This window comes from Caulobacter sp. UNC279MFTsu5.1 (assembly GCF_900114015.1).
Classification (GTDB): Bacteria; Pseudomonadota; Alphaproteobacteria; order Caulobacterales; family Caulobacteraceae; genus Caulobacter.
The window spans coordinates 1-54,315 of record NZ_FORN01000040.1; the positions used below are offsets into that span (position 1 = coordinate 1).

Below are 54,315 nucleotides of genomic sequence, written 5' to 3' on the forward strand. Positions count from 1 at the left end.
GAGTTCTTTGATAAATACCGTTTCGACGAAGCCGATCGCTCCGCGCGGTCGTTTTCCGCCAGCGTCCGGTGGGCAGCCCTGTTGAGGCTTAGCCGGACCCGGTCTCGATCCCTTTCGGGAGAAACCAGACGCCGGGGGCGCGGGCCTATGGGCAATTCACGCGCTTTGTCCCCGTTCGACGCCGACGGCGGGCGGGCTCCCCAACGATGGAAGGCCCCGGACACGCTGGAGTAACCCCCTCCAGCCCAGTCCCGCTCGATCGCCCCCCGCCGCCGCATCGGTCGCTGGCCATGCGCCCTTTCCCTGCGTCGAGGTGAGTAAAGGATACGGCCGGTCCGAGAGGGTGCGGGGATTAAAGTTTTAGCGCCGCGATTTCAGCGGCTTGGTCGTCGCATTGACGGGGACACGCCGCAAGGGCGTGTCCCCGGCCGATGCTACCGCCCCTTCAACTGCCGATCGAAGAACTCCAGGTGGGTCTTCAGCACGTGCAGGCCCTTGGTCTTGCTGCCGGGCGCGCTGTGGCGCTCGCCGGGATAGAGCATCATCTCGAACGGGATGGCGTTCTTCTGCAGGGCCGCGATCAGGCGGGTGCTGTTCTCGAAGATGACGTTGTCGTCGGCCATGCCGTGCAGCAGCAGCAGGCTGTCGGGCTTGAGGTTTTTCAGGCGGCCCAGCACGTCGGACGCGGCGTAGCCGTCCTTGTTCTCGTCCGGCTTGCCCATGAACTGTTCGGTGTAGTGGGTGTCGTAGAGGCCCCATTCGGTCGGCGGGGCGCCGGCGGCCCCGGCCTTGAACGGGGTGTCCGGCGCGGTCATTAGCATCAGGGTCATGAAGCCGCCGTACGACCAGCCCATCACGCCCAGCCTGTCGGCGTCGACATAGGGCAGCGACCGCAGGAACCGGGCGCCGGCCAGCTGGTCCTCGACCTCGACCGTGCCCATGCGGCGGTCGAGCGCCCGCTTGAACCTGGCCGAGCGGTTGGCGCTGCCGCGGTTGTCCAGCTTGAAGACGACGTAGCCGTCCTCGAGATAGGGCCGCTCGCCGACCTTCTGCCAGGACCGGCTGACGGTCTGGGCATGCGGGCCGCCATAGACCGAGACGATGGCCGGATACTTCCTGGCCGGGTCGAAGCCGATCGGCTTGAGGATCTCGTAGTGCAGCACCTCGCCGTCGGACGCCGTCAGCGTGCCGTATTCCGGAACGGGCAGGGTGGCGGCGTAGGGCCAGTAGGGATGGCCCTCGGCCAGCCTGTTCTCCTCGATCCACCGCACGCGCTTGCCGCTGGCGTCATAGAGCGCGGTCTGGGGCGGGGTCTTCGGATCGCTGTAGCCGGCGGTGAAGGCGCCGCCGGTCTCGGCGACCTTGGCGGTCCACCAGCCGCCGGCCGGGGTCAGGGCCTTGGGCTTGCCGGGTTTGGCGTAGCTGACCTCGTAGATCCGCCGCTCCAGCGGGGTGTCGATCGAGGCGCTGAAGATCGCGACCTTGCGCGCTTCGTCGACGCCCTCCAGGGCGTTGACCGGCCAGTCGCCTTTGGTGACCTGAGCGATCAGTTTGCCGTCGGCGGCGTAGCGGTAGAGGTGCTTGTAGCCTGACTTCTCGGACGACCACAGGAAGCCGCCGTCCTTCAGCGGCTTGAAGTCGTCGGACAGTTCGATCCAGTGGGCGTCGGTGTCGGTGACGATCGTCTTGCCCTGGCCCGTGGCCGGGTCGCAGGCAATCAGCTCCAGCGTCTTCTGGTCGCGGGTCTGGCGCTGGACGTACAGGGTCTTGCCGTCCTCCGACCAGTCGACGCGGGCGACATAGATGTCCTTGTTCGGACCCAGGTCGATCTGCACGATCTTGCCGGTGGCCAGGTCCTGGACGAACAGGTCGACCACGGCGTTGGGACGGCCGGCGCGCGGATAGCGCTGCTCGACCACTGTGGCGCCGCCCGGGCCGATGTCGGCGCGCGGGACGACGTCGACGCCGCTTTCGTCGACGCGGGTGTAGGCGATGCTGGTCTCGCCGGGGTTCCACCAGTAGCCGGTGAAGCGGTCCATCTCCTCCTGGGCGACGAACTCGGCCGTGCCGAACGACAGGGTGTCCTTGCCCTGGGTGGTCAGGGCCTTCTCCGGCCCGCCGGCCACCGGCTTGATGTAGAGGTTCTGGTCGCGGACATAGGAGACGAAGCCGCCCTTGGGCGAGACCTTGGCGTCGACCTCGTCGCCGGGGGTCTCCGTCAGGCGGGTGACCTTGCCGTCGGCGACGCTGTCCAGATAGAGGTCGCCGTCCAACGGCACCAGGATGAACCGGCCTTCCTCGTCCCAGCTGTATTCGACGATGCCGCGGGCCGAGACGCGGGCCCGTTCGCGGCGAGCCTTCTCGGCTTCCGACAGCTCCTTGCCGCCCGACGACAGGGCCGCCGAGTCGATCAGGCGGTAGGGCTCGCCGCCCTTGACGTCGGCCGCCCACAGGTCCTGGACGTTGGCCGCCTCGGCCTTGCCCTTCAGATAGGTGACGCGCTTGCCGTCCGGCGACAGGGCCACGCCCTTGGCCGTGGGACCGTTCAGGGCCGGGTCGGCGAAGATTCGCTCCGGGGTGAGTTTTTCCGCCAGAACCGGCGACGACAGGGCGAGGCAGGCCGTGATGGCCAGGAGCGAGGGTCTGATCATGGCGCGGGACGCTAGAGGCGAGCGTGGCCGTTGTCAGCAGGGAAGTTCAGGGCCCTTCCCGCCAGGCCGGCGGGCCGAAAGGTGCGTCAGCTCGCCGCGCTGCGAAGGAAAGACTTGCCATGACGCCGCTGTTAGCGCTAACAGGAGCCCGTGAGGCGCCGAGCGCCTCTGCCCTTCCTGGGCGTTTCCTCCCTAATGAACTTCAGCCCGGTCTTTTTGGCCGGGCTTTCTTTTTGGGCGATCGGAAAGATGCTAGCTCTTGGCCGAGGCCTGAGAGGATGTCCGATGAGCGCCGGCAAACCGCCCAAGAAGAGCGACATGCTCGAGGTCCGTCTGCCCCACGCGACCAAGGTCGCGTTCATGGCGCGCTGCCGTGAGACGCGCCGCACCGCCAGCGAAGCGGTCCGCGTCTTCATCGAGCAGGAACTGGATGGCCGGACCGGCAAGCCCCGCCGGCCCAACCTGGTCTGGCGCGTGCTGGCCGCGGCCCTGGCCGGCCTGGCTGTCGGCGCGGTCGCCGCCCCCTCGCTGGCCCGGCCGATCCGAGCCCAGGCGGCGTTCGACCGTCTGGACGCCAACCACGACGGGGTGTTGAGCGTTGAGGAATTCAGCCGGCGCTGACGGCGGCCGCGCCCAGACCTAGCGGATGGGCTTCAGGAAGCGGTCGAACTGCAGGTCCAGCCATGTCCAGGGCTTGAGGATCGTCGCGCCCGGCCGCCATGACAGCAGCACGAAGCCGGCCTTGCCGACCAGGTTCTCGGCGGGCAGCAGGCCCACGCCCAGTTCGCGCGGCCAGCGGCTGTCCAGCGAGTTGTCGCGATTGTCGCCCATCACGAAGTACTGGCCCGCCGGCACGACATAGCGGTCGGTGTCGTCGCCCGGCTGGCGGGGCCCGCCATCGTAGGTGACGTAGGCGCGGCCGTCCGGGGCGGATTCGCCGACCGCCAGCACCGGCCGGCCCGGCGCGTCGTGGTCTCGCGTCACGCCCAGGGGCGTCCGCGGCAGGGGTTGGTCGTTGACGAAGACCTGGCCGTCGCGGACCTGCACCCGGTCGCCGGGCAGGCCGATCACGCGCTTGATCCAGGTCTGGCGCGGGTCGCGCGGCAGCCGGAACACCACCACGTCGCCCCGCCGGGCGGTGCGACCCAGCAGGCGTCCCCCGAACACCGGCGGGTTGAGGGGAAACGATGCGCGGCTCCAGCCGTAGGCCAGTTTGGAGACCACGATGTAGTCGCCGGTGACAAGGCCCGGCTCCATCGAGGACGAGGGGATGGTGAAGGGCTGGAAGACCACGATCCGCAAGGTCAGGGCGATGGCCAGGCCAAGGCCGGTGGTGCGGGCGATGTCGATCGCCTCGCGGCGAAGGCCGGGTTGGGCGGGAGCGCGGGAAGGGGAAGCTGTATCGGTCATGCCCGAAGGACGCGCCGCATCACCGCAAGACGCCAGGAAAGCCTTGTCGGGACGGCCGCAAAATCCTGTCCGGACAAGAAAAGGCCGGACAGCTTTCGCCGCCCGGCCTCGATTTCCGTGTGATCCTAAGCCGCTAGAACTGCTTGCGGATCGTCACGAAGCCCTGGCGCGGGGCGCCCGGCAGCAGGGTCATGGCCGTGCCGCCGCGGTCGGCCTTGGACGCGCCGCCCGATCCCACCGTCGAGATGTAGTCCTCGTCGGCCAGGTTGGTGACATTGGCCTGCACCTCCAGCCCGCGCAGCAGGCCCTGTTCGGCCTGGAAGCGGTAGCCCACCGTCAGGTCGGCCACGGTAAAGCCGTCGACCTTGCCGCCGTCGTTCTCGAAGGTGTACCAGCGCGAGCTGGTGTAGCTGACGCCGAGATTGGCGAAGAAGCCGCCCTGGTCGTAGGCCAGCGTGGCCTTGACCAGGTTCTTGGGCGTGAAGACCACGTCCTTGCCCTTGGTGTGCATGGCCACCGAGCCGCCGGCCCCGGGGACGTCGTCCTTGTAGGTGGAGTCGTTGTAGGCGTAGGAGCCGTAAAGCGACCAGGCGTCGGTGATCCGGTACTGGCCGGCCAGCTCGATCCCCTTGGTCTCGACCGCGCCGACGTTCGACAGCACCGCCGGCAGGCCCAGGATCGGCGGGGCCGTGCTGGCGCTGGCCAGGCGGTTCTCGAAGTCGACGTGATAGAGCGCGGCCACGCCCTGGAAGCGGTCGTTCTTGTAGCGGACGCCGCCTTCGAAGGTCTTGGCGGTTTCCGGCTCCAGGTTGTCGCGGACATAGTTCACCGCCGCCTGGTTCTGCGAGGCGAACGGGCCCGAGGTGGCGGCCGAGACATAGGCGGCCATGTTCTCGGTGTAGCCGCCGAACAGTTCGACGCCGTTGTTCAGGTCATAGACGACGCCGACCTGCGGCAGGAAGCTGTCCTTGGACTCGATCTTGCCGCTCATGGGGCTGCCGGCGATGGTCGAAACCTCGTTCTCGACCTTCAGGGCCTTGAAGCCGAAATTGACCTTCAGGGCGTCGTTCACCGTCCAGACGTCCTGGATGTAGCCGGTCGTGGTCCTGGTGTTGAACCGGTATTCCCACGAGGTCTTAAACGGGTTGGACTGGAAGTCCAGCGGATCGCGCGACGGCTTGGCCAGGGTCTCGGCGTAGAACCGGCGGGCCTGGTGGAAGTCGTTGTCCTCGATCCAGAAGCCGGCGCTGAGCGCATGGGCGCCCAGGTCGGCGTAGACGTCGCCGATCAGGCCGGCCCGGTCGATGTCGTACTCGGTGGTGCGGATCGACAGCGGGGCGGCGGTCGAGCCGGTCGTCCCGTAGCCCGGGCTGACCGTGTAGGGCGTGTACCACAGGCCCTGGCCCCGGTTCTTGTGGCCGTAGGCGGTGAGGTCGACGCGGACCTTGTCGCCCACATTCTGCTTCAGGGTGACGGCGTAGAGATCATCGTCGCGGATGCCGGCGCCTGCATAGTAGGCGTCGTCGGGATTGGCCACGCCGTAGGCGGCGTAGGGGTTGGTTCCCACGCCGGTCCAGTAGCCCGAGGACGGGTCCAGCTGGCCCGACAGGTAGTTGGCCGGGTTGTTCAGCGCCTGACCCACGCCGATCGCCTTGTTCCAGTCGGGCTGGAAGTTGTCCCAGTCGCGGCCCAGGCGCTTGATCATGTCGAACGACATGTCCTGGTAGTCCTGCTCGCGGCGCTCGGAATGGTTCCAGAACGCGGTGATCGAGCCGACGTCGCCGATCGGCAGCACGAACTTCAGGTCGTACTGGCGCTGCTTCTGCTCGCCGCCGCCCTTCCACTTGTCGGACTTCTGGTCGACGACCGAGACGTAGGCGCGCAGGCCGGCCAAGGCTTCGATCGCGCCGGTGTCGATGCGGCCGAACAATCGGTGCATCGAGTCCGAACCGGCCGTGGCGTCGGTCTGGACGTGGAACTCTTCCGACGGGGCACGCGAGAAGAATTGCAGCGTGCCGCCCAGGTTCGAGGTGGAGGCGGTCGACAGCGAACCGGCGCCCTGGGCCAGTTCGACCTTGCCGAGATCCTCGCTGGCGACGGCGCGGCTGATATGCAGGCCGTTGTAGTTGCCGTAGCTCATGTCGCCCAGCGGCACGCCGTCCAGGGTGAAGCCCAGGCGGCTCTGGTCGAAGCCGCGGATGGCGACGCGGGTCGACCACTCGTAGGCGCCGAAGGCGTCGGCCGACTGGAAGCTGACGCCGGGCAGCTTCTCGACGGCGCGCAGCGGGCTGGAGCCGGCGGCCAGGACTTCGATCTGGGTGGTGTTGATCGTCTGGACCTGGCGGCTCTGGCCCTGGCCCAGCACGATCACGGCGTCGACGGCGTTGGCGTCGGCGGGGGCCGTGTCGGCCGGCGCGGCGGCGGCGGCGGGTTCGGCGGCCAGGGCCAGGTGCGGCGCGGCCAACAGCAAGGCGCAGAAGGCCCCGCCCAGCATCAGGTGTCGTTTCATGCTTGTATCCCCACGCCGACGCTCAAGGGGAGCGGCGCCGGCTTGGGGAGCTGCGGTAACAGCGCTCGACGACAGCGCGCCGACAGTTCGGTGTCGGGTTTCCGACGGAACGGCGACGACTGGATGACGGTGGGGGCCGTCTGGGCGACTAGGGGGCGAGGTCCGCCGAAGCGTCGCGATGCTCCTCGCGCGCGGCTCGCCAGACCGCCTTGGCCGCATCGACGTTCATCGCGGCGATCCCCAAGCCCGCCACGATGTCGGGCCAGGGCGAGCGCGTGACCGCCGTGACGGCGCCGGCGACGATGATCGCCAGATTGGCCAGGGCGTCGTTGCGCGCCGAAAGGAACGCGGCCTTGGTCAGGCTGCCCGAGCGTTCGCGGAACCGCGCCAGCAGGAAGGCGCAGAACAGGTTGACGGCCAGGGCGCCGGCGCCGGTCAGGGTCAGCGAGAACGCCTCCGGCGGCGTCGGGTCGGCGACCTTGCGCCACAGGGCCCAGAGGAAGGCCAGGGCGGGGGCCAGCAGGAGGCCCGCCAGGGCCATGCCCACCCGGGCCCGCCGCCGCAGGCTCCAGCCCAGGGCGGCGAAGATCAGGAAGTTGACCGCCGCGTCCTCGAGGAAGTCGACGCTGTCGGCCAGCAGCGACACCGAGCCGATGTGCAGGGCGACGGCGAACTCCACGCCGAAATAGGCCAGGTTCAGGGCCGCCACCAGCCTCACGGCCCGGCGCAGGTCGTCGTTGCGGGACAGGGGGGCGGACATGGCTGGGTCTCCTCGGCCTGGCGGCTTAGCCTGAACCGGACCCCCGCGGCCAGTGATCGCGCGACAGCGCTCGAAACATTGCGGAATCCCGCCCCGGAGGCTATCTGAGCGCCCGACCCCCCGATCCCGAATACCGAAGAGGCCGACGCCCCCCATGGCTCAGCAATATATTTTCCAGATGCAAGGCCTGACCAAGGCCTATCCCGGCGGCAAGAAGGTCTTCGAGAACATCTGGCTGTCGTTCTATTCCGACGCCAAGATCGGCGTCGTGGGCGTCAACGGCTCGGGTAAGTCGACCCTGCTGAAGGTGATGGCCGGGCTCGACAAGGAATTCTCGGGCGAGGCCAAGGCCGCCGACGGCGTCAAGCGCGGGTACCTGCCGCAGGAGCCGGTGCTGGACCCGACCCTGGACGTCTGGGGCAACGTCATCGCCGACTGCGAGGACAAGAAGGTCTTCGACAAGTACAACGAACTGGCCGTCAAGCTGGGCGAGGACTACTCCGACGAGCTGATGGAGGAGATGACCAAGCTCCAGGAGATCATCGACGCCAAGGACCTGTGGGACATCGACTCCAAGGTCGAGATGGCGATCAACGCCCTGCGCTGCCCGCCCAACGACGCCAATATCGAAAGCCTGTCGGGCGGCGAGAAGCGCCGCATCGCCCTGGCCCGCCTGCTGCTCAGCAAGCCGGACATGCTGCTGCTGGACGAACCGACCAACCACCTGGACGCCGAGTCGGTGGCCTGGCTGCAGCACCACCTGGAAGAGTTCCCGGGCTGCGTGATCCTAGTCACCCACGACCGCTACTTCCTGGACCAGGTCACCAAGTGGACCCTGGAGCTGGATCGCGGCAAGGGCATCCCCTACGAGGGCAACTATTCCGGCTGGCTGGAGCAGAAGCAGAAGCGCGTCGTGCAGGAGCAGTCGGAGTCCGAGGCCCGCCAGCGCGCCCTGACCCGCGAACTGGAATGGGTGCGCAGCTCGCCCAAGGCCCGCCAGTCCAAGTCCAAGGCCCGCCTGGCCTCGTACGAGGAGATGGTCGCCGCCCAGGAAAACGCCCGCGCCGCCCAGACCCAGGCCCACATCCAGATCCCGCCCGGCCCGCGCCTGGGCAACGTGGTCCTGGAAGTCACCGGCCTGGAGAAGGAGTACGGTGACAAGGTGCTGTTCAAGGATCTGTCGTTCAAGCTGCCGCCCAACGGCATCGTCGGCGTCATCGGTCCCAACGGCGCCGGCAAGTCGACCCTGTTCAAGCTGATCACCGGCCGCGAGCAGCCCGACCAGGGCACGGTCAAGGTCGGCGAGACCGTGAAGCTCTCGTATGTCGACCAGTCGCGTGACGCGCTGGACGCCAACAAGACCATCTGGGAAGAGATCAGCGGCGGCACTGACGTGATGATCGTCGGCAAGCGCGAGATCAACAGCCGCGCCTATGTCGGCAGCTTCAACTTCAAGGGCGGCGACCAGCAGAAGAAGGTCGGCCTGCTGTCGGGCGGTGAGCGCAACCGCGTCCACCTGGCCAAGACCCTGGCCACCGGCGGCAACCTGCTGCTGCTCGACGAACCGACCAACGACCTGGACATCGAGACCTTGCAGGCCCTGGAAGAGGCGCTGGAGGAGTTCGCCGGCTGCGCCGTGGTCATCAGCCACGATCGCTGGTTCCTGGACCGCCTGGCCACCCACATCCTGGCCTTCGAGGGCGACAGCCACGTCGAATGGTTCGAGGGCAACTTCGAGATGTACGAGGAAGACAAGAAGCGCCGCCTGGGCGCCGACAGCCTGATCCCCAAGCGCATCAAGTTCCAGAAGTTCGCGCGGTAGTGTAGGGTGCGGGGCATGAGCGATCTCTTGTCCCGCATCACCATTGAGGACGGCAAGCGCGGTGGACGCCCCTGCATTCGCCAGATGCGTATCACGGTGGGCGACATTCTGGGCTGGCTTGCGGCGGGAATGTCGGAAGCCGAAATCCTGACCGACTACGAGGAGCTTGAGGCGGACGATATCCGCGCCAGCCTGGCCTACGCGGCGCGGGAACTGGACCACGCTTCGGTGACCGCCGCCGCTTGAGGTTTCTAGTCGATCAGAACCTGCCTGTCGGCCTGCTGGATGTGCTGGAACGTCTTGGTCACGAAGCGCTGCACGTGAAGCGACTGGGGCTGTCGACGGCTTCGGATCATCACATCTGGCGCATGGCCGTCTCGCTCGGGGCCGTGATTGTCAGCAAGGACAGCGATTTCATCAGCTTTGCCGCGCGTGGAGCAGCCAGCGCGGCTCTCGTCAGGTTACGCGTCGGAAATTGCGCGAACGCCGCGCTGTACGACGCTGTCCGCCGCGCCTGGGCGGATGTCGTCGCCCGGTTGGAGGAAGGCGAAGCTGTCGTCGAGGTTCGCATCCTACCCGAGATCAACTGATTGAATGCAAGACGGGGGCGGCCTGAAAGGGGCGCCCCCGTCGTCGTTTGGGCCCGAGCCTACTTCGGTTCCGTTGGCGCGCCCGGCGTCGGGGTCGAGCCGGGGAGGTTCGCGCCAGGGGCCGGGGTCGCGGCGTCCGGCATGGGCGGCGGGGTGGCCGGCATGCTGGTGGAGGAGTCCGAGGGCATGGTCGACGAGGTCGGCGGGTTCACCGAGCCGTCGGTGGTCGTCGGCGTCGCGGGCGTGGTGGCCGAGGTGTCGGTCGACATGCCGGTCGAAGCCGAGCCGCTCCACCAGTCCTTGCTGGCCCGCTGCTTGGGCGAAGCCTTCAGGTAGGCGTCGAGCTGGGCGTAGGGGATCGGTTGCGACGGACCGGCCACGGCGGCGGAGGCTTTGGCCTTGGCTTGCGGCGCGGCCGAGGCGGCGCCCGAGACAAGCGCGGCCAGCGCGACGCCGGCGGCGAGCGTTCTGATCATCATGGGACTATTCTCCAGGCCTGGCGCGCCGACGCGGCGCGTCGCCAAGAGAAACCCCCAGTCGCGCTCGCGGTTCACAGCTTGGCTTTTTGAGCCGCGGCGGTCCGGGTTCGGAACCGCTCGCGGCGCGACCGGGTTAGGACCGCGCTAGGCCTTGCGCGATCACGCTTCCGGGAGCCGGCGGCCAATGGCGTTCGCCGGGAACTGGAGTAGCTTGATCTGGCGAAACTGATCCCGATCTCTAGGGACAGGTCGCGGTGGCGTGGCCCGCCTGGGCCGCGCGCGTCGTCCGGGATGGAGAAGAGCATGCCCCAAACGCTCGCCGAAAAACCCCACATCGTCCTTTCGCACGAGATGCTGATGCCGCTGCAGCCGCTGCTCGAGGGGGCGTACCAGGTGCACAGGCTGTGGGACTATCCCGACCATCTGGCGTTCCTGGACGGTCCGGGGCGGCAGGTGCGGGCCATCGTCCACGCGGGCGAGATGGTGCTGGCCAGGGATCTGCTGTCGGAGATGCCCAGGCTGGGCCTGATCGCCTGCGTCAGCGTCGGCTACGACGGCGTCGACGTGCCGTGGTGCAAGCAGCACGGCATCGCGGTGACCCACTCGACCGGCCTCAACGCCGCCGACGTCGCCGACCATGCCGTGGGCCTGGTGCTGGCCGCCTGGCGCGGCATCGTCGAGGGCGACCAGAAGCTGCGCACCGGCCACTGGACCAACATGGAGCGGATGAGCCCTCGCCACAGCCTGCGCGGCCGCAAGGCCGGCGTCGTCGGCCTGGGTCATATCGGCGAGGCGGTGGCCCAGCGCCTTGAGGCTTTCGAACTGAAGGTCTCGTGGTGGGCGCCGCGCCCCAAGGAGACCGAGCGCCCGCGCGCCAAGAGCCTGATGGACCTGGCCCGCGACAGCGACATCCTGGTGGTCTGCGCCCGTCCCGACGCCACCAACCGCCACATGATCAACCAGGCGGTCATCGAGGCCCTGGGACCGCAGGGCCTGCTGGTCAACATCGCCCGCGGCTCGCTGGTCGACGAGGACGCCCTGATCGCCGCGCTCAGGGACGGCCGGCTGGGCATGGCGGGTCTGGACGTGTTCGACCACGAGCCCACCCCGGCCTCGCGCTGGATCGGTGTGCCGCACACCGTGCTGACCCCCCACACCGCCGGTGCGACGCTGGACAGCATTCCGGCCATGGTCGGGCTGACCGTCGAGAACCTGCGGCGGTTCTTCAGGAGCGAGGCCCTGGCCTCGCCGGTGGACGCGTAGCCGCATGAAGGCGCTTGGCCTGGGCGGCGTGATCGCGCTGGTGTCGGTCGCCGCGGTGCTGGCGGCCGATGCGACCCATCCTTCTTCGGGCGAGTATCGGATCGACTCCGAGACGACCACGATCTCGCGCGCGGGACCCGTCGTCCTGCGGTCCGTGCAGCGGATCGACGGCGCGACGGGCGCCGTCACCGTGGAGCAATCGTCCGGCGACGGGACCACGGCGCGCCAGGACTATCCGGGGCGAGGACCCAACCTTTTCTGCTCGGGATCGGGACCTCCGCCGGCCGGCGCGGCGACCTGCGCCAATCGCGCGTTCGAGGCCTTGCCGGGCGGCGGCTCGAGCCAGGAGGCGGTCTGCGCCGGCGGCCAGACCCTGTCGGCCAACTGGCGACGGCTGGCGGACGGGCGTTGGGAGCATACGCTCGAGACCCAGCTGATCACCGCGCCGGCGGCCGCTATGGATCCCCGCACGACGGCGGCCATGGCCCCCGTCATCGCCCAGATCGAGGAGACCATCCGCTCGGGTCCGCCGCAGGAAGCCGAGGCCGCCAAGCAGCAGCTGGCGGCCCTGAAGGCCGGCATGGGCGGCGGCGCGGCGTCCGGCGGTCCGACGGTGTCGGTCCGCGAGACCTGGACCAAGGTCTCCGATCACTGCGGCTAGGGCTGGAAGAGCGCGGCGGCCATCGGCTGGACGCCTTGCGCCGCTTCAGGCCTGGTCGCAGTCTTGGGCCGTGGAACTGGGCGCTGGAGGAGGGATGACATGGGCAAGGTGCTGGGCCTGGGCGGCGTGTTCTTCAAGGCGGACGACCCGGCCGCCGTGCGTGGCTGGTACGCCCGGGTGCTGGGCTTCGACGTGTCGGAGTGGGGCGGGGTGGTGTTCGAGAACCCCAAGGGCGTCTCGACCAACTGGTCGCCGTTCGAGGCCGGAACACGCTATTTCGAGCCGTCCCAAGCCCCGTTCATGATCAACTTCATCGTCCAGGACCTGGACGGGCTGCTGGCCAAGGCCGCCGCCGAGGGCGTGCAGCCGACCGGGCGTCAGGACGAGGACATGGGCCGGTTCGCCTGGCTGATCGATCCGGCCGGGGTGAAGATTGAGCTCTGGGAGCCCTCCAAGCCGTCTTCCGAGGCATAGTTTGCCGCGTCGGGCCGCTCGGGATGCGTCGTTTCGCGACCCCGCCGGTTCGGATTTAACTTGCCAAATTGGACATAAAGATATCTTTATATCCCTATGAAGGTGTCGTTCGAACAGGTGGTGGATCTGCTGCGCGCGGCGGGCGAGTTGACTCGCCTGCGGGTGCTGGCCCTGCTGGCGGCCGAAGAGCTTTCGGTGCTGGAGCTGTGCCGGATCCTGGACCAGAGCCAGCCTCGCGTCTCGCGGCACCTGAAGCTGCTGGCCGAGGCCGGCCTGGTCGAGCGATTTCCGGACGGCGCCTGGGTGTTCTACCGCTTGGCCCTGAAATCGCCGGGGCGGGCCGTGATCGAACGGGCCCTGGACCTGATCGATCCGCAGGATTCCGTCACCCAGGGCGACGCCGAACGGCTGGCCATGGTGCGCGCCGAGCGCACCGCCGGCGCCCAGGCCTATTTCGCCCGCAACGCCGCGCGCTGGAACGAGATCCGCTCGCTGTACGTCGACGAGGCCGAGGTCGAGGCCGCCATCCTGCAGGCGGCGGGCGAGGGGCCTTTCGACGAGATGGTCGACCTGGGCGCGGGGGCGGGGCGCATGCTGACGCTCTTCGGCCGCCGGGCCGGCGCGGCCCTGGGGCTGGATCTGTCGCAGCAGATGCTCAACATCGCCCGCGACGAGGTGGCCAAGGCCGGTCTGGTCCAGTGCGAGCTACGCCACGGCGACATCTTCGCCACCGGCCTGCCGGGAGGCTGCGCGGACCTGGTGACCGTGCACCAGGTGCTGCACTATCTGGGCGATCCCGCCGCCGCCGTGGCCGAGGCCGCGCGCTTGGTGGCCGGGGGCGGCCTGCTGCTGATCGCCGATTTCGCGCCCCACGACCACGAATTCCTGCGCGAGAGCCACCAGCACCGGCGCCTGGGCTTCGCCGACGCCGAGATCATCGCCTGGATCGAGGCCGCCGGCCTGGTCCTGGACGCCAACATCGCCCTGCCGCCGATTTCCGACGAGGGCCTCACCGTCAAGATCTGGACCGCGCGTCGTCCCCACGACCTGGCCGCGGTCCATAACGCCGCCAAGACTGCCGAAAGAAGCGCCGCATGACCCTTCCGCCCCTCCGCCGCGTTCTGGGTCCGGTCGCTCGCGCCGGTGAGCGCACCGACCGCCCCCGCGTCTCGTTCGAGTTCTTCCCGCCCAAGACCGAGCAGATGGAAGAGAACCTGTGGGCAGCGATCAAGCGCCTGGCCCCGCTGGACCCGGCCTTCGTCTCGGTGACCTATGGCGCCGGCGGCTCGACGCGCGAGCGCACCCACCGCACGGTCAAACGGATCCTGGACGAGACCAGCCTCAAGCCCGCCGCCCACCTGACCTGCGTCGGCGCCAGCCGGGCCGAGGTGGACGAGGTGATCCGCGAATACTGGGAGACCGGCGTGCGCCACGTGGTGTCGCTGCGCGGCGACCCGCCGCCCGGCGAAGGCGGCATCGGCGGCGTCTACGTGCCGCGCGAGGACGGCTACAGGAACGCCACCGAGCTGACCTCGGCCCTGACCGCGATCGCGCCGTTCAACGTGCTGGTCGGGGTGTACCCGGAAAAGCATCCCGAAAGCCCGTCGATCGAGCATGACATCGAGGTGCTGAAGGCCAAGGTCGACGCGGGGGCGACCCTGGCCATCAGCCAGTTCTTCTTCGACACCGACGCCTTCCTGCGGTTCGTCGACAAGGTGCGCAAGGCCGGGATCACCATCCCGATCGTGCCGGGCATCATGCCGGTGACCAATTTCAAAGGCCTGGTGAAGATGTCGGCCGCCTGCCAGACGGCGGTGCCGGGCTGGCTGGCCAACCTGTTCGACGGCCTGGACGAGGACGCCGACACCCGCCGGCTGATCGCCTGCTCGGTGGCCTCGGAGATGTGCGCCAAGCTGCAGGAGCAGGGTTTTTCTGACTTCCACTTCTACACCCTGAACCGGGCCGACCTGGTCTATGCGATCTGCCGCGTGCTGGGCGTGCGCGAGGCCGCGTCGGCGCCGTCCCCGGTCTCGGCGGAGGCCGCGGCGTGAAACGCGCGGCGCCGATCTTCCTGGCGGTCCTGAGCCTGGCCCTGGCCGGCGCGGCCCATGCCGACGATCCGGCCAACTGGTCAAAGCCGATCCGGCCCTACCGGGTGGTCGGCAACATCTACTATGTCGGTTCCGAAGGCCTGTCGGCCTGGCTGATCTCGTCGTCGGAAGGCCATGTGCTGCTGGACAGCGGGCCTTCGCCAGCTGGCGCCAAGCTGATCGAGGCCAATATCCAGGCCCTGGGCTTCAAGCTCTCTGACGTGAAGATCCTGATCAACACCCACGCCCATTTCGACCATGCCGGCGGGCTGGCCCAGCTGAAGGCCGACACCGGCGCCAAGGTCTGGGCCTCGCGTCCGGACGAGCCGGCCCTGAAGAAGGGGCAGCACTTCGGCGACAACGACAACGGGCTGACGCCGTTCGCGCCGGTCAAGGTCGACAAGGCGTTCGGCGACGGCCAGAAGCTGAAGCTGGGCGAAACCACCCTGGTCGCCCACCTGACGCCGGGCCACACGATCGGCTGCACCACCTGGACCACCCAGGTGATCGATCGGGGGCGCCCGCTGAACGTCACCTTCCCTTGTTCGGCCTCGGTGGCCGGCAACGTGCTGGTGGGCAACAAGACCTACAAGAACATCGTCGCCGACTACCGCTTCACCTTCGCCGCCCTGAAGGCCTTGCCCACCGACGTGATGCTGCCCAGCCATGAGGAGCAGGGAAACCTGCTGGCCAAGCGCAGGAAAATGCTGGCCGGCGACGTCAACGCCTTCGTCGATCCCAGCGAAATCGCCCGCTACGCCACAGCGTCGGAGGAGGCCTTCGACAAGGAGCTGGCCCGCCAGCAAGCCGCCCGAAAGCCGTGACATAGGCGCGAGCACGCGGAATTGAGTCCCGCTTCCTCGCGAAGCGCTAAAGCATTTTCGAACGAAGCGGACACCGGTCGCGTGAAGAAAATGCGCCAAAACAAAGATCTAGAGCGCCCGGCCTGATGCAATCAGGTCGGAACGCTCTAGAAAGACCCGAACGGCCGGAGCCGACTCTCCGGCAGGAGCCGACCATGACCGATCTCACCACCCGAGCTGGCCGCATCGCCGCGCTGAAGGCCGCCGCCAAGGAACGCATCCTGATCCTCGACGGCTCGTGGGGCGTGATGTTCCAGAAGAAGAAGCTGACCGAGGCCGATTATCGCGCCCAGCGCTTCGCCGACTACGACGGCCAGATGAAGGGCAACAACGACATCCTGTGCCTGACCCGGCCGGATCTGGTGGCCGAACTGCACGACGCCTATTTCGCCGCCGGCGCCGACATTTCCGAGACCAACACGTTCTCGGGCACCACCATCGCCCAGGCCGACTACGGCCTGGACGCGGCCACGGTGCGCGACATCAATTACGAGGGGGCCCGCATCGGCCGCGAGGTCGCCGACCGCTGGCTGGCCGAGCATCCGGACAAGCCGCGCTTCATCGCGGGCTCGATCGGGCCGCTGAACGTCATGCTGTCGATGTCGTCGGACGTGAACGATCCGGGCGCGCGCAAGGTGACCTTCGACCAGGTCTACCAGGCCTATCGCGAGCAGGTGGCGGCGCTGTACGAGGGCGGGGTCGACCTGTTCCTGATCGAGACCATCACCGACACTCTCAACTGCAAGGCCGCGATCAAGGCGATCATGGACCTGCGCGACGAGGGCCACGAGGAGCTGCCCATCTGGATCAGCGGCACCATCACCGACCGCTCGGGCCGCACCCTGTCGGGCCAGACGGCCGAGGCGTTCTGGAACTCGATCAAGCACTGCAAGCCGTTCGCCGTGGGCTTCAACTGCGCCCTGGGCGCGGACCTGATGCGGCCGCACATCGCCGAGATGGCGCGCATCGCCGACACCCTGGTCGCGGCCTATCCCAACGCCGGCCTGCCCAACGCCATGGGCGAGTACGACGAGGAGCCGCACCAGACCGGCCACCAGCTGCACGAATGGGCCAAGGACGGCATCGTCAACATCCTGGGCGGCTGCTGCGGCACCACGCCGGACCACATCCGGCACGTGGCCGACGAGGTGCGCGGCCTGACCCCGCGCCCCATCCCCGAGCGCCCCAAGGCCATGCGCCTGGCGGGCCTGGAACCGTTCGAACTGGCCTAGAGAGTCCGATGCGTACAACCCTTCTCTTCGGCGGCATGAGCCGCGAGCGCCTGGTCTCGGTGGCCAGCGCCAAGGCCCTGTCCACGGCCCTGCCGGACGCCGACCTGTGGTTCTGGGCGCCGGACGACCAGGTCTATGTGGCCAGCGACGCCGCGCTGCAGGCTCATGAGCGGCCGTTCGAGATCGACCTGCCGACCGAAGGCGCGCCGATCGGCGGGATCGCGGCCGCGCTGGACAAGGCCAAGGCCGAGGACCGCGTGCTGGTCCTGGGCATGCACGGCGGCGCGGCCGAGAACGGCGACCTGGCGGCTCTGTGCGAGGCGCGCGGCGTGGCCTTCACCGGCTCGGACTCCAAGTCCAGCCGCCTGGCCTTCGACAAGATCGCCACCAAGGCCGCCGTGGCCAAGGCCGGCGTCGTCACGCCCTCGACGGTCGAACTGGCCGACGCGGAGGCGGCGCTCGCGAAGTACGGCAAGCTAGTCGCCAAGCCGGTGGCCGACGGTTCCAGCTACGGCCTGATCTTCGTCAACGACGCCGCGGACCTGGAAAGGCTGGCCGCCGCCGCCGCCCGCGAGGCCTATGTGATCGAGCCGTTCGTGGCCGGGGCCGAGGCCACCTGCGGGGTGCTGGAGCAGGACGGCCAGGTGTTCGCCCTGCCGCCGGTCGAGATCCGCCCGGCCGACGGGGCCTTCGACTATGTGGGCAAGTACCTGGCCAAGACCACCGAAGAGATCTGCCCGGCCACCTTCGCGCCCGAGGTCAACGCGGCCATGCAGGAGGCCGCCCTCAAAGCCCACAAGGCGGTGGGGGCCGGCGGCTATTCGCGCAGCGACTTCATCGTCACCCCGGACGGCCCGATCTTCCTGGAGATCAACACCCTGCCAGGCATGACGGCGGCCTCGCTGTATCCCAAGTCCCTGAAGGCGCAAGGCATCGCGTTCAGGGACTTCCTGGACGGCCAGATCGCCCTGGCGGTCGCGCGCGCCCAGGCCAAGGCGGCCTGACCATGGGAACCTGGGCCAACGGACCGTTCGACAACGACGAGGCGATGGACTTCGTCGCCGACCTGGCCGAGGCGCCGGACTGGCGCGCGATCGTGCGGATGCTGGACCACGTCACCAAGACGGCGGGCTATCTGGAAGCCCCGGAGGGCGAGATCGCCGTGGCCGCCGCCGCCATCGTCGCGGCCGCCGTCGGCGAGGCGACGATCCTGCCCGACAGCCATCGCGAGCTGAAGGCCGCCCTGGGCGCACCGCCGGACGGCGCCGTGGCCCTGGCCCGCTCGGCCCTGGCCCGCGTGGTCGCGCCCGCCTCCGAACTCGACGAACTCTGGCAGGAGGGTGACGACCACGACGCGTGGCTCACCCAGATCGCCGCCCTGCAAACGACCTTGAGCGCCCGCCCATGAGACCTGTCTTCGTCAACATCGGTGAGCGCACCAACGTCACCGGATCGGCCAGGTTCAAGAAGCTGGTCGTCGAGGGGAACTATGGCGAGGCCCTGTCGGTGGCCCGCCAGCAGGTTGAGGCCGGCGCCCAGGTCATCGACGTCAACATGGACGAAGGCCTGCTGGACTCCAAGCAGGCCATGATCACCTTCCTGAACCTAATGGCGGCCGAGCCCGACATCGCCCGGGTGCCGGTGATGATCGACAGCTCCAAGTGGGAGGTGATCGAGGCCGGCCTGAAGTGCGTGCAGGGCAAGGCGATCGTCAACTCGATCTCGATGAAGGAAGGCGAGGCCAAGTTCATCGAGCAGGCCCGCCTGTGCCTGCGCTACGGCGCGGCCGTGGTGGTGATGGCCTTCGACGAGGTCGGCCAGGCCGACACCGCCGCCCGCAAGATCGAGATCTGCGAGAAGGCCTACAACATCCTGGTCAACAAGGTGGGCTTCCCGCCGGAAGACATCATCTTCGACCCCAACATCTTCGCCGTGGCGACCGGGATCGAGGAGCACGACAACTACGCCGTCGACTTCATCGAGGGCGCGCGCGAGATCAAGAAGCGCTGCCCTTACGCCCGGATCTCGGGCGGGGTGTCGAACGTGTCGTTCAGCTTCCGCGGCAACGAGCCGGTGCGCCGCGCCATCCACTCGGTGTTCCTGTACCACGCCATCGAGGCGGGCATGGACATGGGCATCGTCAACGCCGGCGACCTGCCGGTCTACGACACCCTGGATCCGGAGCTGCGCGAGGCCGTCGAGGACGTGATCCTCAACCGCCCGCAGCGGACCAACGTCTCCAACACCGAGCGCCTGGTCGACATGGCCCCGCGCTACAAGGGCGACAAGAGCCAGGTCCAGACCGCCAACCTGGAATGGCGCAAGGGCACGGTGAACGAGCGCATCACCCATGCCCTGGTCAACGGCATCACCGACTATATCGATCAGGACACCGAGGAAGCCCGCCTGTCGGTCGAGCGGCCGCTGCATGTGATCGAAGGCCACCTGATGGACGGCATGAACGTGGTCGGCGACCTGTTCGGCTCGGGCAAGATGTTCCTGCCGCAGGTGGTCAAGTCGGCCCGGGTGATGAAGCAGGCCGTGGCCTGGCTGGAGCCGTTCATGGAGGCCGAGAAGGCCGGCAAGCCGCGCGAGCAGGCCGGCCGCATCCTGATGGCCACGGTCAAGGGCGACGTCCACGACATCGGCAAGAACATCGTCGGCGTGGTCCTGCAGTGCAACAACTACGAGGTCATCGACCTGGGCGTGATGGTCCCGGCCGACCGGATCCTGGACGAGGCCAGGAAGCACAACGTCGACATGATCGGCCTGTCGGGCCTGATCACCCCGTCGTTGGACGAGATGGTGTTCGTGGCTTCCGAGATGGAGCGCCAGGGCTTCACCATGCCGCTGCTGATCGGCGGCGCCACCACCAGCCGCACCCACACGGCGGTCAAGATCGAGCCGTCCTACCGCGCCGGCCCGACCACCTATGTGCTGGACGCCAGCCGGGCGGTGGGCGTGGTCTCGTCGCTGCTGTCGGCGAGCGAACGCGACCGGGTGGTGGCCGAGACCCGGGCCGAATACGTCAAGGTGCGCGAACAGTACGCCCGCGGTCAGACGGCCAAGGCCCGCACCGCCATCGGCGAGGCCCGCAAGCGCAAATACGCCATCGACTGGACCGGCTACGCGCCGCCCAAGCCGACCTTCGTCGGCACGCGAACCTTCGAGCCGTCCCTGGCCGAACTGGTCCCGTTCATCGACTGGTCGCCGTTCTTCGCCAGCTGGGAGCTGATCGGCCGCTTCCCGCAGATCCTGGAGGACGACGTCGTCGGCCAGGCCGCCACCGACCTCTATCGCGACGCCCGCGCCATGCTCGACAAGGTGGTGGCCGAGAAGTGGTTCGGGGCCAAGGGGGTGGTCGGCTTCTGGCCGGCCCAGGCCGACGGCGACGACATCGTTCTCTATACGGACGAATCCCGTTCGACCGAGCTGACCCGGCTGTTCACCCTGCGCCAGCAGATGGACAAGTCCGAGGGCAAGGCCAACCTGGCCCTGGCCGACTTCGTCGCGCCGATCGGGCAGGGCGGCGACTATATCGGCGGTTTCGCCGTCACCGCCGGCCACGGCGAGGACGAGGTCGTCAAGCGCTTCAAGGACGCCGGCGACGACTACAGCGCCATCATGGCCAGCGCCCTGGCCGACCGCCTGGCCGAGGCCTTCGCCGAGTGGCTGCACTACAAGGCCCGCGTCGAGCTGTGGGGCTACGCCCCCGACGAGCGCGAGGACGTCGACGTGATGATCGCCGAGAAGTACCAGGGCATCCGCCCCGCGCCCGGCTATCCGGCCCAGCCCGACCACACCGAGAAGGGCACGCTGTTCAAGCTGCTGGACGCCGAGGCGGCCACCGGCATGATCCTGACCGAGAGCTACGCCATGAGCCCCGGCGCCGCGGTGTCGGGCTTCTATTTCAGCCACCCGCAGAGCCACTATTTCGGCGTCGGCAAGGTCGACCTCGACCAGGTCGAGGACTATGCCCGTCGCAAGGGCTGGGACGTGGCCCTGGCCGAAAAGTGGCTGTCGCCGATCCTCAACTACGACCCGGCCGCGCGGACGCGGGGCGAGGCGGCGTAGCCCCCTCGGTCGCTACGCGACAGCTCCCCCAGAGCTGGAACATCTAGGCGTTCTAGTTCCTCCCCCTTTTGGGGGAGGCGGCCCGGAGGGCCGGAGGGGGTCAGGCCAGCAGGTCCGCCAGCCTCATGGCCAGGGCCGGCGCCAGCAGCGCCGGCACCTCGGCGTCGGCCTCGAACACCTCGACGGACCGGTAGCCCGCGGCCGTCATCCCTGGCTCGGGCACTGCTCGGCCGTGTCCTTCAGTCGTTCGATCAGCCACCGCCCCGCCGGGCCGGGCGGCGTGTCGGCGCGGTGGGCGGCGGACATCGGCATCAAGTAGCCGCCGGTCGGGGCGTCGCGCATCTTCAGCTCGACCAGGGTCCCGGCCTCGAGCTCGGCCTCGACCCGGTCCCAGGGCATGCCGCCCCAGCCCAGGCCAGCGCGCAGGAAGGCGTGCTTGGCGCCCAGGTCGGCCAACCGCCAGGTGCGGGTCGAGAACACTCCGAACTCGCGGCCCTGGGTCAGGGGCGAGCGGTCGGTCAGCACCAGCTGGAGGTGGCCCGCCACGTCCTCCGGCGACAGCGGGCCGGGCAGGGCGGCCAGCGGGTGGCCGGCGGCGGCGACCTGGACCATCCGCAGGGTGATCAGCCGCTCGCGCACCAGCTCCGGCGGGGCGTCGGGCAGCGAGCCCAACACTCCGAACGCGCAGCGGCCGTCCAGCACCGGCTGCAGCACCGCGCCCAGGGCCTCGACATGGATGCGCAGGGCGGTATCGGGGAAATGGTGCTGGAAGTCGCCGATCGCATGGGTCAGCACCGCCATCGGGAACAGCACGTCGACGACGATCGACACCTCGGGCTCCAACCCGCCGGCCAGGCTGGCGGCGCGGGCCTTGAAGGCGTCCATGCGGCCGGCCACCTCGCGGGCCTCGACGACCAGCGCGCGGCCGGCCTCGGTCAGCACCGGCAGGCGGGCGGCGCGATCGAACAGGCGCACGCCGATCTGGCCCTCCAGATTGGCCAGGGTCTGGCTGACCACCGACTGGGCGCGGCCCAGCTTGCGGCCGGCCGCCGAGAAGCTGCCTTCGTCGGCGGCGGCCAGGAAGGTGCGCATCTGGTCGAGAGTGACGCCGTCCAGCATGTATCGATTCTAACGATGGATCTTATCTAATCATATAGGCTGATGCGCTGGATTGGGAAGGCCTAAATCCCCTGTCGCGCCAGAGGGCGCTTCGGAGTTCCAAGGTCATGAAACTGCTTCACATCGATTCCAGCATCCTAGGCGCCGGCTCGGTGAGCCGCACGCTGTCGGCCGCGATCGTCGCCGCCCAGCAAGCGCAGAACCCGGGTCTGCAGGTCAGCTATCGCGACCTGGCCGCCCAGCCGGTCGGCCACCTGTCGGGCGCTCATCTGGCCGCCGGCCAGGGCGTCGTGCCGGAAGACGCGGCCTTGGCCGCCGACATCGCCGACGGCGCGGCCGTGCTCGACGCGTTCCTGGCCGCCGACATCGTCGTGGTCGGGGCGCCGATGTACAACTTCTCGATCTCCACCCAGCTCAAGGCCTGGATCGACCGCCTGGCGATCGCCGGCCGCACCTTCCGCTACACCGAGAACGGGCCCGAGGGCCTGGCCGGCGGCAAGACGGTGATCATCGCCTCGTCGCGCGGCGGCTTCTATGGTGAAGGCACGCCGGCCGCGTTCCTCGACCACCAGGAGACCTACCTGAAGGGCGTCTTCAACTTCTTCGGAATCACCGACGTTCGCTTCATCCGCGCCGAGGGCGTGGCCCTGGGCGACGAGCAGCGCACCAAATCGGTCGAAGGCGCCCAGGCGCAGATCGAGCGCCTGGCGGCGTAGGGTCCCAGCGGCGGGGCGGGCGACAGTCCGCCCTCGCGACACGACCGGTTGACCCGAAGTTGCAATCCGCCCACTCCTACGTTGCGCGCAGTGGCGCTTCGAGACCTAACGGGGGAATTCATGACGGACGCGACCGCGCCCGCTTCGGGCGAGACGCTGACGTTCGGCCAGACGCTGAAGTCGTCGGACTTCGTCGGGCTGGGGATCAAGAACGGCCTGCTAAATTTAGTGACGTTCGGCGTCTACAGCTTCTGGGGCAAGACCGCGACGCGGCGAAGCATCTGGGAGAAGGTCAGCCTGAACGGCGAGGCCTTTAGCTACACTGGCAAGGGGCTGGAGCTGTTCCTCGGCTTCCTGCTGGGCATGGCGGTCCTGCTCGTGCCCTATGTGGCGGTGGTCATCCTGACGATGGTCAACCACTTCTTCCTCCTCCTGATGTTCCCGCTGTACTTCGGCTTCATCGTGGCGCTGGGAGCGGCCGTGTTCATGGCGTTCCGCTACATCGCCGGCCGCACGCGCTGGCGGGGCACGCGGTTCCAGCTGATCGGCTCGCCGGCCAGGTTCGGCTGGTCCTATCTGGGCTATTTCCTGCTGATGCTCGTCACCCTGGGCTGGTTCTCGCCGGCCATGACGATGCGGCTGTCGGGAAAGCTTTGGGGCGGCCTGGCGTACGGCGACAAGAAGCTGGACTGGCAGCGCTCGGACAAGGAAGGCCTCTACGGCCCGTTCACCCTGGCCTGGCTGGTGGGGATCGGCGGCTATGTCGGCCTGATCGCCATGATGGTCCCGTCGATGGCCGCCCAGGCCGGCGGCGCGCCCGACCTGGCGCTGATCGGCCGGCTCTACGCCTTCCTGCTGGTCTACATCGTGCTCGTGGTGCTGGCCTCGTCCGCCTACTACGCCGCGGTGATGCGGGCCGTGATCGGGGCGATCCGCCTGGACGGGGCCCGTTTCTCCATCAAGGTGACGGCCGTCGAACTGATCGTGCTCAGTCTGACCAACGCGCTGATCCTGATCTTCTCGCTGGGCTTCCTGCTGCCGGTGGCCGAGGCGCGTTCGGCGCGCTTCGTGCTGTCGCGCCTGTCCAGCACGGGCACGGTTGATCTGTCGGGCGTCCGGCAGGCGCCGGCCGGCTCGGGCAGCGACGAGGGCTTGGCGGACGCGTTCGGGATCAGCACCTTCTGATCCGAAAGGGGACGCCCCGCCCGCGAGGGCGTGGGCGTCCCCGTCGAACTCGGCTAGGTTTCCCGGCGAATCCGGGAGGCGCTGCGTGAGCCAGTTCAATCGACGTGACGTTCTGGCGCTGGGCGCCGCGACCGTGGCCCTGGGCGCGAGCGGTCAGGCCTTGGCCGCCGCCGCGCCCAAGAGCGCTTCGGGCGATGCGGCCGCCGAGGCCCTGCTGTCCCAGGTCGCCGAAGACCTGATGCGGGAATATCCCGAGAACGCCTCGGCCCTGGGCCTGGACAAGGACAAGCGGGCCGCCCTGAAGTCCAGCCTGACCGACCGCTCGCTGGAAGGTCGCGGCAAGTTGGCCGCCGCCGCCCGGGCGCGGGTCGCCAAGATGAGGGCGGTCGACCGCAAGGGGCTGAGCCCTGCTGCCGCCCTCGACCTGGGCGTCGTCCAGACCGCCCACGACCTGGCCGTCGAGGGCTTCGACTTTCCCTATGGCGACGCGATCGGCCTGTCGTCGCAGTGGTCCTACCGCAACGCGCCCTATGTGGTGGCCCAGAACACCGGGGCCTTCGTCGAGACGCCGGACTTCCTGGACAGCCTGCACGGCGTGGCCAATGCGGCCGACGTCGAGTCCTATCTCCACCGCCTGGAGCTCTACGCCGCCCAGCTGGACGGCGAGACGGCGCGGCTGAGGCACGACGGCGCGCTGGGCGTGATCGCCCCCGACTTCCTGCTGGACAAGACGCTGAAGCAGCAGAAGGGCGCCCGCGCCCAGCCGATCGCCGAGTGGGGCCTTGTCACCTCGCTGGCCAGGAAGGCCAAGGACATCCCGGGCAACCACGCGCGCCGCGCCGCCGCCATCGTCGAAGGCAGGATCGCCCCGGCCATGGACCGCCAGATCGCCGAACTGACCGCCCACCGCGCCAGGGCGACCTCCGACGCCGGCGCCTGGAAGCTGCCGGAGGGCGAGGCCTACTACGCCTGGGCATTGCGGGCCGGCACGACCAGCCGCATGGCGCCGGACGAGGTCCACCAGATGGGTCAGGAACAGCTGAAGGCGCTGTTTTCCCGCATGGATACCCTGCTGAAGGCCCAGGGCCTGACCCAGGGCAGCGTCGGGGCGCGGATGAAGGCCCTGGGCGAGGACCCCCGGAACCTGTTTCCCAACACCGACGAAGGCCGGGCCCAGATCCTGGCCTATCTGAACGGCCGGGTCGCCGACATCCGCACCCGCCTGCCGCGCGCCTTCGCCACCCTCGTGCCGGGCAATCTGGTCATCAAGCGGGTGCCGGTCGAGATACAGGACGGGGCGCCGGGCGGCTATGCGGCGGCCGGCTCGATCGATGGGACCGTGCCAGGCAACTACTACATCAACCTGCGCGACACGGGCATGTGGCCGCGCTACGGCCTGCCGACCTTGACCTATCACGAGGGCCTGCCGGGCCACATCTGGCAGGGGGAATACACCTACAAGCTGCCGCTGGTCCGCTCGCTGCTGGCCTTCAACGCCTATTCGGAAGGCTGGGCGCTGTACGCCGAGCAGTTGGCCGACGAGCTGGGCGCCTATGACGGCGATCCGTTGGGCCAGTTGGGCTACCTGCAGTCGATCGCCTTCCGGGCCTGCCGCCTGGTGGTCGACACCGGCATCCATGCCAAGCGCTGGACCCGCGACCAGGCGATCGACTGGTTCGTGACCACCAACGGCTCGACCCGCGCGGAGGTGCAGGGCGAGGTCGACCGCTACTGCGCCTGGCCGGGCCAGGCCTGCGGCTACAAGGTGGGGCACAGCGAAATCGTCCGCTTGCGGAGCAAGGCCCAGGCCGCGCTCGGCGCTCGGTTCGAGCTGCGCGCCTTCGACGACGCGGTGGTGATGGGCGGCAACGTCCCGCTGACCGAACTGGAGGGCGTAATCGACGCCTACATCGCGGGTGGCCGGACCTGAAAGCCCTCCGCCCTCGGAAGTGAGGCGGTCGTGAGAGTCTAGCCAAAGCTCGCGCTTTGCGTTCATCCTGAGATCGCACGGAGGCGTTCGACCTCCGGCGGGATAGGGGGCGAAGGTGGACAACGGCATCAGCCGCAGGACGCTGGGCGCGCTGGCGATGGGCGGAGCGGCGAGCGTGGGTCTGGGCGGCTGCGGCCGCGTCGGGCCGACCGAGGCGACGGTGAAGTCCCGTCAGTTCCCGAAGGACTTCGTCTGGGGCGTGGCGACGGCGGCCTTCCAGACCGAGGGCTCGTCCGCCGCGGACGGTCGCGGCCCCAGCATCTGGGACAGCTTCGAGAAACAGCCAGGGCGGATCAAGGACGGCTCGAACGCCGACCTCGCGACCGACAGCTACCGCCGCTACGCCGAGGACGTCGACCTGATCGCTGGGGCGGGGCTGAAGGCCTTCCGCTTCTCGATCGCCTGGTCTCGGGTGCTGCCCACGGGGGAAGGGACGGTCAACGCCGCGGGCCTGGACCACTATGACCGTCTGGTCGACGCCTGCTTGGCCAAGGGGATCACGCCCTACGCCACCCTGTTCCACTGGGACCTGCCGCAGGCCCTGCAGGACAAGGGCGGCTGGAGCGCGCGCGACACCGCCAGGAGCTTCGCCGACTACGCCGCCGCCGTGGCCGCGCGTCTGGGCGACCGGCTCAAGCATTTCATCACCCTGAACGAGCCGGCCGTGCACACGGTGTTCGGCCACGTGCTGGGCGAGCATGCGCCGGGGCTGAAGGACATCGCCCTGCTGGGGCCGACCACCCATCACATGAACCTCGGCCAGGGTCTGGCGATCCAGGCCTTGCGCGCGGCTCGGGGCGACCTGCGGATCGGCACGACCCAGGCGCTGCAGCCGTGTCGCGCATCGGGCGGCGCCCTGGCGTTCTGGAACCGTCCCGCGGCCGACGGCCTGGACGGCCTATGGAATCGGGCCTGGCTGGATCCGCTGCTGAAGGGGACCTATCCGGCGCTGATGGACGAGTTCCTCAAGGGCCATGTCCGCGACGGCGACCTTGCGGCCATACATCAGCCGATCGACTTCCTGGGGGTCAACTACTACGCCCCGGCCTATGTGAAACTGGACCTGGCCAGCCCCAGCCACATCGCGGCGGGCGCGCCGCCGAGGGGCGCCGAACTGGACGCCTTCGGCCGGCAGGTCGACCCGTCGGGCCTGGTCGAAGTGCTGGAGATGGTCCGCCGCGACTATGGCGACCCGCCGGTGCTGATCACCGAGAACGGCTGCTCCGACCCGTTCGGGAGCGGCCCGGCCGTGATCGACGACGGCTTTCGGATCCAGTACCTGCGCCGGCACATCGAGGCGGTGAAGCGCGCCATGGAGGCCGGCTCGCGGATCGGCGGCTACTTCACCTGGACCCTGATCGACAACTGGGAGTGGGACATCGGCTACACGTCGAAGTTCGGCCTGGTGGCGATGGACCGCGCGACCGGCGTGCGCACGCCCAAGGCGTCGTACGGCTGGTTCAAGAACGTGGCGACGACGGGGATGTTGCCGACGGGCTAGAGGCGATCGGGGACACGCACATGGGCGTGTCCCCAGCCGTGGCGAGACTTCAGTCCGCCTTGCAGATCAGCACGTTCTTGCCGCCACGCTTGGCGGGGACCAGGCTGCCGGCGCAGGGCTTGGGGTCGTTCGGGTCGATGATGACCTCGCCCTTGGCGGCCAGCGGCATGGCCGCGGGCTTGGCGCCGATCGGCGTCAGGGCGGCGGCGGTCTTCTTGGCGGCGGGCTTGGCCGCCGGCTGGACCTTCGGCTTGGTGGCGGCCGGGGTCTTGACCGGAGCCTCGGCGACGGGAGCCTCGGCCGGCGGGGTCTCCGCGACCGGCGCGGGCGCGGGCGCCTCAGGCTCGGCCGTCGGCGCGGCGGTTTCCACGGCGCTGGGCGCGGGCTCCGCGGCCGTGGTCCTGGCGGTCGACGCGGCGCCCTTCTTGACGTTGTAGTTCAGGGCCTGGCCGAACAGGTTGGACTTGGTCTCCAGGGCCTTGGCGCGAGTGTCGCAGTCGCCGGGCGGGCTCCAGCTCATCCACACCTGGGCCAGGCGCGCCTTGTCGATCTGATCTGCGCCGGTCCAGACCGAATGGCCCTTCTTGATCGCCGCCGCGCCATATTCCGAGATCGGGCGGGGGCTGGCCTTCTCGGCCGCGACGATGGCCGAGCGGTAGACCGCGAGGTCCTTCTTGGCCTGCTCGCGCATCGCCGGATATTCCTTCATGGCCGCGTTGAAGCCATCGGGGCCGGGGAAGGTCTTCTCGATGCGGGTCACCTCCGGCATCACCTTGTCGTACAGCTCGACATAGCCGCCCAGGGCGCCGTAGCACCAGCCGACATAGCCGTAGTCGTCGGTCGGGGCGGTGGCGGCGGGCTGGGTGCGGGGCGGGGGAGCCGAAGCGGTCGGCGCGGTGGACACTGGAGCGTCCTGGGCGATCAGAGCCAGGGCGAGAAGAAAGGCGGTCGCCATGCGGGCGGAGGTCCTCTTTGTAGGGCGTCGCTCAGAGAGTCGGTCGCGTTCGAATAGAGCATTTCCGGCCGCATTGGGACCGGAGCATGGCAGTCGGCCGTTTTGCACCGCCGTCGACCAAGCGGCGCCATAACGGCTGGATCACCCAAAACGCTCCCGCCGGCGGCAAAGATTCCTGTGCGCAGCCGGGCGTTGCGCGAGTCGGCGGCGCCGCCGCACGTTACAAAGTTTCAATGTGCGCCGCAGCAGGCAGCGGGTGGGGGCATGACGTTTTTGTGCTAGAAGGCAAAACGGGAGCGTGATCCGTTGAGAGGCGGGGGACGTATCTCCGCCGTCATCACTCCGCCACGCTTCTGGACTTTCGTCATAGCCATGACCTTCTGGCGTAACATCGCAACCCTCGCCGCGCGCCGGTTGGACATGGCCGAGTGCCAGGAATGTCCGCCCGGCCTGCCTGGGCAGGATCCGGCCTTCTCGACCGCGGTCACGGCGTTGGGCGCGAAGCTGGCCAAGGCCGACGGCTCGGCCGACGGCGACGAATACGCCGCCTTCGCCGAGGTGTTCCATCCCGACCCCGAGTCGGAGAACAACATCCACCGCCTGTACGACCTGGCGCGCCAGACGACGCACGGCTTCGAGAGTTACGCCAAGCGTCTGGCCAAGCGCTATCGCACCTGCCCGCAGATCCTCGAGGACGTGCTGGACGGCCTGTTCCACATCGCCAAGGCCGACGGGGCGGTGACCCAGGAGGAGCTGAGCTACCTGGAGCGGGTGGCCGACCTGTTCGGCATGTCGCCGCTGTCGTTCCGCCGCCTGACCGCGACTCACATCGGGGCCGAGCCGGACGACCCCTACCGTATCCTCGACGTGCCGGCCGACGCCGACGACGCGGTGGTGCACTCGGCCTGGCGGGCGGCCATGTCGGAGGCCCACCCCGACCGCGCCCGGGCCCGCGGCCTGCCGCTGGAGTTCATCGAGGTGGCCGAGGCCAAGTCGGCGGCCATCAACGCCGCCTTCAGCACGGTGATGCGCGAACGCCGTGAATTGGCCGGTCTGGCGGCGAACTGAGGCCGCCAAATCGCCACGGTTAGCGCCGAATTCATTTTACGGAACGATCGGCCGGGTGTTCAGTTGACGTTCAGTATTGGCGCCCCATCTTGATTTCATCGGGCGGGGCACGCCTGCGAGGACGACCATGGAGACAGGTAAGGCTACCGGTATCGCTTGGCGCAGCCTGGCCACGCTGGCCGGCGCCGTGGCGACCTCCATCGCCGTCGCCGCCGCGGCCGTGATCGCGGTGGTGTTCGCCGCCACCCTGGTGGTCATCGGCTTCATGGCCACCGCCCTTCTCGGTCTCGCCGCCTTCGCCTTCCGAGGCCGCGCCGCGCACGCCGCCGCTCCCAGCGGCGACCCTGGCCTGATCGAGGCCCGCCACATGGGCGGCCACTCGTGGGTGGCCTACGGCTGGAACGAGCGGCGATAGGGCGCTTCCCGCATCGATCTCATTTTGACGGCAATGGGGGAATCTAGACCCCTTGCTCTCCGCTGCGGCTTCCTCGACATTGTCTTCAAACAAATGTTTGGCTGAAAGCCTCGGGAGGACGACATGATCGGCGTGGTGGCGGTGCTGAAGGTGCAGCCGGACAAGGCGGGCGACTTCGAAGCGGTGTTCCTCGACCTGCAGAACAAGGTGAAGGCCAACGAGCCGGGCTGCCTGGTCTACCAGCTGACCCGCAGCAAGGCCGAGGCCGGGACCTACAAGGTGCTGGAACTCTACGCCTCGGAAGACGCCCTGAAGGCCCACGGCGCCAGCGACTATTTCAAGGCCGCCGGCGCGGCCATGGGGCCGTTCATGGCCGGCCGGCCCGAGATCGAATATCTCGACGCGGTGGAGTAGGAGCCTTGGATCTCGCCTGCTCGCCTGCCGCTGCGTATTCGCAGCGCGCCACCTCCCCGCTGCGCAGGTGAGGAGGATGCAGCTTCTCCTCCCCGTGAAACGGGGGAGGTGGCGGCGAAGCCGACGGAGGGGGCGTCCAGCGGCTCCACGGGACACAATCCCCGTTTCAGTTTTTCTGCGTGGTTTTGAAACGCAACCCACTGCATAAGCTTTCAAACAACCGTTTCCCCTGGAGCCGCCTCATGGCCCTCGACGCCCTGTTCAAGCCGTTCGAATTCAAGTCGCTGAAGCTGCCCAACCGGGTGGTCATGGCCCCGATGACGCGGTCGTTCTCGCCCGGCGGGGTGGCCACCGACGACGTCGCCGCCTACTACCGCCGCCGCGCCGAGAACCAGGTCGGGCTGATCGTCACCGAGGGCACGGGCGTGGCCCGGCCGGCCTCGCTGAACGACGCCAACATCCCGCGCTTCCATGGCGCAAAGGAGTTGGCGGCCTGGAAGAAGGTGGTCGACGAGGTGCACGCCGCCGGCGGCCTGATCGCCCCGCAGCTGTGGCATGTGGGCTCGGCCAAGGGCAAGGACGTGCTGGGCAAGATCGACAGCCCCTCGGGCATCTCCAAGCCGGGCGGCAATCCGTTCACCGAACCGATGACCGACGAGGACGTGGCCGACACCATTGCCGCCTTCGCCAGCGCCGCCGCCAACGCCAAGGCGCTGGGCTTCGACGCCATCGAACTGCACGGCGCCCACGGCTACCTGATCGACCAGTTTTTCTGGAACGGCACCAATGTCCGCGACGACGGGTTCGGCGGGCCCTCGATCGCCGAGCGCAGCAAGTTCGCCGCCGAGATTCTGCGGGCTGTCCGCGCCGCCGTCGGCCCGGACTATCCGGTGATCATCCGCCTGTCGCAATGGAAGCAGCAGGACTACGCGGTCAAGAACGCCGAGACCCCGCAGTTGCTGGAGGCCTGGCTGCAGCCGCTGGCCGACGCCGGCGCCGACATCTTCCACTGCTCGCAACGCCGGTTCTGGGAGCCGGAGTTCGAGGGCAGCGACCTGAACTTCGCCGGCTGGACCAAGAAACTGACCGGCGCCCCGACCATCACCGTCGGCTCGGTGGGCCTGTCGGGCGAGTTCATCGCGGCCTTCGGCGGCGAAGGCAGCCAGCCCGCCTCGCTGGACGGCCTGCTGGAGCGCCTGGAGCGCGACGAGTTCGACCTGGTCGGCGTCGGCCGCGCGATCCTGCAGGACCCCGAGTGGGTGGTGAAGATCCGCGACGGCCGCGCGGACGAGCTGAAGAGCTTCGAGCGGTCGGCGCTGGGGGTGCTGTACTAGGGCCAAGATGCTCCCCCTTTGGGGGAGCTGTCGCGGAGCGACTGAGGGGGCCTTTTGGCCCAGGCCGCGCCGACCCCCTCCGGCCCTCCGGGCCACCTCCCCCAGAGGGGGAGGACCTGCCCGGCCCGCTAGGCGATCGTCGTGACCAGCCCGCCCTCGACCTTCAGCGACGCGCCGTTGGTCGCCGCCGAAAGGGGGCTGGCGACGTAGGCCACGAGGCTGGCCACTTCCTGCGGCTCGATCATCCGCTGCAGCAGCGACGATGAGCGGTGCTTGGTGAAGAACTCGACCTCGTGTTCCTGGGTCGTGCCTTCCGGGTTGCTGGACACGCTCTTCAGGAAGTCGGCGATGGCCGCCGCGCGGGTCGGGCCGGGCAGGACCGAATTGACCGTCACCCCCGTGCCCTTGGTCTGCTGGGCCATGCCGCGCGCCACCGCCAGCTGGGCGCTCTTGGTCATGCCGTAGTGGACCATCTCGCCGGGGATCGCGAGGCCGCTTTCGCTGGAGATGAAGATCACCCGGCCCCAGTTGCGCTCCAGCATGCCCGGAAAATAGCCGCGCGACAGACGCACGCCGCTCATCACATTGACCTCGAACAGATGCAGCCAGTCTTCGTCGGTGATGTCGGCGAAGGCCTTCATCTCGTAGATGCCGAGATTGTTGACCAGGATGTCGACCTGGGGAACGGCATCCAGCAGTCGAGCCGCCCCCTCGGCGGTGGCCGCGTCGGCCAGCACGCCCTCGACCTTAGCGCCGCCCGAGGCGCGGATGCTGTCCACGGCCGCGTCGAGCTTGGCTTGGCTGCGGCCGACGACGAACACCTTGGCGCCCTCCACGGCCAGGGCGCGGGCGATTTCCAGGCCGATGCCGGCGGTCGAGCCGGTCACCAGGGCGGTCTTGTCTTCGAGTTTGAGATCCATCTAGGGACTCCTTGTGCTTGCGAGCTCCTAGCTAGGGACGCGGAAGCAGCCGAGCCATGCCGGCGCAGGCACATGGCTTGTGATTTCAATTCACAGGTCGATCGAACTCAGGCGTTGAAGTTCAGCTTCAGCCCCGGTCGCGGCCAGCGCGCCTTGTAGAGTTTGCCTGTTCCCGAGGCCGTGATCCAGGCGTCGCGCATGTCGGCCCCGCCGAAGCAGATATTGGTCACGATCACGTCGGGCGCGGCGTGGTGCTCGGTCGTCCCGTCGGGCGAGAAGACGGTGATCCCGCCGTTGATGATCGTCGCCACGCAGACCTTGCCGTCGGCCGCGACCGCCAGGCTGTCCAGCAGTTGGTAGCCCGGCAGGTTGCAGACTACGTTCCCCGGCTGCAGCGGCGCGGGATCGGCCAGCACGCCCGGCTCGACCACCTCGAACGACCACAGCCGGCCCAGCATCGTGTCGGCCATGTAGAGGGTCTTCTCGTCGGGCGAGAGGCCCACGCCGTTGGGCGAGACGAAATGGTCGCGCCAGCGGACGATCTTCGAGCCGTCGGGCAGGGCGTAATAGAGCGCGCCGTGCTTGCGGCCGTCCGGCGTGCTGCAGCCGTGGTCAGTGAACCAGAAACCGCCCTGCCGGTCGAAGACCAGGTCGTTGGGACCCACCAACCGCTTACCGTCGCATTCGGTGTAGAGCGTGGTCACCGCCCCGGTCGCCGGATCGACCCGCTGGATCGAGCCGCCCTGGTGGCTGGGCGGGGTGGGGCCAGGCACGTTGAGGCCGCCCATGTCGATGAACTGGAAGCTGCCGCCGTTGTTGGCGACATAGAGCGCCCCATCCGGGCCGACGGCTACGCCGTTGGGGCCGCCGGGGACCTGAGCCACCGTCTCCTTGCGGCCGTCGGGACGCACCCGGGTCAGGACCTGGCCCTGGATTTCGGCCAGGATCACCGAACCGTCGGCCATGGCGACCGGCCCTTCCGGAAATCGCAGGCCCTCGGTGACGAGTTCCAGCTCCATGCGTCTCTCTCCCTGGGATGGCGCCTCTGACGGGCGCGTCCTGGGAGTAAACGGTCGTTTAAATGGATGAGCAAGCGCCTCGAAGGACGCATGGCCTCAGTTCAGGTCGTAGAGCTCGTAGGCGATCAGTCCGCCGTCGCCGCCCAGGAAGGCCCGGCCGTGGGCCGAGCGCACCAGGGCCTCGCGGTCCACCCACTTGGGCGTGGCGTCGGAGGCGTCCGAGCCCTGGGTCGCGCAGGGGACGGTCAGGCGCACCGACTGCCGGGGCCGGAAGCGCTTGCCGCGCTCGGCCCGGATCGCCCGGCCGAACACCCTGCAGCTGGCGACCTCGCCGCCGTCCAGCGGCCGCACCTTGACCACGTTGAACACCACCACGTCGGTGGCCGCGGCCCGCGCCAGGCTGTCGCTCTGGCCCAGGCTGATGTCGGCCTGGGCGGCGTGGGCCGCGCCGACGGAAAGGGCGAGGACGCAGAGGAGGGCGGTCAGCGGACGCATCATCGGCGCTCCAGCACACGGAAGACGAAGGCGTGGTCGTCGTCGGGACCGGCAGGATGCGCCTCGCGGCGCACCTCCGTCCAGGCCGCCTCGTCGAAGGCGGGGAAGCTGACGTCGCCTTCGACCTCCGCCTGCACTTCGGTCAGGTACAGGCGCCTGGCCTTGGGCAGGGCGGTCTCGAACAGGGCGCGGCCGCCGATCACGCAGACCTCGTCGACGCCGTCCTCGGCCGCCTGCTCCTTGGCCATCTGCACGGCCTCCAGGAAGCTCTCGCAGACCACGGCCTGGGGCGGCTCGAACGAGCCGTCACGCGACAGCACGATGTTCATCCGTCCGGGCAGGGGCTTGCGGGGCAGGCTGTCCCAGGTCTTGCGGCCCATGATCACCGGCTTGCCCATCGTGCAGGCCTTGAAGATCTGGAGATCGGACTTCAGCCGCCAGGGCAGGTCGTTGTCGCGGCCGATGACGCCGTTGAGCGAACGGGCCACGGGGCCGACGGTAAGGGTAACGGACATGGGAACAGGTTTACCCTGCGTCGCGCCCCGCGGCCACCCAAGGCAATCGCAGATGGAGTGACCGCCAAAACAGCTGTCATCCCGGACAAGCCCGGCGGACGTCGCCGCCCTTGATCTAGTCGAGCCGGTCGGCCGCCCAGGTCAAACGGCGACCGCCGCCTTGATGTGCGGGTGGGCCTCGTAGCCTTCCAACTGGAAGTCCTCGTATTCGAAGGCGAACAGCTCGCGCTTGTCGGCCATCTTCAGGGTGGGGAAGGGCTTGGGTTCGCGCCGGAGCTGCTCGCGGGCCTGATCCAGGTGGTTGAGATACAGGTGTGCGTCGCCGAAGGTGTGGACGAACTCACCCGGCTTCAGCCCCACCACCTGGGCGACCATCATGGTCAGCAGGGCGTAGGAGGCGATGTTGAACGGCACGCCCAGGAAGACGTCGGCGCTGCGCTGGTAGAGCTGGCAGCTCAGCTTTCCATCCGCCACGAAGAACTGGAATAGGCAGTGACAGGGCGGCAGGGCCATGTCCTCGACATCGGCCGGGTTCCAGGCGCTGACGATGTGGCGGCGGCTGTTGGGATTGGTCTTCAGGCCTTCGACCAGGTTGGCGATCTGGTCGATGGACTGGCCGTTCGGCGCGGCCCACGAGCGCCACTGCTTGCCGTAGACCGGGCCCAGGTCGCCGTTCTCGTCGGCCCATTCGTCCCAGATCTTGCAGCCGTTCTCCTGCAGGTAGCGGACATTGGTGTCGCCCTTCAGGAACCACAGCAGCTCGACGATGATCGAGCGCAGGTGCAGCTTCTTGGTGGTCAGGACCGGGAAACCCTTCGACAGGTCGAAGCGGATCTGCCGGCCGAACACGCCCAGCGTGCCGGTGCCCGTGCGGTCGCCGCGCTGCACGCCGTTCTCCAGGATGTCGGCGAGCAGGTTCAGATATTGCCGCTCGGGATGGTCGGCGGCGGCGGGCTCGGCATGGATGGCGGCGACGGCGTTCATGGCGCGATTGTCCTACGCGAATCGCCGCGATAGCCAATCACAAAAACGCCCCGCCCGAGGACCTCGGGCGGGGCGCGTCGTCGCGTTGGCGCGGAGTCTTACCGCGCCGGCTCGAGGCCGGTGTTCAGCACCCAGCCGACATTGTCGTTCTCGTCGGCGACTTCCCACCACAGGCCGTTCTTCTCGCCGGTCGGATAGACGATGGCGCCGGCGGGCAGGGCGCGGATCAGCTTGCCGCCGGCCGCGGCCGTGGCGCGCATGTTGGTCACGCGGGTGGCCACGAAGGTCTTGGCCGGGGCCGCGGCCGCCGCCGTGGTCGTCGTCGACAGCAGGCCAAGATCGGTGACCAGCTTGGTGTAGCTGTTGATGAACGACAGGGTGATGATCCGGCCGATCTCGGTGTCCTCGTAGCCGCCGCCGACCGCGCCGCCCCAGCCGATGCCGCCGCCCGCGCCCCAGCCGATGTCGTTCTTGGCCGCGTAGCCTTCCTGCACCGCCACCGTCTCGGTGGTGCGCACGTTGGTCAGGGACAGCACGGTGTTGGCTTCCAGCTTCTTGGTCTTGATGCCGCCGACCAAGCCGCCGACGCGACCGCCGATCAGGCCGCCGATGGCGCCGGCCACCGCGCCGCCGCCGGCGTTGCTGTCGCTGGCCTGGACCTCGGCGACCAGCACGTAGTCGGCGGCCTTGACCTGGCCCTGACCGACGTTGGAACCGCGCTGCAGGCCCAGATTGCCGCCGATGTTGCGTTCGATCTGCGCCGCGTTGAGGCCCGCGCCCCGGTCGACCAGATTGAAGCAGCCCGACTTCTGGACCATGGCCTTCAGCAGCTTCTGCGGCGAGGCCAGGTTGTACTGCATCCAGCCGCGCGGATCGTCGCCGTCCATGATCGACAGGGTGCCCAGCTTGCGGGCGCAGTGGGGAATCTCGGCGACGGCCTGGGTCTGGAGCTTCTGGGCGTTGCTCGGCTTGGCCTGGGCCAAGGCCGCGCTCGGCGCGATGATCGACAGCGTGAGGCTGGCCGTCAGCAGGCCCGATAGCAGTTTCATGATGTGCTCCCAGCAATCCCAGATTTCGAGCGCCAACCCTAGCGTGCGCGGGCGGCTCGGCCAAGCTCGCCTCAGCCCGCGAAGCCGCCTTCGTCGAGGAACGCCTGTTCGGCCGTGGTCGTGACCCGGCCCAAGGCCTTGTTTCGATGAGGAAAGCGGCCGAAGCGGGCGATGATGTCGCGGTGGGCGATGGCCCATTTGAGGCTGTCGGCGTCGCCGGTGTCCTTCAGCAAGCCCTCGAACAGGGCGATGCCGGTTTCCTGGTCGGCCAGGGATTCGGAGTGCTCGTAGGGCAGGTAGAAGAACGGCCGCAGTTCGGGCGCGACGGCCTTGTCGTGGCCGGCGGCCACGGCGGCGGCGGCGATCGCGCGGGCCTTGCCGTCGGTGGCGAAGGCGTGGCCGCTGTCGCGGAAGAGGTTGCGGGGGAACTGGTCCAGCAGGATCACCAGGGCCAGGGCGCCCTCGGCGTCCGCGGCCCAGGCGTCGTACTTGCCTCGGGCGGCGGCCAGGTGGACGGGCTCGAACTTCAGGCGGATGGCGTCGTCGAAGGCGTCGGACCTGGCGAACCATTTGCCGGGGCCGGCGGCGGTCCAGAAACCCAGCACGTCCTGTGGTTTGGCGGTCATGGCGGATCCCCCTTTTTGCAATGTTGGATGGGCGTCGTCGTTCAAACGCGGTTCATGGAGCAAGGCCGACACTTCCCTACAAGGGATGAGCGACGGGGCCTGCACAAGGCCTCTTGGAGCACTTGGAAAGACATGAAACGTCTGATCACGGCCGCGATGATCCTGTCCTTGCTGGGCGGGGCCGCGGCGGAGGCCGCCGGGGCCGGGCAGGACCGCCCGGATCGCCCCGACCGTCGCGGCGAACGCGGCGACGGCGGCGGCTGGCGCCAGCAACATCAGCAACCCGGACAGCAGCAGGCCCAGCCGCAACAGCAGCCTTCGGGCGACGGCGACCGCGGCGGCTGGCGTCGGTCCGGCGGCGAACGCGGCGAACGCGGCGATCGGGGTGACCGTGGCGATCGCGGCGGCCGTCCCGACTGGAACGGCGGCGGCCGGCCGGCGCCCGAGGCGCAGCAGCCCGCGCAACCTCCGCAACCGCCGCCCGCGCCTCAGCCCCGGAACCCGCGGGAAGGCGGCGTCCGGGACGGCTGGCAGGAGCGGGGCGGCCGCGGCGGCGGTTGGGATCGCGGCGACCAGAACCGCGGCGACCAGAACCGTGGTGACCGTGGCGATCGCGGCGATCGCGGCGACCGGAACGGCGGCTGGAACCGCCCCGGGCGCGGCGACTGGGGCCGACCCGACTACGGTCGTCCGGGCCACGACGGCCAGTGGCGCGACCGCGACAACGATCGCCAGCGCTACGACCAGCGTCGCTACCGGCCGTCCTATCGCGCCATCCAGCGCTATCGGGTCCCGGCCTACCGCTATCCGCGCGGCTTCTACGTGCGCCACTGGGCGTTCGGCGACTATCTGCCGGGCGGCTGGTACGGCCAATCCTACTATCTGGACGCCTGGCGATACGGCCTGCCGTATCCGCCGATCGGCTGCGAGTGGGTGCGGGTCGGCGACGACGCGGTGCTGGTCGACGTCTGGAGCGGCCAGGTGCTGAGCGTCTATTACGACCTGTTCTGGTAGCGGGTGACGCGGCCGGGGACGCCCGCATGCGGGCGTCCCCATCCCCTTTCAAGCCGCCCCGCAGGACGCGGTCCTCGCGAAAAGATCAGGGCGTTGGCGGCGGCTTCTTGAAGGCTGGCCATGGCGGTGGAAGGCCTCAACGTCTAAAACGTCGCCACAGAGGCACGCGGGTCACAACGTTCTGTCGTCATCGCCTTGACGAAACGGCAAAAAAACGCTCAAACGCCCGGCCTTTGTCGCTCCGCCGTTGCGCGGGGCGGCCATATCGACCAGTCCTGGAGAAAAAACATGCGCGTCTATTATGATCGCGACGCCGACCTCGCCCGCATCCTGGACAAGAAGATCGCGATCGTAGGCTATGGCTCGCAAGGGCACGCGCATGCCCTCAACCTTCGGGACTCGGGCGCGACCAACGTCGCCGTCGCCCTGCGCGCCGGCTCGCCGACCGCCAAGAAGGCCGAAGGCGAAGGCCTGAAGGTCATGACCGTGGCCGAGGCGGCCGCCTGGGCCGACCTGCTGATGATCCTGGCGCCCGACGAGCACCAGGCCGCGATCTACAAGACCGACATCGCGCCCAACATCCGCGACGGCGCGGCCCTGTTGTTCGCCCACGGCCTGAACGTCCACTTCGGCCTGATCGAGCCCAAGGACACCATCGACGTGCTGATGGTCGCCCCCAAGGGCCCCGGCCACACCGTGCGCGGCGAGTACCAGAAGGGCGGCGGCGTGCCCTGTCTGATCGCGGTGCACCACAACGCCACCGGCAACGCGCTGGACCTCGGCCTGGCCTACGCCAGCGCCATCGGCGGCGGCCGCTCGGGCATCATCGAGACCAACTTCCGCGAGGAATGCGAGACCGACCTGTTCGGCGAGCAGGCCGTCCTGTGCGGCGGCACGGTCGAACTGGTCCGCGCCGGCTTCGAAGTGCTGGTGGAAGCCGGCTACGCGCCGGAAATGGCCTATTTCGAGTGCCTGCACGAGCTGAAGCTGATCGTCGACCTGATGTACGAAGGCGGCATCGCCAACATGAACTACTCGATCAGCAACACGGCCGAGTACGGCGAGTACGTCACCGGCCCGCGCATCATCACGCCGGAAACCAAGGCCGAGATGAAGCGCGTGCTGGACGATATCCAGTCGGGCAAGTTCGTCCGCGACTTCATGCTGGAAAACCAGGTCGGCCAGCCCAGCTTCAAGGCGACCCGCCGCCGCGCGGCCGAGCACCAGATCGAGGAAGTCGGCGGCCGCCTGCGCGCCATGATGCCCTGGATCGCCAAGAACAAGCTGGTGGACGTGGCCAAGAACTAGGCTTTTCGGCTTCATCGCTGAACCGACGAACGGCGGGCTCGAAAGGGCCCGCCGTTTTTCGTTTCCGTCGTTCGTACTCAATTGACGGCTGATACAATCTTAGGTCACATAAATGGGCGCGCGATCTCGCGCGCCTTAGGCTGGAGGTTGTATGTCTTTCTCCAAAGTTCTTCGTCTTGGAGCCGCAGTCGCCGCTCTGGTGGCCGGCACGGTGGTTCAGACCACGGCGGCGCAGGCGCGCCCCGAGGTCTGCGTCCAATGGGCTTGGTCGCGCTGCGACCCGCGTTTCGAGCGCTTCACACCGGAGTGGAACGCCTGCTTCGATCAGAATGTGACCGCTTGCGAATTGACCCAAGGCCCGCCACCGCCGACGCCCAATCCCCCCGCGCCGCCATTTCCGTGGCCGACTTCGGTTGACGACTAGCCTTGAGCCTTGATCGAACGATGGACGGCGGGTTCGAAAGAGCCCGCCGTTTTTCGTTTTCACAGCGAGCCGTCGGACTGCTCGTCCGGCGAATGGAATGACTCTGGCGCGCCCTTCCAATCCGGCCCCGCTTCGGGATCCGGGTCCCGGCATTCGTCGGGGAGAGCGGATTTGGGCGCCTCAGCCCAGCACGAACACCGGCCCCCAGGCCACCTGGTACTTCCGCGCCCCGGTCGACAGGTGCGGACGCAGCTGCCAGGCGCCCGGCGGCAGGGTCCGGGCGCCGGGCGCCTCGACATAGGTCTCGACCAGGGCCTCGGCGCCGGGCTCGGAGACCGAGAACTGGTCGATGCGCGGGACGGCGTTGGCCAGGACCGAGGCGATGGCCGCGACCGACGCCACCCGCAGCGGGGCGGGGGCGGCCAGGCGCGCGGAGACCTCGGCGTAGGCCCCGACGGCGATCACCTCGCGGCCCCGGCGCAGCACGCCGTAGCCGACATGGGTGAAGCCCGGCGCCAGCAGGTTGGCGCGGTGGCCGGGGCTGGTCTTCCACTGGCCCATGATCTGGTCGGGGCGCACGGAGCCGCTGGCGTTCAGGCGTTCGGCGATGTTCTCGGCCGGGGCGCCGACCAGGTCGCGGGCCAGCAGGCCCACGCGGGCGGCGGGGCCGAAACCCTCGCGGGTCATGTGGTCGAAGACGTCGGTGCGGGCGATGTCGGCGGCGTGGGCGCGGGCCGCCAGGGTCAGGCCGGGATCGGGCGCCAGTCCGGGGAGGCGCCGGCCGCGCCGGAAAAGGTCGCCCAGGTCGCGCAGGTCGGTCTCGAAATCGGGGTCGAAATCGCCCCGGCTGTCGGCCAGCTGACGGCGCAGGCGGCGGTCGTAGGCCAGCCACGGGTCGCTCGCGGCGGCTTTGGCGAGGCCGGGCGCGGCCAGGGCGGCGGCGGTCGCGGCGATCAGGGTCCTGCGATCTAAAACGTCCATGGTCCTCAAGGCGGTTGACAGCGTCCCGGTTCGGCAAGTTCTAAGGGGCATGAGACCCGTACGTTCCATCTGGTTGGCCGGCCCCGAGCCCTGGCTTCCCGACGCCGAGGCGCAAGCCGCGCGCCAACGCGCCTTCTGCGCGGACAACGGCTTCACCGGCCTGACCGCGCCGGCCATCGTCGAGACCCAGGCCGACAATGTCGAGGTCCAGGCCCGCGAACTCTACGCCGAGAGGATGGCCAAGCTGCGGCAGGCCGACGCCGGGATCATCAATCTGACGCCGTTCCGCGGTCCGTCCTGCGCCAGCGCCGCCGCGTTCGAGGCCGGGGTGCTGGCCGGGCTGGGGCGGCCGGTGATGGCCTATGTCAACGTCGCCGACGAGAGCGAGGCCGAATATGTCGACCGGGTCGAGGTGCATGTCGGCGCCCAGCGCGACGAGCACGGCGTCTGGCGGGACGGCGACGGCTGCGTGGTCGAGGACTTCGGCCTGCCCGAGACCTTGATGCTGTGGGCCGAGGCCCGCCGACTGTTCGTGATCATCACCGACGACCCGCTGCACGACCTGACCGGCCTGGAGATGTGCCTGGAGGCGCTGGCGCTGTACGCGGAGTAGGGGGCGCCCACTTGCCCCCACCTGGCGGCTTCGCCGCCTGTCCGCCCCCATAGGGGGCGGAGCCTCCCGCCGCAGGCTCTTCCCCCTATGGGGGAAGACGGCCGAAGGCCAGTAGGGGGCAGGTGATCGCCGCCCGAACGGATGCCTAACCCCACCCCAGCGCCGCATCCCCCCGCAGGATCGCCTCGGCCGCCGCCGAATGGCCCGTCCCCTCGCGGTCGTGCAGGACCAGCGGGGGCAACAGGACCAGCGGGGCCTTGCCGGTCTTGATCGCCCGGACGACCACCCGCTTGGCCGGGACGTCGGCGAAGGGCGCGATCGGGCGGATCCTGAACGAGCCGGCCTTGGGGGACAGCAACGACAGAATGTCGACCAGGCGGTCGGTGCGGTGGATCAGGGTGATCGTCCCGCCCTCGCGCACCGCCTTCAGGCAGAAGGCGGTCCAGGCCGCCAGCCCGCCGTCGGCCATCCAGGCGCCGGCCTTCTCCGGCGCGGGTGCACGCAGGGCGCCGGGATCGTCGAAGAACGGCGGATTACTGATCACCGCGTCGAACACCGGCAGGCCCAGGGCGCGGAAACCGCGCTCGACGTCGCCGCCGAAGATCTCCACGCGGTCGGCCAGATCGTTCAATGCGACGTTGCCCCGCGCCAGATCGACGGCGGCGGGATCGCGCTCCAGCCCGACGAATCGGGCGCCGGACCGCCGCGCCGCCGCCGCCAGCAGCGCCCCGCCGACCCCGCAGCCGGCCTCGATCACCCGGTCGCCCGGTTTCGCGTCGCAGGCCGCCGCCAGCAGGGCCGCGTCCATGCCCGCCCGATAGCCCGCCACGGGTTGGCGCAGCCGCACGCGGCCGTTCAGGACGGCGTCTTCGGTGAAGCTTTGGGGGCTCGTGGGCGCGGGTATCTCGTTCGGCAACGTTTCAAGCCTTGTGCTCGCCTTGACCCTGACCTATCCCGCCACCATTGTCGCTCGCAACGGCTGATCAAGCCCAAGGGACGCGAGGCGTACGCCGACCGCCGGCGGGCGTCAGCCAGGGAGAGTATGGTTTTGGACGCAGCTGCAGCGACCCTCGCCCGGGAGCCGGGATCGGTGGATCGTCTCGTGCGGCTGGCCGCCGCCGACATGGCCGGGGTCGACGCCCTGATCACCGCGCGCATGCAGAGCGAAGTGCCGGTCATTCCGGCCCTGGCCGAGCACCTGATCGCCGCCGGCGGCAAGCGCCTGCGTCCGCTGTTGACCGTGGCCGCGGCGCGCCTGGCCGGGTCGGACAACGCTGCCTGCCTGAAGCTGGCCGCCGCCGTCGAGTTCATCCATACCGCCACCCTGCTGCACGACGACGTGGTCGACGGCAGCCAGCTGCGGCGCGGCAAGGTCGCGGCCCACCTGATCTGGGGCGCGGCGCAGAGCGTGCTGGTCGGCGACTTCCTGTTCGCCCGCGCCTTCGAGCTGATGGTCGAGACCAACTCGATGAAGGCGCTGGAGATCTTGGCCAAGGCCAGCCGCGTCATCGCCGAAGGCGAAGTGCTTCAACTGACCCGCAGCCACGACCTGAACCTGTCGCAGGCGCTGTATCTGGAAATCATCGCCGCCAAGACCGCCGAGCTGTTCGCCGCGGCGTCGGAAGCCGGCGGCGTCTCGGCCGGCGTGTCTGCGGCCCAGTCGGACGCCCTGCGCGCCTACGGCATGAACCTGGGCCTGGCCTTCCAACTGGCCGACGACGCCCTGGACTACGGCGGCACGACCGAGGCCCTGGGCAAGAACGCCGGCGACGACTTCCGAGAAGGCAAGGCCACCTTGCCGCTGCTGCTGGCCATCGCCCGCTCGGGTCCGCGCGAGGCCGAGTTCTGGGAGCGGGCCATCGGCCGCCGCGAGCAGACCGAGGCCGACTTCCGCCGGGCCCGCGAGCTGATCGTCGGCACCGGGGCGCTGGAGGCCACGCTCGACCTGGCCGCGGCCTATGCCGACAAGGCCAAGGCGGCGCTGTCGGGCTTCCCGACCAACGACTGGCGCTCCAGCCTCGAGAGCCTGGCCGACTTCGCGGTCAGCCGGCGGGCCTGATGGCGCGGGCCGGGGGATCCAAGGCCGGCAACATGCTTCCGCGCTCGCCGGAAGGACCGCTGCCGTCCCTGAACACCGTCCTGAAGACCACGCCCGACAATCCCAGCGGCGATCCGCATGGCCACGCCCACCAGGCCGGCGAAGCGGCGGGCAAGGTGATCGGCGGCGGCCTGGGCGTGGTGATCGGCTTCGGCGTCCTGTTGCTGATGTTCGGTCCGGTGCTATGGGCCCCGCTGTGGGCGGCCGTGTCGGCGGCGGTGCGGGTCGAGGCGCTGGCGCACAACGGCTGGCTGACCACCGGCGCGGCTGTCGCCGCTGGCCTGGCCGTGGCCTTCGTCCAGTTCCTGCTGCTGGTCCAGAAGAGCCCGCTGCTGCGTTATCCGGCCGTGCTGCTGTTCTCGCTGGCCTGGGTGGGCGGGCTGTGGCTGGAGCTGACCGCGCCGCCGCACGACTGGCTGGCGCTTCCGCCCTGGCATGCGCCGGGGCCGTGGGCGATGGCCGTCGTCGGCGTGGGGACGGTGATCTACGCTGGGCTGTACCTGCTGATCCTCACGCGCTTCGGCAAGGGTCGGTGGGCCAAGCGGTGGCAGCTGATCAAGTAGGCGGCCGCGCCGTGCGTCCTTCGAGGCTCGCCCGCGGCTCGCACCTCAGGAAGAGGCGTCAGCAACAACGTTCCTCATCCTGAGGCGCCCGCATGGCGGGCCTCGAAGGACGCACGGCGACAGCCGCTAGCCCTACGCCTTCAAGCACAGGTCCAGGTGCGTGCCGTTGTCGTCCTCGACATGCCGTTTCCAGGCCGCGTCGACCTTGGCGATCACTTCGGCCGGCGTCGCGCCCTTCACGGCCTCGCGCTTTTTCTTGCGGTGCAGGATCTCAATCCCGTAGCCCAGGTCCAGGAAGAAGCTCAGCAGGGCCGAGCCCTCGGCGCGCGAGGTCTCGGCCTGGAAGCGCGGCGAATATTCCAGGAAGGTGATCGGCTTCTGCTCGGCCATGAAGGCCTTGGCGCCCATGAAGGCGCGATATTCCATGCCCTCGATGTCGATCTTCATCACGTCGACCCGGCCCAGCTCGCCGCGCAGCAGGTCGATGGGCACGACCGGGGCGAAGTCGTAGTCGCTCAGGTCGTCCGGCGCGGCCTGGCCCGCCGGCTCCAGCTGGTGGTTGTTGTGCATGGTCTGGCGGCGCAGGAAGGCCGTCTCCAGCGTGTCGGACACGCCCACCAGGATCAGCCGGATGTTGTCGATGGCGTTGGTCTTGGCGCTCTCCAGGATCACCCGGCCGTTGCCCGGGCTCATCTCGATGGCGATCACCCGGCCGGCGGGGCCGACCTTCCGGGCGGCCGGCAGGGCGAAGGCGCCCCAGCTGGCTCCGACGTCCAGCACGGTCATGCCGGGCTTGAGGGTCTGCAGGAAGTAGTCCAGCACCCAGGGCTCGTAGTCCTTGCCGTCCAGCAGCTGCTTGGTGATCACCCAGTGGTCGGGCATGCGGAACGTGCAGCCGCGGAACTTCACCGAGGCGGGGATCGGGGCGACGCCGACGGGCAGCGAGATCGCCTGATGCTTCTTCTTGCGGAACAGACTCATCATGCCCTCGTGACGGCGCGGCGCCCGGAATCGGACGCGGCGGCTTTTGTTTCTCGACCGTCACATAGCGATAGCTTGTGGCAAGGTCACGTCCGAGCGGCGCGAAAGGCGAAGCTCGACATCGATCGCGATTCGTCGCACGCCTAGGTCGCGCCCCTGGAGCGGGCTTCGCCGGAGACCGTCATGATCCGCCTGTTGCTCAACATCCTGTGGTTCGTCCTGGGCGGATGGATCAGCGGCCTGCTGTGGCTGCTGGGCGGCTTGTTGCTGGCCATCACCGTCGTCGGCCTGCCCTATACCGGCGCGGCCTGGCGCATCGCCGGCTTCGCCTTCTGGCCGTTCGGCAAGGAGATCCTGCCGCGCGACATGGTGACCGGCCAGGGCGACCTCGGGACCGGCGGCCTGGGCTGCGTGCTCAACGTGATCTGGTTCGTGCTGGGCGGCTGGTACATCGCCCTGTCGCACCTGATGATCGCCGTCGCCGAAGCCGTGACGATCATCGGCATCCCGTTCGCGATCAAGGACCTGCAGCTGGCCATCGTGGCCATCGCCCCGATCGGGCGGACAGTGGTGGTCAAGCCGTAGGGCGTCAGAAGCCGGTGAACAGGCGGTCGACGGCGCGGCGGATGTCGTCTTCGTGGGCAAGGAGGTCTGTGATCTTGCCACGAAGCCTCGCTGAGTTCATCGCGACGAGTTCGGGAATGGAAACAACGAAATCCCAAGTGTCGAGCTGTATGTGCACGGTCAGGTTCGTGAACCTTTCGGCGACCTCAGCCCGATAGACAGGCGCTACGACAGCGGTCGCCAGATCTCCAGCGTATTGCGACTGCAGGACAACGACGTAGGGCGCGTCTTCGCGGCTGCGGAGCGACGGGTTTGGGAAAACGTCGAACTGCCGGATCACCACGTCCGCAGGTCGTCTCCGAAGACGCCGCGTTTCTCGACCCGTTCGCGATAAGCCTTCAGCGCCTCGGCGTTCTCTTCCGTCCACCGCCGCGCGCGCTCTTCGGCTCCGGCGGGGTCGATCTTTTGGAGATGCAGCCGCAGTTGGGTCTCGCTCATGCCGGCGACGGAAATGCCCAGCCGCTTGGCCTGCGCCAGCAGTTCCGGATCGATGCCGATGTCGAGTTCGACCTTGCCCATGGTCGGAGGCTAACACGGGCTTTGCCGGCCTGACAGGCGCGGAAAGCGAGGTTTCTAGCTCGCGCTCCGTCGCAGCACGTGCGTCCAAGGCCCCGAACCATTCGACGAAAACCCCTGCGCCTCCCAGAACGGCGCGGCGGCGGGGGAGGCGGCGGCGTTGCAGGTCAGGAGGTCGACCTGGTCGAGGGCCTCCTGCACCAGCGCGGAGGCCAGGGCGCGCGCCACACCGTGGCGGCGGAAGGCGGGGCGGACGTAGAACCGGCGCACGCGGCGGGCGGGTTCGGCCGCGGCGGGTTCGAGGGAGAGGCCGCCGATCCCCGCCAGCTCGCCGGCCAGCAGCGCGCCCAGCAGGGCCTCGCCGTCGCGGTCGAAGCGCTGGTCGCCGCTGGCCCAGCCGTCGGCCAGCCGCGCCATGTTGCCGACGCCCTCGCTCGCGGCGTCGGCGAGGAGGGCGGGAAAGCCGTCCGGCAGGTCGTCGAGGATCCGGATCAGCTGGATCAATGGGCACTCCTAGTTGGCGCGCATTCCGATCGCCGAACCGGCGTCCACTTCGGTGGAATGCGTTTAGCCCGGCGAGATCATGTTCTCGGGGCGGACGTACTGGTCGAATTCCTCGTTGGTCAGGTAGCCGCCGCCGACGGCTTCCTCGCGCAGGGTGGTGCCGTTCTTGTGCGCGGCCTTGGCGATCTTGGCGCAGATGTCGTAGCCCAGCTTGCCGTTCAGGGCGGTGACCAGCATCAGCGAGTTCTCGACGCCCTTGTTGATGTTGTCGACGCGCGGCTCGATGCCGACCACGCAGTTGTCGGTGAAGCTGATCGCCGCGTCGGCCATCAGGCGCACCGACTGCAGGAAGTTATAGGCCATCACCGGGTTGAAGACGTTCAGCTCGAAATGGCCCTGGCTGCCGGCGAAGGTGACCGCGGCGTGGTTGCCGAACACCTGGACGCAGACCTGGGTGAGGGCCTCGCATTGGGTCGGGTTGACCTTGCCCGGCATGATCGACGAGCCCGGCTCGTTTTCCGGCAGGCTCAGTTCGCCCAGGCCGGCGCGCGGGCCGCTGCCCAGGAAACGGATGTCGTTGGCGATCTTGAACAGGCTGGCGGCGACGGTGTTGATCGCGCCGTGGCTGAAGACCATGGCGTCGTGGGCGGCCAGGGCCTCGAACTTGTTGGGAGCGGTGGTGAAGGGCAGGCCGGTGATGGCGGCGATCTGCTCGGCCACCTTCTCGGCGAAGCCGATCGGGGCGTTGAGGCCCGTGCCGACCGCGGTGCCGCCCTGGGCCAGCTGCATCAGCTTGGGCAGGGTCTGTTCGATGCGCTCGATGCCGTTGGCCACCTGCTGGGCGTAGCCGCCGAATTCCTGACCCAGGGTCAGGGGGGTGGCGTCCTGGGTGTGGGTGCGGCCGATCTTGATGATCTTGGCCCAGGCGTCGGACTTGGCCTTCAGGGCCTCGTGCAGATGCTTGAGGGCCGGCAGCAGGTCGTGGACGATCTGCTCGGCGCAGGCCACGTGCATCGCCGTCGGGTAGGTGTCGTTCGACGACTGGCTCATATTGACGTGGTCGTTGGGGTGGACGGGCTTCTTGCTGCCCATCTCGCCGCCCAGCATCTCGATCGCCCGGTTGCTGATCACCTCGTTGGCGTTCATGTTCGACTGGGTGCCCGAGCCGGTCTGCCAGACCACCAGCGGGAAGTGGGCGTCGAGCTTGCCCTCGATCACCTCGTTGGCCGCGGCGACGATGGTCTCGGCGATCTTGGGATCCAGCTTGCCCAGGGCCAGGTTGGCCTCTGCGGCGGCGCGCTTGACGACGCCCAGGGCGCGGACGACGGGAAGCGGCTGCTTCTCCCAGCCGATCTTGAAGTTGCCGAGCGAACGCTGGGCCTGGGCGCCCCAGTACTTGTCGTTCTCGACGGCGATCGGGCCGAAGGTGTCGGTCTCGTTGCGCGTGGCGGTCATGCGGCGGGTCTCCCGGAAAAACGGTCGAGCGGGGGTCTAGACCCAAGGCGCGCCCAGGGCAACGCTCGCGGGTTGCGATCAGGGCTCGGCCGGATTACGACGGGAACAATCACGGAACGGAGTTCGCCCGATGAGCCCTCACATCGCCCTGTTGCGCGGCGTCAATGTCGGCGGCCGCAAGGTGCTGAAGGACGACCTGCTGGGCCTGGCCAAGGACCTGGGCTTCGACGACGCCAAGACCCTGCTGGCCAGCGGCAACCTGGTGCTGTGGGGGAGGGGCGGCTCGGACGCCGACATCGAGCAACGCCTGGAGGACGGGCTGGAGAAGCGCATGGGCCTGCGCACCGAGTTCTTCGTCCGCACGCCGGCGGAACTGAGGGCGATCATCGACGCCAACCCCTATCCGGACGAGGCCAGGAGCCACCCCAACCACCTGCTGGTGCATTTCATGAAGGGGCCGCTGCCGGACGGGGACGAGGCGACGCTGCGCGCGGCGATCACCGGTCCCGAGACCTTCAAGGCCGGAACGCGCGAGCTCTATATCGACTACCCCGACGACGTCGGCCATTCGATGCTCGACCGCGACTGGAAGAAGACCAAGCGGGCGCCGCTGGGCACCGCCCGCAACTGGAACACCGTGCTCAAGCTGGCGGCGATGGCGGGGCTCTGAAGTCCGCGACGGGTTTCCCAAGGCATCCTGCGTTCGGCCCGCCGCCGGCGTAGCGGATCGGCCTCCGTCATCTGGACAATGCGATTTGACAGCGCTGTCTTTTGTGGCAAGGTCCCGCCGACAAAAAGGGGGAGGTAAGCCATGGACTCGGCGAAGGCGGGTGGTGGACGGATCGTTGCGCTGGATGTTCTGCGAGGACTGGCCGTCGCGGGCATGATTCTGGTGACCAGCCCGGGGGCGTGGGCCTATGCCTATGCGCCGCTCAAGCACGCGGCCTGGCGCGGGTGGACGCCCGCCGACCTGGTGTTTCCCACCTTCCTGTTCTGCGTCGGCGTGGCGATCGGCCTGTCCATCCCGCGCCTTAGGGTCGGAGAGGGGACCTCAGCCGCCCTGTGGAGCAAGATCGCCCGGCGCACGGCGCTGCTGATCCTGCTGGGCCTGGTGCTCAACGCCCTGCCCAGCTTCGACCTGGCCCACCTGCGCATTCCGGGTGTCCTGCAGCGGATCGGCCTCTGCTACGCCCTGGCCAGCGCCATCTGCATCCTGTCCGCCCAGGCCGAGGCCGACGGCCGGCTGCGCCTGAACGTCGTCGTCGTCGTCCTGGCCGTCGCTGGGCTGCTGGTCGGTTACTGGGCGTTGCTGACCTTCACGCCCGTGCCCGGGTTCGGCGTCGACCGCTGGGACTCGCAAGGGGCGCTGCCGGCCTTCATCGACCGGGCGGTCTTCACGATCCCCCACCTGTGGCCCTACGGCACGACCGAGGGCGTTGGGGTGACCTATGATCCGGAAGGCCTGCTCTCGACGTTTCCGGCCACGGTCAACGTGTTGCTGGGCGCCGTCGCGGCCGTGTTTCTGGCCCAGGCCAACAACGGGCGCCAGGGACAGGGCCGCGTCCTGGCCGCCTTGCTCGTCCTGGGCGCGGCGCTGATCGTCGCCGGCCTGGCGCTGGACCCGATCGTGCCGGTCAACAAGCGCCTCTGGACGCCCAGCTTCGCCTTGTTCAGCAGCGGTGCCTCCCTGGTCGCCCTGATCGTGCTGCAGATCGTCCTGAAGGCGCGCGCGGCCCGGTTCGCGGCCTGGCCGCTGAAGGTGTTGGGCGGCAACGCCATCCTGGCGTTCGTGATGTCGCAGGTGCTGGGAGCCTGCGCCGGCCTGACCTTGCAGACGCACCGGGCCGGGCTTCCAGACCTCACGCCCCAGGGCTTCGGCTTCGAGACGGCCCAGCGCCTGACCGCCGATCCCTACCTGGCCTCGTTCCTCTGCGCCCTGGCGATCCTGGCCCTGATCACCGCGGCGATCGCGCCTCTGCACCGGCGCGGGATCCATCTGCGGCTCTAGCGATGGCGGGGCGGCGAGCGGTCCGATATAGGGGCGGGGCGCTCGAGAATGCTCTCGCGCCTCAGGAGACCGCTCATGCTCGTCGCCACCACCAACGATCTGCCCGGCCATCGCATCGTCGCCCATCTGGGCCTGGTGCGCGGCGTCACCGTCCGCTCGCGCAGCGTGATCGGCAATATCGGCGGCTCGATCCAGTCGATCTTCGGCGGCAAGCTGTCGATCTATGTCGACTTGGCCGAGGCCGCCCGCAAGGAGGCCTACGACCTGCTGGTGGCCCACGCGGCCGAGATGGGGGCCAACGCCATCCTGGCCATGCGCTACGACGCCAACGAGATCATGGAAGGCATCACCGAGGTGCTGGCCTACGGCACGGCGGTGAAGGTCGAGCCTCTGGCCTGACATGGATGACGGCTGGACGCATCACGGCAAGGTCCGGGCCCGCGAGGACGACGGCGAACTGACCCTGGTGGTCGACGGCCTGACCACCCAGGCCAAATACTACAAGCCGCTGATCTACGAGTTCTTCCGCAAGGTCTGGCGTGGCTCGCGCCCCGCCTGGGGCGAGTTCTCGGTCGAGATCGGCATGGAGTTCGTCGGCGAGCCGCCGTGGATGGACCTGGACAACCTGGCCAAGGCCCTGCTGGACGCGATCAAGGGCTACGCCTTCCACGACGACGCCCAGGTCGCCCGGCTGCTGGTCGAGCGCCGCCCAGCCGAGCGCGAGCGGATCGTCATCGTGGTGCGCAGGCTGGAGTCGCGCTTCCTGCGGGGGACGCTGGAGGGCTGAGGCCTCCCTCTCGGCGGGCGCGTCGGTGAGACCCCCTCAGTCGCTTCGCGACAGCTCCCCCGGAGGGGGAGCACCTGCTCGGACTAGATCCTCCCCCTCTGGGGGAGGTGGCCCGAAGGGCCGGAGGGGGTCTTCGCTGTCCCTAGGCGTTCCAGAACTCCAGGAAGCCCCAGGCCGCCAGCAGCAGGGCGAAGCCCAGGAAGATCAGTGTCGTGCAGGTGAAGGCCAGCTTGCGCAGCGAGGTCCAACTGTCGACCCGCCGGCCGCCGCGCCACACCACCGGCAGCATGGCCAGGGTGGCGATGGTCAGCAGGGTGGCCACGAAGGCGCAGGCCGAGGCGCTGAGCAGCCAGCCGCTGGGCCAACCGTAGAACACCTTGGCCAGGTCGCCGGCCCCGCTGGCGAACACGCCAACGCCGATCAGGGCGATCAGCCAGAGGATGGCCTGGATGGTCTGCAGCAGGCTGGCGCGGGCCTGGGTCGGGGTCTGGCGCGCCTCGCGGCGGTCGCGGGTGGCCACGCCGACCAGGGTGGCCAGGGCGGCCAGGCCGGCCAGGGCGGCGATGGTGGTCAGCAGGCCGCGCTGGTACGGGAAGCCGATGCGCTCGAACGCCGCCCCGCCCATCGGCGAGAAGAACCGCGCCACCTTGCCGTCCTCGCGCTGGAACACCAGCAGGCCCGCGCCGCTGGCGGGCGCGAAGGTGTCGGGCTGGTCGGTGGCGGACCATTGGCTGGACTTGCCGTCGATCGTCAGGGTCAGGCGGCCGTCCGGCGCGGCGCGCACGGTCGCCTCGCCGATCAGGCGGTCGATGAAGCCCTCCAGCCCGCCATAGGCGCGGCGGGTGGTCAGGAACCGGCCCTCGTAGGCGCGGGCCTCGTCGTGGGTGATCCGGCTGGCGGCGGGGATCTCCGGACGCGGAGCGTAGAAGCGCTCGATGATGGTTGCGGGCAGACTGGCGGGCAGGTCGGCGCCGGTGTCGGTGTTGACCGCCACGAATACGCCCAGGCCCAGCTCGGGAACCATGACCAGGTTGGAGTGGAACCACAGGGTCGCGCCGGCATGGCCGAAGCCGCGCTTGCCGCCGGGCAGGGGGATGTCCATGAAGCCGGCGTTCCAGCCCGGCGCGCCTTCTGCCGGGCGGTACATCGGCGTACGGAACAGGGCGCTGGTCCGGGGCGAGAAGACCGTCCGGCCGTCGATCGTCCCGCCGTTCAGCAGCAGGGTCATATAGCGAGCCATGTCGCCGGCCGTGCTGGAGGCGGCGCCGGCGGGGGCGATGTGGCCGACGAACTCCGGCGCCTCGGTCTGGAAGCCCAGCGGGGTCCAGCGGAAGCCGTCCGACAGGTCGGCGGCCAGGGCCGGGGCCATCGGGGCGGGCAGGTCGTCGCGCCACGGATGGTTCTCGCGGAAGGTCGTGTGGGTCAGGCCGGCGGGCAGGATCACCTGGTCGGCGATCACCTTCTCGAACGGCTGGCCGGTGACGTTGGCCAGGGCCGCGCCGGCCAGGCCGACGCCGTAGTTGGAATAGGCCGGCAGCAGGCCCGGCTCGCGCACGCGGTTGGGGCGCTCCTGACGCAAATACAGCTCCAGCGGCCGTTCGCGGCGCAGGTCGCGCTCGAACAGCTGGCCCAGAGCCCGGTCCTCGAACCCGGCGGTGTGGGTCATCAGGTCGCGTAGCCGCACCGGGGTCTTCTTGCCCTGGTCCTTCAGCTGCAGTTTCTCGGGCAGGTAGACGTTGATCGGGGCGTCCAGGCGCATGCGCCCGGCCTCGACCTCGTTCATCAGGGCGATCCAGGTGAAGGTCTTGGAAATCGAGCCCACGCGGAACAGGGTCGTGTCGGGATCGACGCGCCGGCCGTCCTTCAGGCTGGCGACGCCATAGCCCTTCTTCAGTGCCACCTGGCCGTTCTGGACGACGGCGATGGTCACGCCGGCGATGTGGTCGCGGGCCATGCGGTCGCGCACGACGCCGTCGACATAGGCCTCGAGGTCGGCGACGGGCAGCGGGGCGGCGGCGCTGGCGGGCGCCGGAGGAGGGGGCGGGGGGGCGGCGTTCGGCGCGGTGGCGACGGGCGTCGCGGCCGGCCTCGCCACCGGGGACGCCGCCGGCGCGGACGTCGGCGTCGTGGCGGTTCGGGCGACGGCGGGGGCGGTCGGCGCGGCGGGGCGGGGGCGCGGCGCGCGGCGGCGGCGAACCGTCGACGTATAGGGGATCGGGGCGGAGGGCAGGGTGGCGAGCGTCGCCGCGGGCGACCGCGGGGCCGGGGCGACGTCCTGGGTCTCAGCCATCGTCGCGCCAAACAGGCCGCAGCCGATGACTGCCGCTGAGAGAACGGCCCTGAACGAAAGACGCAGCGTCACGAACAAGACCTCGCCAGCTTATGAGAAATAAGGGTGAGCAGACTTCTAGGGCGCCCCGGCCAGGGATCAAAGGGGATGTGGCCCCGCCCGGGCGTCTTTCCCGTGGACGCCTGATCGGTCAGCGGCGCCTGAGGGACGCGGTGGGTTTGGCGGGGTCTCGCGGCGGAAAGGCGTAGAGGGGCAGCAGCGGTCGCAGGCCGGCGCCGATCCACAGCTGCGGCTCCGAGGCCGGCTCGGCGCCCGTGTCGTGTTCGCGCCGGGCCACGCAGGCCTGCACCGCCCGACCCAGGGCGGCGAAGTCGTGGACGGCGGGCGCCGACGAGAGGAAGCAGTCGTCGAAATAGGGGTACTTGTCGTCCTCGCTGCAGCCGAACGAGGTGCGGTCCGACCGCGCCGCCGTCAGGATCATCCGGTCGTCGCGCTGCAGCGGCTTGACGAAGACCCCCGAAAAACAGGCCGAGACCACGACGATCGACGGACGGGCCGGGCAAGCGTCGTCGACCACGGCCGCCAGCAGGGTGGGCGGCAGGAGGTCTTCGTCCAGCAGCGCGCCCTCCGGCGCGCCGTGGCTGGTGAGATAGACCAGGCACCCGGCGGGATGCGTGGCCGCTAGGGCGCTCAGGTCGGCGTGAATGGCGCGAAGGTCGGTCTTGCGGGGCTTCACGGCCATATAACGCTTGGGGCGCACCGAATACTGACGGATGGCGTCCGGCGAGAAGCCCAGCCCGGCCAAGGTCAGGCTCACGTCGCGCCGGGCGTTGTCGAAGGCCTCGGTCGGGCCGCCCGAATGGGCGCGCCAGTCGCCGGCCACGACGACGGCGGCCCAGTCGGCGAACGGCGAGCCGTTAGCCTGGGCGGCCCGGGCGGGCGCGACGAGGAGCAGTGGCAGCAGCA

At 69.1% G+C, this 54,315-nt stretch carries 55 protein-coding genes and 1 pseudogene (1 of these 56 only partly in view); 33 read left to right on the forward strand and 23 right to left on the reverse strand.

Annotated features, from left to right (window positions below; genetic code table 11):
* Nucleotides 1–434: 434 nt before the first annotated feature.
* Entirely contained in the window at nucleotides 435–2,651 is a 2,217-nt protein-coding gene (locus BM066_RS19185; RefSeq protein ID WP_089929956.1) for a S9 family peptidase, read from the reverse strand.
* A gap of 285 nt (nucleotides 2,652–2,936) precedes the next feature.
* Here BM066_RS19185 and BM066_RS19190 point away from each other — a divergent pair, with 285 nt between their 5' ends.
* A complete protein-coding gene (locus BM066_RS19190) occupies nucleotides 2,937–3,272 on the forward strand; it encodes an EF-hand domain-containing protein (RefSeq protein ID WP_089929957.1) in 336 nt (111 codons plus the stop codon).
* Between the two features lie 18 nt (nucleotides 3,273–3,290).
* Here the strand turns inward: BM066_RS19190 and lepB are convergent, their stop codons facing one another.
* The 3 genes from lepB to BM066_RS19205 form a co-directional block, all read right to left on the reverse strand.
* On the reverse strand, nucleotides 3,291–4,061 hold the full coding sequence (gene lepB / locus BM066_RS19195; protein ID WP_089929958.1) for a signal peptidase I: 771 nt from the start codon (nucleotides 4,059–4,061) through the stop codon (nucleotides 3,291–3,293).
* 133 nt (nucleotides 4,062–4,194) lie between these two features.
* Complete coding sequence (locus tag BM066_RS19200) at nucleotides 4,195–6,570, reverse strand: TonB-dependent receptor (protein ID WP_089929959.1); 2,376 nt, start codon at nucleotides 6,568–6,570, stop codon at nucleotides 4,195–4,197.
* Nucleotides 6,571–6,718: 148 nt separating this feature from the next.
* Nucleotides 6,719–7,330 carry a cation efflux transmembrane domain-containing protein gene (locus BM066_RS19205; protein ID WP_089929960.1) on the reverse strand — a complete coding sequence of 204 codons (612 nt, stop codon included), beginning with the start codon at nucleotides 7,328–7,330 and terminating at the stop codon, nucleotides 6,719–6,721.
* Between the two features lie 154 nt (nucleotides 7,331–7,484).
* Here BM066_RS19205 and ettA point away from each other — a divergent pair, with 154 nt between their 5' ends.
* The 3 genes from ettA to BM066_RS26090 are packed head-to-tail and all read left to right on the forward strand — an operon-like array spanning nucleotide 7,485 to nucleotide 9,742.
* Nucleotides 7,485–9,152, forward strand: coding sequence for an energy-dependent translational throttle protein EttA (ettA, locus tag BM066_RS19210; RefSeq protein WP_089929961.1), 1,668 nt, complete (start codon nucleotides 7,485–7,487; stop codon nucleotides 9,150–9,152).
* Between the two features lie 15 nt (nucleotides 9,153–9,167).
* Nucleotides 9,168–9,398 (forward strand): DUF433 domain-containing protein, encoded by a 231-nt coding sequence (locus tag BM066_RS19215; RefSeq protein WP_089929962.1) that lies wholly within the window; start codon nucleotides 9,168–9,170, stop codon nucleotides 9,396–9,398.
* Entirely contained in the window at nucleotides 9,395–9,742 is a 348-nt protein-coding gene (locus BM066_RS26090; protein ID WP_143093769.1) for a DUF5615 family PIN-like protein, read from the forward strand. The genes BM066_RS19215 and BM066_RS26090 overlap by 4 nt, the downstream gene beginning before the upstream one ends.
* 59 nt (nucleotides 9,743–9,801) lie before the next feature.
* Here BM066_RS26090 and BM066_RS19225 read toward each other — a convergent pair whose 3' ends face one another.
* Nucleotides 9,802–10,221 (reverse strand): hypothetical protein, encoded by a 420-nt coding sequence (locus tag BM066_RS19225; protein WP_089929964.1) that lies wholly within the window; start codon nucleotides 10,219–10,221, stop codon nucleotides 9,802–9,804.
* Between the two features lie 303 nt (nucleotides 10,222–10,524).
* On the opposite strand from BM066_RS19225, the gene BM066_RS19230 reads away from it, so the two are divergent.
* The 10 genes from BM066_RS19230 to metH all read left to right on the forward strand — a co-directional run bounded on the left by BM066_RS19230 (nucleotide 10,525) and on the right by metH (nucleotide 20,878).
* A complete protein-coding gene (locus BM066_RS19230) occupies nucleotides 10,525–11,484 on the forward strand; it encodes a 2-hydroxyacid dehydrogenase (protein ID WP_089929965.1) in 960 nt (319 codons plus the stop codon).
* Between the two features lie 4 nt (nucleotides 11,485–11,488).
* Nucleotides 11,489–12,145 (forward strand): hypothetical protein, encoded by a 657-nt coding sequence (locus BM066_RS19235; protein ID WP_089929966.1) that lies wholly within the window; start codon nucleotides 11,489–11,491, stop codon nucleotides 12,143–12,145.
* A gap of 99 nt (nucleotides 12,146–12,244) precedes the next feature.
* The gene (locus tag BM066_RS19240) at nucleotides 12,245–12,619 is read left to right on the forward strand and encodes a VOC family protein (RefSeq protein ID WP_089929967.1); all 375 of its coding nucleotides are present in this window, start codon (nucleotides 12,245–12,247) and stop codon (nucleotides 12,617–12,619) included.
* 96 nt (nucleotides 12,620–12,715) lie between these two features.
* A complete protein-coding gene (locus BM066_RS19245; protein WP_089929968.1) occupies nucleotides 12,716–13,717 on the forward strand; it encodes an ArsR/SmtB family transcription factor in 1,002 nt (333 codons plus the stop codon).
* Nucleotides 13,714–14,670 (forward strand): methylenetetrahydrofolate reductase [NAD(P)H], encoded by a 957-nt coding sequence (gene metF, locus BM066_RS19250; RefSeq protein WP_089929969.1) that lies wholly within the window; start codon nucleotides 13,714–13,716, stop codon nucleotides 14,668–14,670. The genes BM066_RS19245 and metF overlap by 4 nt, the downstream gene beginning before the upstream one ends.
* On the forward strand, nucleotides 14,667–15,533 hold the full coding sequence (blaCAU, locus tag BM066_RS19255; protein WP_089929970.1) for a CAU/MBL1b family subclass B3 metallo-beta-lactamase: 867 nt from the start codon (nucleotides 14,667–14,669) through the stop codon (nucleotides 15,531–15,533). Before metF ends, blaCAU begins: the two co-directional genes overlap by 4 nt.
* Nucleotides 15,534–15,727: 194 nt before the next feature.
* Nucleotides 15,728–16,804: a homocysteine S-methyltransferase family protein gene (locus BM066_RS19260; RefSeq protein WP_089929971.1), complete on the forward strand. Its 1,077-nt coding sequence runs from the start codon at nucleotides 15,728–15,730 to the stop codon at nucleotides 16,802–16,804.
* Between the two features lie 8 nt (nucleotides 16,805–16,812).
* Nucleotides 16,813–17,808 (forward strand): D-alanine--D-alanine ligase family protein, encoded by a 996-nt coding sequence (locus tag BM066_RS19265; RefSeq protein WP_089929972.1) that lies wholly within the window; start codon nucleotides 16,813–16,815, stop codon nucleotides 17,806–17,808.
* 2 nt (nucleotides 17,809–17,810) lie between these two features.
* Entirely contained in the window at nucleotides 17,811–18,212 is a 402-nt protein-coding gene (locus BM066_RS19270) for a DUF4259 domain-containing protein (protein ID WP_089929973.1), read from the forward strand.
* Nucleotides 18,209–20,878, forward strand: coding sequence for a methionine synthase (gene metH, locus BM066_RS19275; RefSeq protein ID WP_089929974.1), 2,670 nt, complete (start codon nucleotides 18,209–18,211; stop codon nucleotides 20,876–20,878). Before BM066_RS19270 ends, metH begins: the two co-directional genes overlap by 4 nt.
* Before the next feature lie 204 nt (nucleotides 20,879–21,082).
* Here metH and BM066_RS19280 read toward each other — a convergent pair whose 3' ends face one another.
* Nucleotides 21,083–21,997, reverse strand: a complete 915-nt coding sequence (locus BM066_RS19280) for a LysR family transcriptional regulator (RefSeq protein ID WP_089929975.1) — start codon at nucleotides 21,995–21,997, stop codon at nucleotides 21,083–21,085.
* A 107-nt stretch (nucleotides 21,998–22,104) separates the two neighbouring features.
* Between BM066_RS19280 and BM066_RS19285 the strand changes: the two genes are divergently transcribed.
* The 4 genes from BM066_RS19285 (at nucleotide 22,105) to BM066_RS19300 (ending at nucleotide 27,389) form a co-directional block, all read left to right on the forward strand.
* Nucleotides 22,105–22,713, forward strand: a complete 609-nt coding sequence (locus tag BM066_RS19285) for an FMN-dependent NADH-azoreductase (RefSeq protein ID WP_089929976.1) — start codon at nucleotides 22,105–22,107, stop codon at nucleotides 22,711–22,713.
* A 120-nt stretch (nucleotides 22,714–22,833) separates the two neighbouring features.
* Nucleotides 22,834–23,898 (forward strand): YjgN family protein, encoded by a 1,065-nt coding sequence (locus tag BM066_RS19290; protein ID WP_089929977.1) that lies wholly within the window; start codon nucleotides 22,834–22,836, stop codon nucleotides 23,896–23,898.
* 85 nt (nucleotides 23,899–23,983) lie between these two features.
* Nucleotides 23,984–25,828 carry a DUF885 domain-containing protein gene (locus tag BM066_RS19295; RefSeq protein WP_089929978.1) on the forward strand — a complete coding sequence of 615 codons (1,845 nt, stop codon included), beginning with the start codon at nucleotides 23,984–23,986 and terminating at the stop codon, nucleotides 25,826–25,828.
* Nucleotides 25,829–25,985: 157 nt separating this feature from the next.
* Nucleotides 25,986–27,389: a GH1 family beta-glucosidase gene (locus BM066_RS19300; RefSeq protein ID WP_089930003.1), complete on the forward strand. Its 1,404-nt coding sequence runs from the start codon at nucleotides 25,986–25,988 to the stop codon at nucleotides 27,387–27,389.
* Nucleotides 27,390–27,438: 49 nt separating this feature from the next.
* Here the strand turns inward: BM066_RS19300 and BM066_RS19305 are convergent, their stop codons facing one another.
* Nucleotides 27,439–28,344, reverse strand: coding sequence for a hypothetical protein (locus tag BM066_RS19305; protein WP_089929979.1), 906 nt, complete (start codon nucleotides 28,342–28,344; stop codon nucleotides 27,439–27,441).
* A 372-nt stretch (nucleotides 28,345–28,716) separates the two neighbouring features.
* Between BM066_RS19305 and BM066_RS19310 the strand changes: the two genes are divergently transcribed.
* The 4 genes from BM066_RS19310 (at nucleotide 28,717) to BM066_RS19325 (ending at nucleotide 31,575) form a co-directional block, all read left to right on the forward strand.
* Complete coding sequence (locus tag BM066_RS19310; RefSeq protein ID WP_089929980.1) at nucleotides 28,717–29,412, forward strand: J domain-containing protein; 696 nt, start codon at nucleotides 28,717–28,719, stop codon at nucleotides 29,410–29,412.
* A gap of 127 nt (nucleotides 29,413–29,539) precedes the next feature.
* Nucleotides 29,540–29,827: a hypothetical protein gene (locus BM066_RS19315; RefSeq protein WP_089929981.1), complete on the forward strand. Its 288-nt coding sequence runs from the start codon at nucleotides 29,540–29,542 to the stop codon at nucleotides 29,825–29,827.
* A gap of 123 nt (nucleotides 29,828–29,950) precedes the next feature.
* Complete coding sequence (locus BM066_RS19320) at nucleotides 29,951–30,241, forward strand: putative quinol monooxygenase (protein WP_089929982.1); 291 nt, start codon at nucleotides 29,951–29,953, stop codon at nucleotides 30,239–30,241.
* A 242-nt stretch (nucleotides 30,242–30,483) separates the two neighbouring features.
* Complete coding sequence (locus BM066_RS19325; RefSeq protein ID WP_089929983.1) at nucleotides 30,484–31,575, forward strand: NADH:flavin oxidoreductase; 1,092 nt, start codon at nucleotides 30,484–30,486, stop codon at nucleotides 31,573–31,575.
* 128 nt (nucleotides 31,576–31,703) lie between these two features.
* On the opposite strand, the gene BM066_RS19330 is transcribed toward BM066_RS19325, so the two are convergent.
* The 7 genes from BM066_RS19330 to BM066_RS19360 all read right to left on the reverse strand — a co-directional run bounded on the left by BM066_RS19330 (nucleotide 31,704) and on the right by BM066_RS19360 (nucleotide 37,183).
* Nucleotides 31,704–32,495 (reverse strand): SDR family NAD(P)-dependent oxidoreductase, encoded by a 792-nt coding sequence (locus tag BM066_RS19330; RefSeq protein WP_089929984.1) that lies wholly within the window; start codon nucleotides 32,493–32,495, stop codon nucleotides 31,704–31,706.
* A gap of 107 nt (nucleotides 32,496–32,602) precedes the next feature.
* Nucleotides 32,603–33,514, reverse strand: coding sequence for an SMP-30/gluconolactonase/LRE family protein (locus BM066_RS19335; protein ID WP_089929985.1), 912 nt, complete (start codon nucleotides 33,512–33,514; stop codon nucleotides 32,603–32,605).
* A gap of 96 nt (nucleotides 33,515–33,610) precedes the next feature.
* Nucleotides 33,611–34,012 (reverse strand): hypothetical protein, encoded by a 402-nt coding sequence (locus tag BM066_RS19340; protein WP_255367654.1) that lies wholly within the window; start codon nucleotides 34,010–34,012, stop codon nucleotides 33,611–33,613.
* Nucleotides 34,009–34,524, reverse strand: a complete 516-nt coding sequence (locus BM066_RS19345) for a dihydrofolate reductase (protein WP_089929987.1) — start codon at nucleotides 34,522–34,524, stop codon at nucleotides 34,009–34,011. The genes BM066_RS19340 and BM066_RS19345 overlap by 4 nt, the downstream gene beginning before the upstream one ends.
* A gap of 141 nt (nucleotides 34,525–34,665) precedes the next feature.
* Nucleotides 34,666–35,508, reverse strand: a complete 843-nt coding sequence (locus tag BM066_RS19350) for a thymidylate synthase (RefSeq protein ID WP_089929988.1) — start codon at nucleotides 35,506–35,508, stop codon at nucleotides 34,666–34,668.
* 98 nt (nucleotides 35,509–35,606) lie between these two features.
* Nucleotides 35,607–36,557, reverse strand: a complete 951-nt coding sequence (locus BM066_RS19355; RefSeq protein WP_089929989.1) for an SH3 domain-containing protein — start codon at nucleotides 36,555–36,557, stop codon at nucleotides 35,607–35,609.
* Between the two features lie 71 nt (nucleotides 36,558–36,628).
* Nucleotides 36,629–37,183: a DUF924 family protein gene (locus tag BM066_RS19360; protein WP_089929990.1), complete on the reverse strand. Its 555-nt coding sequence runs from the start codon at nucleotides 37,181–37,183 to the stop codon at nucleotides 36,629–36,631.
* Between the two features lie 132 nt (nucleotides 37,184–37,315).
* On the opposite strand from BM066_RS19360, the gene BM066_RS19365 reads away from it, so the two are divergent.
* The gene (locus BM066_RS19365) at nucleotides 37,316–38,197 is read left to right on the forward strand and encodes an RcnB family protein (RefSeq protein ID WP_089929991.1); all 882 of its coding nucleotides are present in this window, start codon (nucleotides 37,316–37,318) and stop codon (nucleotides 38,195–38,197) included.
* Between the two features lie 288 nt (nucleotides 38,198–38,485).
* A complete protein-coding gene (gene ilvC / locus BM066_RS19370) occupies nucleotides 38,486–39,505 on the forward strand; it encodes a ketol-acid reductoisomerase (protein ID WP_089929992.1) in 1,020 nt (339 codons plus the stop codon).
* A gap of 604 nt (nucleotides 39,506–40,109) precedes the next feature.
* On the opposite strand, the gene BM066_RS19375 is transcribed toward ilvC, so the two are convergent.
* Complete coding sequence (locus BM066_RS19375) at nucleotides 40,110–40,910, reverse strand: CAP domain-containing protein (RefSeq protein WP_089929993.1); 801 nt, start codon at nucleotides 40,908–40,910, stop codon at nucleotides 40,110–40,112.
* A 49-nt stretch (nucleotides 40,911–40,959) separates the two neighbouring features.
* Here BM066_RS19375 and BM066_RS19380 point away from each other — a divergent pair, with 49 nt between their 5' ends.
* Nucleotides 40,960–41,523: a nucleoside 2-deoxyribosyltransferase gene (locus tag BM066_RS19380; RefSeq protein WP_089929994.1), complete on the forward strand. Its 564-nt coding sequence runs from the start codon at nucleotides 40,960–40,962 to the stop codon at nucleotides 41,521–41,523.
* Between the two features lie 145 nt (nucleotides 41,524–41,668).
* On the opposite strand, the gene BM066_RS19385 is transcribed toward BM066_RS19380, so the two are convergent.
* Nucleotides 41,669–42,439 (reverse strand): tRNA1(Val) (adenine(37)-N6)-methyltransferase, encoded by a 771-nt coding sequence (locus BM066_RS19385; protein ID WP_255367655.1) that lies wholly within the window; start codon nucleotides 42,437–42,439, stop codon nucleotides 41,669–41,671.
* Nucleotides 42,440–42,571: 132 nt separating this feature from the next.
* On the opposite strand from BM066_RS19385, the gene BM066_RS19390 reads away from it, so the two are divergent.
* The 3 genes and pseudogenes from BM066_RS19390 to BM066_RS27380 form a co-directional block, all read left to right on the forward strand.
* Complete coding sequence (locus BM066_RS19390) at nucleotides 42,572–43,582, forward strand: polyprenyl synthetase family protein (RefSeq protein ID WP_177218505.1); 1,011 nt, start codon at nucleotides 42,572–42,574, stop codon at nucleotides 43,580–43,582.
* Nucleotides 43,582–44,184, forward strand: a complete 603-nt coding sequence (locus BM066_RS19395; protein WP_255367656.1) for a hypothetical protein — start codon at nucleotides 43,582–43,584, stop codon at nucleotides 44,182–44,184. The genes BM066_RS19390 and BM066_RS19395 overlap by 1 nt, the downstream gene beginning before the upstream one ends.
* A gap of 7 nt (nucleotides 44,185–44,191) precedes the next feature.
* A pseudogene (locus tag BM066_RS27380) lies at nucleotides 44,192–44,310 on the forward strand (hypothetical protein); the annotation flags it as partial.
* A gap of 6 nt (nucleotides 44,311–44,316) precedes the next feature.
* On the opposite strand, the gene BM066_RS19400 reads toward BM066_RS27380, so the two are convergent.
* A complete protein-coding gene (locus tag BM066_RS19400; protein ID WP_089929996.1) occupies nucleotides 44,317–45,165 on the reverse strand; it encodes an FkbM family methyltransferase in 849 nt (282 codons plus the stop codon).
* Nucleotides 45,166–45,348: 183 nt separating this feature from the next.
* Between BM066_RS19400 and BM066_RS19405 the strand changes: the two genes are divergently transcribed.
* On the forward strand, nucleotides 45,349–45,750 hold the full coding sequence (locus BM066_RS19405) for a YccF domain-containing protein (protein ID WP_089929997.1): 402 nt from the start codon (nucleotides 45,349–45,351) through the stop codon (nucleotides 45,748–45,750).
* A 4-nt stretch (nucleotides 45,751–45,754) separates the two neighbouring features.
* Here BM066_RS19405 and BM066_RS19410 read toward each other — a convergent pair whose 3' ends face one another.
* The 4 genes from BM066_RS19410 to fumC all read right to left on the reverse strand — a co-directional run bounded on the left by BM066_RS19410 (nucleotide 45,755) and on the right by fumC (nucleotide 48,264).
* Nucleotides 45,755–46,072 (reverse strand): CcdB family protein, encoded by a 318-nt coding sequence (locus tag BM066_RS19410; RefSeq protein ID WP_177218504.1) that lies wholly within the window; start codon nucleotides 46,070–46,072, stop codon nucleotides 45,755–45,757.
* Nucleotides 46,066–46,308, reverse strand: a complete 243-nt coding sequence (locus BM066_RS19415; protein ID WP_089929999.1) for a type II toxin-antitoxin system CcdA family antitoxin — start codon at nucleotides 46,306–46,308, stop codon at nucleotides 46,066–46,068. Before BM066_RS19415 ends, BM066_RS19410 begins: the two co-directional genes overlap by 7 nt.
* 54 nt (nucleotides 46,309–46,362) lie before the next feature.
* Complete coding sequence (locus BM066_RS19420; protein ID WP_089930000.1) at nucleotides 46,363–46,809, reverse strand: GNAT family N-acetyltransferase; 447 nt, start codon at nucleotides 46,807–46,809, stop codon at nucleotides 46,363–46,365.
* Between the two features lie 63 nt (nucleotides 46,810–46,872).
* Complete coding sequence (gene fumC / locus BM066_RS19425; protein WP_089930001.1) at nucleotides 46,873–48,264, reverse strand: class II fumarate hydratase; 1,392 nt, start codon at nucleotides 48,262–48,264, stop codon at nucleotides 46,873–46,875.
* A gap of 130 nt (nucleotides 48,265–48,394) precedes the next feature.
* On the opposite strand from fumC, the gene BM066_RS19430 reads away from it, so the two are divergent.
* The 4 genes from BM066_RS19430 to BM066_RS19445 all read left to right on the forward strand — a co-directional run bounded on the left by BM066_RS19430 (nucleotide 48,395) and on the right by BM066_RS19445 (nucleotide 51,059).
* Entirely contained in the window at nucleotides 48,395–48,934 is a 540-nt protein-coding gene (locus BM066_RS19430) for a DUF1697 domain-containing protein (RefSeq protein ID WP_089930002.1), read from the forward strand.
* A 141-nt stretch (nucleotides 48,935–49,075) separates the two neighbouring features.
* Complete coding sequence (locus tag BM066_RS19435) at nucleotides 49,076–50,272, forward strand: acyltransferase family protein (RefSeq protein WP_026176396.1); 1,197 nt, start codon at nucleotides 49,076–49,078, stop codon at nucleotides 50,270–50,272.
* Nucleotides 50,273–50,347: 75 nt separating this feature from the next.
* Nucleotides 50,348–50,671, forward strand: a complete 324-nt coding sequence (locus BM066_RS19440; protein WP_018061142.1) for a YbjQ family protein — start codon at nucleotides 50,348–50,350, stop codon at nucleotides 50,669–50,671.
* Nucleotide 50,672: 1 nt separating this feature from the next.
* Nucleotides 50,673–51,059, forward strand: a complete 387-nt coding sequence (locus BM066_RS19445; protein ID WP_018061143.1) for a RusA family crossover junction endodeoxyribonuclease — start codon at nucleotides 50,673–50,675, stop codon at nucleotides 51,057–51,059.
* A gap of 142 nt (nucleotides 51,060–51,201) precedes the next feature.
* On the opposite strand, the gene BM066_RS19450 is transcribed toward BM066_RS19445, so the two are convergent.
* Both BM066_RS19450 and BM066_RS19455 read right to left on the reverse strand, forming a co-directional pair.
* The gene (locus BM066_RS19450; RefSeq protein WP_089930006.1) at nucleotides 51,202–53,421 is read right to left on the reverse strand and encodes a serine hydrolase domain-containing protein; all 2,220 of its coding nucleotides are present in this window, start codon (nucleotides 53,419–53,421) and stop codon (nucleotides 51,202–51,204) included.
* A 118-nt stretch (nucleotides 53,422–53,539) separates the two neighbouring features.
* A protein-coding gene (locus BM066_RS19455) for a C13 family peptidase (protein ID WP_018061593.1) crosses the window boundary here: on the reverse strand, nucleotides 53,540–54,315 show its 3' portion. 31 nt of this gene lie beyond the right edge of the window; only the last 776 of its 807 coding nucleotides appear in the window; the start codon falls outside the window, past its right edge; its stop codon occupies nucleotides 53,540–53,542.

What these genes read in the sequence shown, in the direction of transcription:
- BM066_RS19355 (WP_089929989.1), bottom strand. Translation starts at nt 36,557, where the DNA reads ATGAAACTGCTATCGGGCCTGCTGACGGCCAGCCTCACGCTGTCGATC.
- BM066_RS19415 (WP_089929999.1), bottom strand. Translation starts at nt 46,308, where the DNA reads ATGGGCAAGGTCGAACTCGACATCGGCATCGATCCGGAACTGCTGGCG.
- BM066_RS19350 (WP_089929988.1), bottom strand. Translation starts at nt 35,508, where the DNA reads ATGAACGCCGTCGCCGCCATCCATGCCGAGCCCGCCGCCGCCGACCAT.
- BM066_RS19380 (WP_089929994.1), top strand. Translation starts at nt 40,960, where the DNA reads ATGAGACCCGTACGTTCCATCTGGTTGGCCGGCCCCGAGCCCTGGCTT.
- BM066_RS19325 (WP_089929983.1), top strand. Translation starts at nt 30,484, where the DNA reads ATGGCCCTCGACGCCCTGTTCAAGCCGTTCGAATTCAAGTCGCTGAAG.
- BM066_RS19260 (WP_089929971.1), top strand. Translation starts at nt 15,728, where the DNA reads ATGACCGATCTCACCACCCGAGCTGGCCGCATCGCCGCGCTGAAGGCC.
- BM066_RS19375 (WP_089929993.1), bottom strand. Translation starts at nt 40,910, where the DNA reads ATGGACGTTTTAGATCGCAGGACCCTGATCGCCGCGACCGCCGCCGCC.
- BM066_RS19200 (WP_089929959.1), bottom strand. Translation starts at nt 6,570, where the DNA reads ATGAAACGACACCTGATGCTGGGCGGGGCCTTCTGCGCCTTGCTGTTG.
- BM066_RS19365 (WP_089929991.1), top strand. Translation starts at nt 37,316, where the DNA reads ATGAAACGTCTGATCACGGCCGCGATGATCCTGTCCTTGCTGGGCGGG.
- fumC (WP_089930001.1), bottom strand. Translation starts at nt 48,264, where the DNA reads ATGACCGCCACGCGCAACGAGACCGACACCTTCGGCCCGATCGCCGTC.
- BM066_RS19190 (WP_089929957.1), top strand. Translation starts at nt 2,937, where the DNA reads ATGAGCGCCGGCAAACCGCCCAAGAAGAGCGACATGCTCGAGGTCCGT.
- BM066_RS19230 (WP_089929965.1), top strand. Translation starts at nt 10,525, where the DNA reads ATGCCCCAAACGCTCGCCGAAAAACCCCACATCGTCCTTTCGCACGAG.
- BM066_RS19320 (WP_089929982.1), top strand. Translation starts at nt 29,951, where the DNA reads ATGATCGGCGTGGTGGCGGTGCTGAAGGTGCAGCCGGACAAGGCGGGC.
- BM066_RS19285 (WP_089929976.1), top strand. Translation starts at nt 22,105, where the DNA reads ATGAAACTGCTTCACATCGATTCCAGCATCCTAGGCGCCGGCTCGGTG.
- BM066_RS19400 (WP_089929996.1), bottom strand. Translation starts at nt 45,165, where the DNA reads ATGAGTCTGTTCCGCAAGAAGAAGCATCAGGCGATCTCGCTGCCCGTC.
- metF (WP_089929969.1), top strand. Translation starts at nt 13,714, where the DNA reads ATGACCCTTCCGCCCCTCCGCCGCGTTCTGGGTCCGGTCGCTCGCGCC.
- BM066_RS19430 (WP_089930002.1), top strand. Translation starts at nt 48,395, where the DNA reads ATGAGCCCTCACATCGCCCTGTTGCGCGGCGTCAATGTCGGCGGCCGC.
- BM066_RS19280 (WP_089929975.1), bottom strand. Translation starts at nt 21,997, where the DNA reads ATGCTGGACGGCGTCACTCTCGACCAGATGCGCACCTTCCTGGCCGCC.
- lepB (WP_089929958.1), bottom strand. Translation starts at nt 4,061, where the DNA reads ATGACCGATACAGCTTCCCCTTCCCGCGCTCCCGCCCAACCCGGCCTT.
- BM066_RS19395 (WP_255367656.1), top strand. Translation starts at nt 43,582, where the DNA reads ATGGCGCGGGCCGGGGGATCCAAGGCCGGCAACATGCTTCCGCGCTCG.
- BM066_RS19265 (WP_089929972.1), top strand. Translation starts at nt 16,813, where the DNA reads ATGCGTACAACCCTTCTCTTCGGCGGCATGAGCCGCGAGCGCCTGGTC.
- BM066_RS19360 (WP_089929990.1), bottom strand. Translation starts at nt 37,183, where the DNA reads ATGACCGCCAAACCACAGGACGTGCTGGGTTTCTGGACCGCCGCCGGC.
- BM066_RS19225 (WP_089929964.1), bottom strand. Translation starts at nt 10,221, where the DNA reads ATGATGATCAGAACGCTCGCCGCCGGCGTCGCGCTGGCCGCGCTTGTC.
- BM066_RS19205 (WP_089929960.1), bottom strand. Translation starts at nt 7,330, where the DNA reads ATGTCCGCCCCCCTGTCCCGCAACGACGACCTGCGCCGGGCCGTGAGG.
- BM066_RS19235 (WP_089929966.1), top strand. Translation starts at nt 11,489, where the DNA reads ATGAAGGCGCTTGGCCTGGGCGGCGTGATCGCGCTGGTGTCGGTCGCC.
- metH (WP_089929974.1), top strand. Translation starts at nt 18,209, where the DNA reads ATGAGACCTGTCTTCGTCAACATCGGTGAGCGCACCAACGTCACCGGA.
- ilvC (WP_089929992.1), top strand. Translation starts at nt 38,486, where the DNA reads ATGCGCGTCTATTATGATCGCGACGCCGACCTCGCCCGCATCCTGGAC.
- BM066_RS19215 (WP_089929962.1), top strand. Translation starts at nt 9,168, where the DNA reads ATGAGCGATCTCTTGTCCCGCATCACCATTGAGGACGGCAAGCGCGGT.
- BM066_RS19290 (WP_089929977.1), top strand. Translation starts at nt 22,834, where the DNA reads ATGACGGACGCGACCGCGCCCGCTTCGGGCGAGACGCTGACGTTCGGC.
- BM066_RS19310 (WP_089929980.1), top strand. Translation starts at nt 28,717, where the DNA reads ATGACCTTCTGGCGTAACATCGCAACCCTCGCCGCGCGCCGGTTGGAC.
- BM066_RS19345 (WP_089929987.1), bottom strand. Translation starts at nt 34,524, where the DNA reads ATGTCCGTTACCCTTACCGTCGGCCCCGTGGCCCGTTCGCTCAACGGC.
- BM066_RS19185 (WP_089929956.1), bottom strand. Translation starts at nt 2,651, where the DNA reads ATGATCAGACCCTCGCTCCTGGCCATCACGGCCTGCCTCGCCCTGTCG.
- BM066_RS19435 (WP_026176396.1), top strand. Translation starts at nt 49,076, where the DNA reads ATGGACTCGGCGAAGGCGGGTGGTGGACGGATCGTTGCGCTGGATGTT.
- BM066_RS19440 (WP_018061142.1), top strand. Translation starts at nt 50,348, where the DNA reads ATGCTCGTCGCCACCACCAACGATCTGCCCGGCCATCGCATCGTCGCC.
- BM066_RS19330 (WP_089929984.1), bottom strand. Translation starts at nt 32,495, where the DNA reads ATGGATCTCAAACTCGAAGACAAGACCGCCCTGGTGACCGGCTCGACC.
- ettA (WP_089929961.1), top strand. Translation starts at nt 7,485, where the DNA reads ATGGCTCAGCAATATATTTTCCAGATGCAAGGCCTGACCAAGGCCTAT.
- BM066_RS19300 (WP_089930003.1), top strand. Translation starts at nt 25,986, where the DNA reads ATGGGCGGAGCGGCGAGCGTGGGTCTGGGCGGCTGCGGCCGCGTCGGG.
- BM066_RS19270 (WP_089929973.1), top strand. Translation starts at nt 17,811, where the DNA reads ATGGGAACCTGGGCCAACGGACCGTTCGACAACGACGAGGCGATGGAC.
- BM066_RS19340 (WP_255367654.1), bottom strand. Translation starts at nt 34,012, where the DNA reads ATGATGCGTCCGCTGACCGCCCTCCTCTGCGTCCTCGCCCTTTCCGTC.
- BM066_RS19335 (WP_089929985.1), bottom strand. Translation starts at nt 33,514, where the DNA reads ATGGAGCTGGAACTCGTCACCGAGGGCCTGCGATTTCCGGAAGGGCCG.
- BM066_RS19405 (WP_089929997.1), top strand. Translation starts at nt 45,349, where the DNA reads ATGATCCGCCTGTTGCTCAACATCCTGTGGTTCGTCCTGGGCGGATGG.
- BM066_RS19245 (WP_089929968.1), top strand. Translation starts at nt 12,716, where the DNA reads ATGAAGGTGTCGTTCGAACAGGTGGTGGATCTGCTGCGCGCGGCGGGC.
- BM066_RS19305 (WP_089929979.1), bottom strand. Translation starts at nt 28,344, where the DNA reads ATGGCGACCGCCTTTCTTCTCGCCCTGGCTCTGATCGCCCAGGACGCT.
- BM066_RS19240 (WP_089929967.1), top strand. Translation starts at nt 12,245, where the DNA reads ATGGGCAAGGTGCTGGGCCTGGGCGGCGTGTTCTTCAAGGCGGACGAC.
- BM066_RS19445 (WP_018061143.1), top strand. Translation starts at nt 50,673, where the DNA reads ATGGATGACGGCTGGACGCATCACGGCAAGGTCCGGGCCCGCGAGGAC.
- BM066_RS19315 (WP_089929981.1), top strand. Translation starts at nt 29,540, where the DNA reads ATGGAGACAGGTAAGGCTACCGGTATCGCTTGGCGCAGCCTGGCCACG.